This window comes from Pseudomonas sp., assembly GCF_035512415.1.
Classification (GTDB): Bacteria; Pseudomonadota; Gammaproteobacteria; order Pseudomonadales; family Pseudomonadaceae; genus Aquipseudomonas.
The window spans coordinates 57,672-100,474 of sequence record NZ_DATKDZ010000035.1 but is presented as its reverse complement, the minus strand read 5'-3'; the positions used below and the strand labels follow the sequence as shown (position 1 = coordinate 100,474).

Below are 42,803 nucleotides of genomic sequence, written 5' to 3'. Positions count from 1 at the left end.
CCCAACGTCACCGGCATCCCCTTGGCCGGCAGTTCGCCGCTGAGCGGCAACACGATCCGCGCCCGCCCCTGGTTGAGCAGTTCGACGGTAATGCCGCCCGAGCCCGAGCCGATCACCTCGCCGGCCATGAAGTTCATCTTCGGCGAGCCGACGAAGCCGGCGACGAACTGGCTGTTCGGATCTGAATAGAGATCGAGCGGCCTGCCGATCTGCTCGATATTGCCGGCATTGAGCACGACGATCTTGTCGGCGAGCGTCATCGCCTCGGTCTGGTCGTGCGTGACGTAGATCATCGTCGTCCCCAGCTCCTTGTGGAGCCGGCTGATCTCGACCCGCATCTGGACGCGCAGCTCCGCATCAAGATTGCTGAGCGGTTCGTCGAACAGGAACACTTCGGGCTCGCGCACAATGGCGCGGCCGATGGCGACACGCTGCCGCTGCCCGCCTGAAAGTTGCCGCGGCCGACGCTGCATCAATTCGGAGATGCGCAGGATCTCGGAGGCGCGTGTCACCCGCGCCTCAGTGTCGCTCTTCGGGTTTCCCGTCATGCGCAGCCCGAAGCTCAGGTTCTGCTCCACCGTCATGTGCGGATACAGCGCGTAGGACTGGAACACCATGGCGATGCCGCGGTCGGCCGGCTCGACGTCGTTGACCACCTGTCCGCCGATCGAAATCTCGCCGCCCGAAATGTCCTCGAGCCCGGCGATCATGCGCAGCAGCGTAGACTTGCCGCAGCCCGAGGGGCCGACGAACACCACGAATTCGCCGCTGGCGATCTCCAGGCTGATATCGCGCAGGATGCGCAGGCCGCCCAGTTGCTTGTTCACTTTGTCGAGTTTCAACTTGCTCATGCTGTTGTTCCTTATTCTTGTGGGCTCAGCCCTTGAGCGCGCCAGTGGTGAGGCCGGAAACGATGCGCCGCTGGAACACCAGCACCAGCAGCACCAGGGGCACGGTGACCATGACCGAGGCGGCCATCAGCAGGCCCCAGGGCAACTCGTGCTGGCTGCCGCCGGAAATCAGCGCGATTGCCACCGGCACCGTGCGTTCCTGGTCGGTCAGGGTGAAGGTCAGGGCGAAGAGGAACTCGTTCCAGGCGGCGATAAACGCCAGCAGTCCGGTGGTCACCAGCGCCGGCCAGAGCAGCGGCAGCAGCACCCGGGTCAGCGCCACCCAGGGTGAGGCACCGTCCATGATTGCCGCCTCTTCCAGTTCGCCGGGCAGTTGCCCGATAAAGGTGGTCAGCACCCAGACGGTGAACGGCAGGGTGAAGATGGTGTAGCTGAGGATCAGCGCCCAGGCGCTGTTGTACAGACCCAGGGCGCGGATCACCTCGAACAGCCCGGAGAGCACCGCAACCTGGGGGAACATCGACACCCCCAGCACCAGCAGCAGGACAGTCCCGCGGCCGCGAAACTTGACCCGGCCCAGGGCGTAGGCGGCGGTCAGGCTGAGAAACAGCGCCAGCGCTACCACGCAGAAGGCGACGAACACCGAGTTGCCGATGGCCTGCAGAAACGACGCCTGCTGCAGCACCGTGGTGTAGTTGGAGAAGTCCGGCTTATCGACCCAGTAGCTCACCTGGAACAAGGCGCTGGACGGCTTCAGCGAGGTCAGTACGGCGTAGTAGAAGGGGAATACCGCGTAGAGCAGCAGGATGCCGATCGCGGTCCAGAAACCCAGACGCAGCAGGATTTTCTTGAGTAGACGCAGGTTCATCAGCGCACCTCCATTTGCCGGCGGCCGAGGTAGAGGTAGAGCACAGCGATCACCGCGACGATGAGAAACAGCAGGGTCGAGGCGGCGCTGCCGTAGCCGACGTCCTGGAACTCCACCAGTTGCTGGCGGGCGTAGATCGACATGCTCATGGTCGACGAGGAGTTCGAAGTCAGCACATAGATGACGTCGAATACCCGCAACGAATCGAGAATGCGGAAGATCGCCGCCACCAATAGCGCCGGCATCAACAGCGGCAGGGTGACCCGCCAGAACACCTTGAGCGGATGCACGCCGTCGACTCGGGCCGCCTCGTAGCAATCGCCCGGCAACATCTGCAGGGCAGCCAGCATCAGCAGCGCGACGAAGGGCACGGTCTTCCACACATCGACCATGATCACCGCCCACATCGACAGGCTGGCGTCGGCGGTCCAGGCCAGGGGCGCGTCGATCAGACCCAAGCCGAGCATCATGTGATTGATGATGCCGAACTGGTCATTGAGCATCCACGCCCAGATCTTCGCCGAGACAATGGTGGGAATCGCCCAGGGGATCAGGATCATCGCGCGCACCAGGGCCCGGCCGGTGAAGCGGACATTCAACAGCAAGGCCACCGCCAGACCGATGATGATTTCCAGACCGACCGACACCACCGTGAAGTGCAGGGTGTTGCGCACGGCCTGCCACCACAGCGGGTCGACCAAAATGCCCGTCCAGATATCGCCATCGTGGGCCAGGTAGTTGCTCAGGCCGACGAAGGCCCCGGCACCGCTGTCGCTCAGGCTGGTATCGGTGAGGCTGAACCAGAAGGTGCGCAGCAGCGGCCAGCCCGCCACCAGCAGCAGGCACAGCAGCATCGGCGTGAGAAACAGCCAGGCGGCCCGCACGCGACGGCGTTGCACGGGCGTTTCCTTGATGGGCAGGGGCTCGTCGTAAAACGGCTGCGCCTGGGAGAGAGTGGTAGTCATGGCGGTTCCTTGGCGGTTACCAGTTGCGGCGCTTGATGCGCTTGAGATCGCTGCCCAGCTCGGTCACCGCCTGATCGACGGTCGCTTCGCCGGAGAGCACGCCGTGCACGCGGTCGAACAATGCATTGGACACCCGCGGGTAACGGTCGGCGGTGACCGCCGCCGGGCGCATCACGCCAGCATCGAGGATGGTGCGCAGCTGGCTGTAATAGGGCATGGCCGCGAGCAGCTCGGGGTCTTCGTAGAGCGATTCGATCACCGGGTTGTAGGCACCCACCAGAGCCCGATGCTTCTGTTGCTGGGCGCTGGTCAGGTAGGCCACCAGTTCGCCGGCGAGCTTGGGCTCGGCGCTGTAGCGCGACACCGACAAGCCCCAGCCGCCGAGGGTCGAGGCATGGCTGCCGCTTTCACCGCCCTTGGGCAGCGGGGCGATGCCGACCTGGTTCTTGACCGCGCTGTCCGGGCTCTGCACCAGCGCCCAGGCATAGGGCCAGTTGCGCATAAACAGCGCATTGCCGGACTGGAATACGCCGCGGCCTTCTTCTTCGGTGTAATTGAGCACGCCGCGCGGGGAGATGTCGCCCACCCAGCTTTTCGCCAGGGTCAGCGCGGTGCGCGTGGCCGGGCTGTCGATCAGGATCTCGCCCTGGGCATCGATCAGTCCACCACCCGGCTGACTGCCGATCCATTCCAGGGCGTTACAGGTCAGGCCCTCGTAGGCGCGGCCCTGGAACACATAACCCCACAGATTGGCGTTGCCGGCGTCGCGCTCGGTCTGCTGGATCTCGCGGGCGGTGGTGGTCAGTTCGTCCCAGGTTTGCGGTACCGCTTTGCCGTGTTTTTCCAGCAGATCCTGGCGGTAGTAGAGCAGGCCAGAGTCGGTGAACCAGGGCATGCTCACCAGTCGGCCGTCGACGGTGGCGTTGTCCAGCTGCGCCTGGAAATAGCCCTGGGTGGCGTTCTCTGGAAGCACCTCGCGCAGATCCAGCAGATGGTTGGCGAGCATGCCGGGCCAGACCACGTCGATCTGAATGATGTCGATGTCGGCAGACCGCGCACTGAGAATCTGCTGATAGAAGGACAGCCGCTCGGTCGCGGAGTTGGGCGTCGACACCACCTCGACTGTGTGGCCGGTCTGTTTCGACCAGGCCTCAACGCCGTCCTTGCACAGCTGCAATTCGGCACCCACAGCGCCGCAGGAAATGGTCAGGTTGGCCGCGCCGGCGAGCGCGGGCAGGCCGCTGCAGATCGTCAGCAACGCCGCCGGAAGAAGCGATTTCAGGTGTTTCATAAAGCCTCTCTTAATTTTTATTTTTGTTGAAGATAACGTTAACATCGCTAATATAACAGCGCATCCTGAGATGTAAACCCACTTTTCAAGGTTCTCCCGACTGATGGGTCACGGCCCAGAGTTGGCTCGCAAAATAAAAACAAAAGAGGATTTCACCCATGCAGCACAGATCACTATGGCTGGCCGCCAGCCTGCTCGGCGTTTGCGCACTCACCCCCCTGGCCCAGGCTGCGACACCGCTAAGCCTGGAAGAGCGAATGGCCGCGTTGGAGGCCCGAGCCAGCGCCGCCGAACGCCGTGCATTCGCCGCCGAACAGCAAGCCCAGGCAACCGCATTGGAACTGCAACGGCTGAAAAACGGTACTGCCCTGCCCGACTCATCTCCGGCACTGGACGCGCGCCTGGCGCAGGTCGAAGCGACCCTGGAACAGCAGCAGGATACGAGTAAAAGCAGCAGCAACCTCAGCGATGGTTTCAGCTTCAACGGCTATGCCCGCTCCGGCCTGCTGGTTGGTGAGGGACTCGGTGGTGGGCGTGGCGGGCCCTATGTCACACCGGCCGGTTCGGTCGGTGGCGCGGTCGGCCGGCTCGGCAACGAAGACGACACCTATATGCGCATCGATCTGTCGAAAGAGGCCTACGCGCAGAACGGCACCCGCTCGAAATTCATGGTTTCGATCGCCGATGGGGTGGAAACCTCCAACGACTGGACGGCCGACGAGAGCAGCCTGAATGTGCGCCAGGCCTACGCCGAGCTCAGCGAGCTCGCCGCCTTCAAGGGCAACTCCATGCTGGAAAACGCTACGCTCTGGGCCGGCAAGCGCTATGACCGCGACACCTTCGACATCCACTGGCTGGACTCGGATGTGGTCTATCTGGCCGGTACCGGCGGCGGTATCTACGACGTGCAGTTCGGTGACAACTGGCGCTCCAATTTCTCCCTGATGGGCCGCGACTATGGCGATTTCAGCGCCAGCGGCGGTGACGCCGACGTGGAAAGCTACATCCTCACCGCCAACCAGTTCTTCGCCGAAGACCGCTGGCAGTGGATGGTCAACGCCATCGGCTCAAGGAAGAACGATAGCCGCACCAATGCCGCCGGGCTGACCCCCGCCGACTCCGGCGTGCAAAGCATGTTGGCCCATCATCAGAAGGATTTCTTCGGCCGCGAGGGCTTCTTCAAGACGGCGCTGCTGTATGGCCAGGGTTTGGGTGCCGAGGTGAAGAACCTGGGTTCGGACGGCGAGCTGCTCGACGATGCCAAGGCCTTGCGCCTGGCGCTCTATGGCCAGACACCACTGGCCCGTGGCTGGCGGATCGCCCCGAGCCTGCTGGCTGAGCAGAGCCAGGACCGCTATGTCGGCGGCGACGATTACAGCTGGCTGACCCTCAACCTGCGCCTGGCCCAGGAGATCAATAGCAACTTCGAGATGGTTTACGAAATGAGCTGGCAAACCATGGACCTCGAACCCATGGGCTACCAGCAACGCAAAGCGGTCGACGGTGATTTCTGGAAGTTCACCGTGGCCCCGACCTTCAAGCCGGACATGGGCGACTTCTTCACCCGCCCGGAACTGCGCGTGTACGCCAGCCTGATGGATTGGTCGGCGGGGCTGGATAACTACAGCACTTCCGACGCCTTCGGTGAGGATGGCTTCCAGGCCGGCGGCCTCTGGCAGTTCGGCGTGCAGATGGAAACCTGGTTCTAAGTCTCGGGGGCGCACGGCAGCCCAGCGGGTATTGGCATGTCTCGCTGGGCTGCGCGCCCCACTCTACGGCTTATCGCCTTGCAGCACGCAATGGGGACATAGCCTTTTCGATGTTCTGTTGATCTGGAGACACCCATGTATCTGGTTTGTGGCGAAGCTCTGTTCGATTTCTTCAGCCTGGAGCCCGGCGCGCGCAGCAGCGAGCTGGCGTTCAAGGCGCTGGCCGGCGGTTCGCCCTTTAACGTCGCGGTTGGCTTGCGCCGCCTCGGCAGCGATTCAGCGCTGTGCACCGGCATTTCGACCGATCACCTCGGCACCCGCTTGCGTCAGGTATTAGCCGAGGAAGGGGTCAATGGCGATTACCTGGTTACCAGCGAGGCAGCGACTACCCTGGCGATGGTCGGCGTCGATGCCCAGGGTTCGCCGCAGTATTCCTTCCGCGGCGAGGGCTGCGCCGACCGCCAGCTACGCCGCGAGCATCTGCCGCAATTGAGCGAGCGGGTGCGTGGCCTGCATGTCGGCTCCTACTCGCTGGTGGTCACCCCGGTCGCCGACACCCTGTTGGAGCTGGTGCGCCGCGAATGCGAGCAGCGCCTGATCAGCCTCGATCCCAATGTGCGGCTCAATGTCGAGCCGGATATCCAGCTGTGGCGTCGACGTATCGAGGCCTTCGCCGCTCACGCGCACCTGATCAAGGTCAGCGAGGAGGACCTGAGCCTGCTCTACCCCGACCAGGACCCGCAGGCCGTGGCCCAGCGCTGGCTCGGCGAGCGTTGCCAGCTGGTTTTCCTGACCCATGGCGGCGAAGGTGCCAGCGTGCACAGCCGCACCCATGGCCACTGGTCGGTGCCGGCCCGGGCGGTGCACACCCGCGATACGGTCGGTGCCGGCGATACCTTTCAGGCCGCCTTGCTCGCCTACCTGGCCCGCCACGACCTGGACAGCCCGTCAGGCTTGGCCGGCATCTCCCGCGAACAGCTCGACGCCATGCTCAGGCTGGCGGTCGGGGCCGCCGCGCTGACCTGTTCGCGGGTTGGCCCCGACCTGCCCTATGGGCATGAACTCGACGCGTTCTGATTAACCGCCTCGCCCCTCAGGAGCTGATATGCCGCACTCTGCCACATCATCCGACGTCACCCGCCTGGCCAGTTGGCAGGCCCTCACCGCGCACCGCGACCAGCTGGATGGCTTCTCCCTGCGCCAGGCCTTCGCCGAGGATCCACAGCGTTTCGCCACATTCTCGCTGAACGACTGCGGGCTATTTCTCGATTACTCGAAAAACCTGATCGACAGCCGCACCCGCGAACTGCTGGTTGACCTGGCCAATGAGGCGGGGCTGGCGCAGGCGATCCGCCACTTGTTCGATGGTGCCCTGGTCAATGCTTCGGAGCAGCGTCCGGCCCTGCACACCGCCCTGCGCCGGCCGATTGGCGACCAGGTGCGGGTCGATGGCGTCGACGTCATGCCCGAGGTGCAGCGTGTGCTCAACCGCATGAGCGAGTTGGTCGGGCGGGTGCACAACGGCCTGTGGCGCGGCTACACGGAAAAGCCGATCACCGATGTGGTCAATATCGGCATCGGTGGCTCCTTCCTCGGCCCGCAACTGGTGTCCGAGGCGCTGCTGCCGTTCGCTCAGCGCGGCGTGCGCTGTCATTACCTGGCCAATATCGACGGCAGCTCGTTCCATGAGCTGGCGGCCAAGCTGCACGCGGAAACCACCCTGTTTATCGTCTCGTCGAAAACCTTCGGCACCCTGGAAACCCTGAAAAACGCCCAGGCCGCGCGTAGCTGGTACCTGGCCCAGGGCGGCAGCGAGGGCGAGCTGCACCGGCACTTTATGGCGGTGTCGAGCAATACCCAGGCCGCGCTGGCCTTCGGCATCCGCGAAGAAAACATCCTGCCGATGTGGGACTGGGTCGGCGGGCGTTATTCGCTGTGGTCGGCCATTGGCCTGCCGATCGCCATGTCGATCGGCATCTCCAATTTCAAGGAATTGCTCGCCGGTGCCTACCGCATGGACCAGCACTTCCAGAGCGCGCCGTTCGACCGCAATATGCCGGTGCTGTTGGCCTTGCTGGGCATCTGGTACGGCAATTTCTGGGGCGCGCAGAGCCACGCGATCCTGCCGTACGACCACTACCTGCGCAATATCACCAAGCACCTGCAGCAGCTGGATATGGAGTCCAACGGCAAATGCGTGCGCCAGGACGGCAGCCCGGTCACCACGGCCACCGGGCCGGTAATCTGGGGCGGCGTCGGCTGCAACGGCCAGCACGCCTATCACCAGTTGCTGCACCAGGGTACGGCGCTGATCCCGGCGGATTTCATCGTGCCGGTGAGCAGCTACAACCCGGTCGCCGACCACCATCAATGGCTGTTCGCCAACTGCCTGTCGCAAAGCCAGGCGCTGATGCTGGGTAAGTCCCGCGGCGAAGCCGAAGTCGAGCTGCGCAGCCAGGGCCTCGACGAAGATCAGGTGCAGCGTCTGGCACCGCATAAGGTGATCCCCGGTAACCGGCCGAGTAACACCCTGGTGCTCGAACGGGTCAGCCCGGGACGCCTGGGTGCCTTGATCGCCCTGTACGAGCACAAAGTATTCGTCCAGAGCGCAATCTGGGGCACCAACGCCTTTGACCAGTGGGGTGTGGAGTTGGGCAAGCAACTGGGCCAGGGCGTGTATGCGCGCCTGGTCGGCAGCGCGAAAGAGGTTGCCGAGGATGGCTCGACCCAGGGCCTGATCGATTTCTTCCGCGGCCGTCATCGTGGCTGATCGAACAGGCGAGCATTGACTGGGTTCGTGGTGACCAACGGGGCGCGTCGAGTGTCCAGTAAAGGTGCGCATCACTGGTTCGGGGCATTTCCGAGCCAGGAGGATGCAATCCCGCAGATTTCGAGGTCATCCCTATGGATAAGCAACAGCAGCAAACCAGCAGCCCGGCGGAGAGCGCGCAAGAGGCGCTGCAACATATCGTTGAGGGCTTCCAGCGTTTTCGCCAGGAGGTGTTTCCGCAACAGCAGGCGCTGTTCAAGAAACTCGCCCACCAGCAGACGCCACGGGCCATGTTTATTACCTGCGCCGACTCGCGCATCGTCCCCGAGCTGATCACCCAGAGCGATCCGGGCGATCTGTTCGTCACCCGCAATGTCGGCAACGTGGTACCGCCCTACGGGCAGATGATGGGGGGTGTGTCCACCGCCATCGAGTACGCGGTGATGGCCCTCGGTGTGCAGCACATCATCATCTGCGGGCATTCCGATTGCGGCGCGATGAAGGCGGTGCTCGACCCGCAAACCCTGGAGCGCATGCCCACGGTCAAGGCCTGGCTGCGTCATGCCGAAGTGGCCAAGACGGTGGTGGCGGACAACTGCGGCTGCGCCGACCACACCACCCTCGGCATCCTTACCGAGGAAAACGTGGTGGCCCAGCTCGATCACCTGCGCACCCACCCCTCGGTGGCCTCGCGCCTGGCCTGCGGCCAGCTGTTTATCCACGGCTGGGTGTACGACATCGAAACCAGCGAGATCAAGGCCTACGACGCCGAGCAGGGTGCTTTCCGCCAGATCGGCGACGGCCCGCTGCCCATGGCCACGCCACGCCCACGCTACCTGCCCAGCTAATCTGCGAGTCGCGCAGCGACGCCTTCCCTATTACCCTTCTCCCTCCGGGAGAAGGTGGCGCGAAGCGCCGGATGAGGGAGCGTTACCCACAGTCACCGTAGGATGGGGGGGCCGCTTAGGTGACAACCCATCGCCGCGATTGATGGGTTGTCACCCACCCTACGACCCCGCTCTCTCGCCCGCTTCCGCTTAACCGGCCACCCGGCTCTCGTCCAGCTGCAACTCCAGCCCTAGCTGCCGCGAAAGGCACGGCCAGCGCTGCCAGGCCGCCTCGGTCTGCGGGTCGCTCAGGCGTTCGCGGTAGGCCTGCACCGAGTCCTGGGCAAAGCTGGCGTCATCGAGCATACCCTCCACCGCATGTTGCACGGCTTCGTCCAGCTGATTGGCGAAGGGTTCGCCGATCAACTGGTGGGCGATCAGGTTGGCCACCGTGGTATCCAGCGGAATCAGCGGCTGGCCGAGGTGGGCGATATAGCGATCATTGACCTCTTCGACCAGGCGGTGGGCCAGATAGGCCTCGTCGAGCAAGCCGTCGAGGCCTTCGTGGCCGGCCATCAGCGCTGGCGGCTGCAGGAAGAACTGCTCGGCGACCTTGAGCACCGGCTTGATCTGCGCCTCGATGCCGGCCTCGCGCGCCACCTGATTGGCCGCCTGCAGCACCTCGGGCACCAGGCCAATATAGGCGCTGACAAAACCCTGTAACACGCCCGAACTATTGTCGCCTGGTACGCGAATGGAGGGATGCAGGCGTTCCAGCTGGGCGTGCATCTGCGCGGCTAGCTGACCGGTACTGGCTTCGTGCTGGAGCGCACGTTCGATCAGTTCGTGTAAGGCAGCAATATTCATGACGGCTCCGGAAAAAAGGACATGGGCGTGAACCATAGCTGGCTGAGCAGCGTGGCTAAGACCCGATTGTCATAATTATTAAATACTTATGCGAGTCCGCTATATAGCGCGCTCCACTAAAAGGTCCCTGCCGCCGTCGCAGTGGCCTTCTGCCCATGGCGCGGCCATGCAATTCATTTCAGTTTTTTGCGTTGCCAGGTGCGGGTCCGTGTCTATACTCGACCTCGAAAGGCAGTACCTGATAACACCGAATAGACCTCGGCATGGATAGGGTGAGTTGGCGTTTGCACTCTTTTGAACGCCCGAGACCCTGGCCGCAGGCTTATTCGGCGGGATAACAAGAATCATAAGGGGAACCCGCAATGATGCGACATCCACGAGTCTGGATGGGCCTCCTGTTGTGGCTGGTATTCAGCTCGGCTTACGCCGGCTGGGGTGTCAATATGACGCCCGGTGCCACCGAGGTCAGCCGCTCAGTATTCGATTTGCACATGACCATCTTCTGGATCTGCGTCGTTATCGGCGTGATCGTGTTTGGTGCCATGTTCTGGTCGATGCTCGTCCACCGCCGCTCCACCGGCCACAAACCCGCACACTTCCACGAAAGCACTACAGTCGAGATTCTCTGGACCGTGGTGCCCCTGGCCATTCTGGTTGTAATGGCCATACCGGCCACCAAGACCCTGATCGAGATCTACGACAGCTCGGAATCCGAGCTGGATATCCAGATCACCGGCTACCAGTGGAAGTGGCACTACAAATACCTGGGTGAGGACGTCGAGTTCTTCAGCAACCTGACAACGCCCAAAGCGCAGATCAACAACAAGGCCGAGAAAGGCGAGCACTATCTGCTTGAGGTGGATGAGCCGCTGGTGGTGCCGGTGGGCACCAAGGTGCGCTTTCTGATCACTGCCGCCGATGTGATCCACTCCTGGTGGGTACCGGCCCTGGCGGTGAAGAAAGACGCCATCCCCGGCTTTATCAACGAGTCCTGGACGCGCATCGAGGAGCCCGGCATATACCGCGGCCAGTGCACCGAGCTATGCGGCAAGGATCACGGCTTTATGCCCGTGGTGGTCGAGGCCAAGTCGAAAGAGGACTACGCCGCCTGGCTGGCCGAACGCAAGCTGGCCGCGGCCGCCGAGCGTGAGCTGACCAGCAAGGCATGGACCCTGGACGAGCTGATGGAGCGCGGCGAGAAGGCCTATGTCACCGCCTGTGCCGCCTGTCACCAGGCCACCGGTGAAGGCCTGCCGCCGATGTTCCCGGCGCTCAAGGGCTCGCCCATCGCAGTCGGTCCGGCTGCCGGCCATATCGATATCGTGGTCAACGGCAAGCCTGGCACCTCCATGGCCGCCTTTGGCAAGCAACTCTCGGAAGTTGATCTGGCCGCCATCATCACCTACGAACGCAACGCCTGGGGCAACAAGGTCGGTGACATGGTCACCCCACAGGACATCGTTGCCTTCAAACAGGCTCAGGAGTAAGGGACATGAGTGCAGTGATCGATCCGGGCCATGCTGGCCACGGTCATGCCGGACATGACCATCACCACGGCCCGGCCAAGGGCCTGATGCGCTGGGTGTTGACCACCAACCATAAAGACATCGGCACCATGTACCTGTGGTTCAGCTTCGCCATGTTCCTCCTTGGCGGCAGCATGGCCATGGTGATTCGTGCCGAGCTGTTCCAGCCGGGCCTGCAGATCGTGCAGCCGGAGTTCTTCAACCAGATGACCACCATGCACGGCCTGATCATGGTCTTCGGCGCGGTGATGCCGGCGTTTGTCGGCCTGGCCAACTGGATGATCCCGCTGATGATCGGCGCGCCGGACATGGCCCTGCCGCGGATGAACAACTTTAGCTTCTGGCTGCTGCCGGCGGCCTTCGGCTTGCTGGTCAGCACCCTGTTTATGGAAGGCGGCGGGCCCAACTTCGGCTGGACCTTCTATGCCCCGCTGTCGACCACCTACGGGCCGGAAAGCACCACCTTCTTTATCTTCGCCGTGCACCTGATGGGCATCAGTTCGATCATGGGCGCGATCAACGTGGTCGCCACCATCCTCAATCTGCGCGCCCCCGGCATGACCCTGATGAAGATGCCGCTGTTCGTCTGGACCTGGCTGATCACCGGCTTTCTGCTGATCGCGGTCATGCCGGTACTGGCCGGCTGCGTGACCATGATGCTGATGGACATCCACTTCGGCACCAGCTTCTTCAGCGCGGCCGGTGGTGGTGACCCGGTGCTGTTCCAGCACGTGTTCTGGTTCTTCGGCCATCCCGAGGTGTACATCATGATCCTGCCGGCATTCGGCGCGGTCAGTGCGATCATCCCGGCCTTCGCCCGCAAGCCGCTGTTCGGCTACACCTCGATGGTCTATGCGACGGCGAGCATCGCCTTTCTGTCGTTTATCGTCTGGGCGCACCATATGTTCACCGTCGGCATCCCGCTGACCGGCGAGCTGTTCTTTATGTACGCCACCATGCTGATCGCCGTGCCGACCGGGGTGAAGGTGTTCAACTGGGCCAGCACCATGTGGCGCGGCTCGATGACCTTCGAGACGCCGATGCTGTTCTCGGTGGCCTTCGTCATCCTGTTCACCATCGGCGGCTTTTCCGGCCTGATGCTGGCCATCGCCCCGGCGGACTTCCAGTACCACGACACCTATTTCGTGGTGGCGCACTTCCACTACGTGCTGGTGCCGGGTGCGATCTTCGGCATCTTCGCCTCGGCCTACTACTGGCTGCCGAAGTGGACCGGGCACATGTATGACGAGACCCTCGGCAAGTTGCATTTCTGGATGAGCTTCATCGGCATGAACATGGCGTTCTTCCCGATGCACTTTGTCGGTCTGGCCGGCATGCCGCGGCGCATCCCGGACTACAACATGATGTTCGCCAACTTCAACATGGTCTCGAGCATCGGTGCCTTTATGTTCGGCGCGACCCAGTTGCTGTTCCTGTTTATCGTCATCAAGTGCATCCGCGGTGGCAAGCCGGCCGCGGCCAAGCCCTGGGACGGTGCCGAAGGTCTGGAGTGGACGGTCCCGTCGCCCGCGCCGTACCACACCTTCAGTACTCCGCCGGAAGTGAAATAGGAAGTCGCGACCATGAGCGAGACCCTGCCGATTCGCCGTCTGGTCATCCGCCTGTGCCTGGTGGTGGTGGGCATGTTTGGCTTCGGTTTCGCCCTGGTGCCGATTTACGACGTGATGTGTCAGGCCTTCGGCATCAACGGCAAAACCGCTGGTGCCTATGAGGCCGGGCTGCAGAGCAGTGATGAGTCGCGCCAGGTGCGGGTGCAGTTTCTTGCCACCAATTCGGCCGATATGGTCTGGGAATTCCGCCCGTTGGCCGATGAGGTGACGGTGCACCCCGGCCAGAGCACCGAAATGGTCTATGTGGCTTACAACCCTACCGACAAGCCGATGTCCGCTCAGGCGATCCCCAGCGTTGCGCCTTCCAAGGCCGCCGCCTACTTCCACAAGACCGAATGCTTCTGCTTTACCCAGCAGGTTCTGCAGCCAGGCGAACGCATCGAAATGCCGGTGCGTTTTATCGTCGATAGAGACTTGCCGGCCGATGTACGCCACCTGACCCTGGCCTACACCTTGTTCGATATCACCGCGCGCAAGCCGCCGGTGGCACAGGCGACCCTTACCCGGGCGACTCCATAAGGAGAACAACAATGTCGAGTCACGAGAGTCACGAAAACTATTATGTCCCGGCGCAGAGCAAGTGGCCGATCATCGCCACCCTCGGCCTGCTGATCTCGGTCTACGGGGTCGGCACCTGGTTTAACGACCTGTCGGCCAGTCGCGAGGGGTCCAACGGCCCGCTGATCTTCTTTATTGGCAGTCTGTTTCTCGCCTATATGCTGTTCGGCTGGTTCGGCAACGTGGTCAAGGAAAGCCGCTCCGGCATGTACAGCCCACAGATGGACCGCTCGTTCCGCTGGGGCATGAGCTGGTTTATCTTCTCCGAGGTGATGTTCTTCGCCGCCTTCTTCGGCGTGCTGTTCTATGTGCGCACCTTCGCCGGGCCCTGGCTCGGCGGCGAGGGCGACAAGGGTGTAAGCAACATGCTCTGGCCGGGCTTCGAGTACGCCTGGCCACTGCTCAATACCCCCGACCCGAAACTCTATCCGGCACCGAGCGGCACCATCAGTGCCTGGGGTCTGCCGCTGATCAACACCATCCTGCTGGTGGCTTCCAGCTTCACCCTGACCTTTGCCCACCATGCGCTACGCAAGAATCACCGCAAGCCGCTGACCCTCTGGCTGGCGCTGACCGTGATCCTCGGTCTGGCCTTTCTGGTGCTTCAGGTCGAGGAATACGTGCATGCCTATACCGAGCTGGGCCTGACCCTCGGCTCCGGTATCTATGGTGCGACCTTCTTTATGCTCACCGGCTTCCACGGGGCCCACGTGACCTTCGGCGCGATCATGCTGACGGTGATGCTGGTGCGGGTGATGCGCGGGCACTTCAGCGCCGAGCAGCACTTCGGCTTCGAAGCTGCCGCCTGGTATTGGCACTTTGTCGATGTGGTCTGGCTGGGGCTGTTCGTGTTCGTCTACGTGATTTGACGGAAGCCAAGCTACAAGCCGTAAGCCGGAGTGCTTATGGCTTGCAGCTACCAGGTAACCCGGGTAACCAGTTGGCCCGTGTAAAAGCCCCAGGCAATAAGGGCGACGGTCAAGGCCGTGAGACTGACGCGCAGCGTCAGTGCGTTAACCACCTTGGAGGTCTGACCTTCATCCTTGACCAGAAAAAACAGGCCACTGAATAAGCTGACCAGAGTAGCCAGTAGTAACAGGACGATCGCGGCCTTGAGCATGCGTAACTCCGGGGGAAGCAAATGGGGTGCAGGTGCAGTATAGCTAGCTTCGGCTGGCCTTCAGGGAGGGCGTTATGAGCGCTTTTCGACCCGGTCTGCTGCCCAGCATTCTGGTCCTGTTGCTGTTGCCCGGGCTGATTGCCCTGGGTTTCTGGCAACTGGCTCGCGCCGAGGAAAAGCGCGAACTGCTGGCCGCTCATCAGGCGCAGCAAAGCGCCGCACCCGTCAGCCTCAGCGAGCTTGAGCGCTATCCCGATCCAGCCTATGTGCGGGTGCAGTTGCAGGGCTTCTTCGATGCACGGCACAGCCTGCTGCTGGACAACCGCACCCGTGGCGGCCTGGCCGGGGTGGAGGTGCTGCAACCTTTCTATGACCAGGCCAGCGGCCTCTGGCTGCTGCTTAATCGCGGCTGGCTGCCCTGGCCGGATCGCCGCATCCCCCCGACCTTCGCCACGCCTGATACGCCGCTGCGTCTGCAGGCCTCGATCTATGTGCCGCTGGGCGAGGCATGGCAACTGCAGGCCGACCAGCCCGGCAGTGACTGGCCGCGGCTGGTCAGTGCGGTCAGCCCCGACACCCTGTGGCAACAGCTGGGCCGCGGCGGTCTGGCCTACGAGGCGCGCCTGGAGCCGGGGCCCGCCTCCTTCCAGGTCGACTGGCCAGTGGTGGCCATGAGCCCCGACAAACACCTTGGTTATGCCGTGCAATGGTTCGCCCTGGCGGTGGCATTGCTCTGCCTGTTTATCTATTTAGGTCTATCTAACGCGCGGGAGACTCGCCATGAACCCAGCCACCATTCTGCCTGACGCCTTGCCTGAAGTGCCGCCCGCACAGCGTCGTCGCGGGCGCTTGCAGTTGATCCTGATCCTCGCCGTGGTGATCGCCCCGATGATCCTCGCCAGTGCCATGTATCAGTGGCGCTTCTGGGTGCCGGAAACCCGCAGCTACCATGGCGAGCTGATCGGCAACGGCCAGAGCCGCGCGGATCTGGGCATCGCTGCCGCCACGGAGACCCGCTGGCAGTTGCTGGTGACGGTGCCGCAAACCTGCGACAGCGCCTGCAAGGAGCTGGTGTTTCTCGCCCGGCAGATCCATATCGGCCTGAACCGGGATGTGTCCCGCGCCAGCCATGCCCTGGCCGTTGCCCAGCCCCTGGCCGCGGACTATGACGCCCAGCTGCAGCGCGAATACCCGCAACTGACGCGCTATCCGCTGGAGCTGGATGCCTACGGCAAAACCGCTGGCGAGGCCAAGGACGCGCAACTCTGGTTAGTCGACCCCCATGGCAACCTGGTGCTGCGCTACGACGCCACCAGCAAGGGCAAGGAGATTCTTAACGATCTGCGCCATCTGCTGAAAATTTCGCAGATTGGTTAACCCATCGGCGCGTTGTTGGTGTCTACCCCTGCTAACACCGCTACAAGGAGTCCATCGATGGCTAGACCCGGTTACCGTTTTGCCCTGTTCGCCACCCTGCTGGCGGTCGTGGTGGTTATGCTCGGGGCCTACACCCGCCTGACTCACGCCGGCCTCGGCTGTCCGGACTGGCCCGGCTGCTACGGTTTTCTCGGCGTGCCCATGAGCGAGCACAAGCAGGCGCTGGCCTCGGCGCGCTTCCCCGAGGCTCCGGTGGAAGTGGCCAAGGGCTGGTACGAGATGGTCCATCGTTATTTCGCCGGGGCCCTGGGCCTGGTGATCCTCGGCTTGGCCGTGCAGGCTCTGCGCCGTCGCGGTGAGCCAGGGCAGCCGTTGAAGCTGCCGCTGTTCCTGTTGGCCCTGGTATGCCTGCAGGCGGCCTTCGGCATGTGGACCGTGACCCTGAAACTCTGGCCGCAGGTGGTCACCGCCCATCTGCTCGGTGGTTTTGCCACCCTCAGCCTGCTGTTTCTGCTGACCTTGCGTCTATCCGGCCCTGTGCCGGTCATGCCCACTCTTTCCGCGCGGCTGCGTAGCCTGGCGGCGCTGGCGCTACTGCTGGTGGTCGGCCAGGTGGCCCTCGGTGGCTGGGTCAGCAGCAATTACGCGGCGGTCGCCTGTGTCGACCTGCCAACCTGCCACGGCGAGTGGTGGCCGGCGATGGATTTCGCCAACGGCTTCCACCTGACCCAGCATATCGGCCCCAACTACCTGGGCGGCCAGCTCGACAGCGACGCGCGCACCGCCATCCATATGAGCCACCGTCTGGGCGCACTGCTGCTGACCCTGGTGTTGCTGCTGCTGGCCTGGCGACTCAGAGCCAACGGCCTGCCACGTCTGGCCGGCTTGTTGCTGTTGGCACTGGCACTGCAGATCAGTCTGGGCATCAGCAACGTAGTCTTCCACCTGCCGTTGCTGGTGGCGGTGGCGCACAACCTTGGCGGTGCGGCCCTGCTGCTGACCGTGGTGCTGATCAATTACCGGGTGCGCGCCGTAGCGCTGGCATCCCAGGCGACAGTCGCGCAAGCTGGCCTTGCTCCGCTGCCAGGCAAATAACAAGAACAATCGAGGAGAGACCCGATGGCTACTCTATTGCGTGAACAGCAAGCCCACGCCACCTGGCGCGACTACCTGGAGCTGACCAAGCCCAAGGTGGTGGTGCTGATGCTGATCACATCCTTGGTCGGCATGTTCCTCGCCACCCGGGCGGGCGTGGCCTGGCAGGTGCTGATCTTCGGTAACATGGGCATTGGCCTGTGCGCTGGCGCGGCCGCGGCGGTTAATCATGTGGTGGACCGGCGTATCGACTCGATCATGGCGCGCACCCTCAAGCGCCCGGTCACCAGCGGCAGGGTGTCCCCCGTCGCGGCGCTGGGCTTTGCCCTGCTGCTGGCGGTAGTGGGAATGGCGCTGCTGCTGACCTTTACCAACGAACTGGCGGCCTGGCTGACCCTGGCCTCGTTGCTCGGTTACGCGGTGCTCTACACCGGCTTTCTCAAGCGCGCCACGCCGCAGAATATCGTTATCGGTGGGCTGGCCGGGGCGGCACCGCCGCTGCTCGGCTGGGTAGCCGTTACCGGGCATATCAGTGCCGAGCCGCTGCTGCTGGTGCTGATTATCTTCGCCTGGACCCCGCCGCACTTCTGGGCCCTGGCCATTCACCGCAAGGACGAGTACGCCAAGGCCGATATCCCCATGCTGCCGGTGACCCATGGCGAGCACTACACCAAGGTGCATATCCTGCTCTACACCTGCGTGATGTTCGCCGTCACCCTGCTGCCCTATGCCATCCATATGAGCGGCCTGCTCTATCTGGTCTGCGCCATCGGCCTGGGCGCGCGTTTCCTGCACTGGTCCTGGGTGCTGTACCGTGACAGCAAACCGCACGCCGCGATCAACACCTTCAAGTACAGTATCTGGTACCTGTTTGCGCTGTTTATCGCCCTGCTGGTCGACCACTATCTGCTGCTTAACCTGTAATTGTTGGTGCCATGACCCGAACCCAGATCACCGTTTTTGTTCTCGTTGCCATTGTGGCGCTCGTCCTCGGCCTGACCGTCAACAAGGTCCTGAACGGTAAAGGCCAGGGCGACCCCACGGCATTACTCGACGCCGGTATCGTCCTGCTGCCCCAGAGCCGCAGCCTGCCGGAGCTGAGCCTGACCAATCAGGATGGCCAGGCCGTGGCGGTAGATCAGCTGAAGGGGCAGTGGAGCCTGTTGTTCTTCGGTTACACCTTCTGCCCGGATATCTGCCCGGCGACCCTTGCCCAGCTGCGCCAATTGCAGGGCCAGTTACCGCCGGAAACCCTGAGCAAGCTGCGGATCGTACTGGTCACGGTCGACCCCAACCGCGACACCCCGGAGCAGTTGAAAAAGTACCTGGACTACTTTGACGCCGGCTTTATCGGCCTGACCGGTGAGGAGGCAACCCTGCAGAAACTCGCCAATGCGGTCAGCATCCCCTATATCCCGGCTGACACCAGCAAGGAAAACTACACCGTCGACCACAGCGGCAACCTGGTGATCATCGGCCCGGACGGCACCCAGCGCGGCTTTATCCGCGCCCCCATCAACAACGCCAAGCTGGCGGCGCAGTTGCCCGGGTTGATCGGCACGGTCAATTGATTTGATGGGTTATCACCTGCGCGGCCCGACCCGTTCACAAAGACCAAGACCGTAGGATGGGTGATAACCCATCAGCCGACCCATGGATGGGAACGCATGACCGAATACCGACGTATCTATCGCCCCGGTGGCACCTACTTCTTTACCCTGACCCTGGCTGACCGCCGTCAGGACTGGCTGATTTCCCATATCGCGGCACTCAAGCAGAGCGTCCACGCTGAGCAGCAGCGCGCGCCTTTCAGCCTGCAAGCCTGGGTGGTGATGCCCGAACACCTGCACTTGCTGATGCGTCTGCCCGATGGCGATCATGACTTCTCCAATCGAATCCGACGTATCAAAGGCAATTTTTCCCGCGAATTACCGCGCGGCGTTGTTCGCGCGAGCCAGTTGCTAAAGGGTGAGCGGGGCATCTGGCAGCGGCGCTTTTGGGAGCACCTCATCCGTGATGAGCGAGACTGGCAGCAGCACTTCGATTACATCCACTACAACCCGGTCAAACATGGTCAGGTGCAGCGGGTTATCGATTGGCCGCATTCATCCTTCCATGCCTATGTCGAACGGGGCATTTATCCACGGGACTGGGCCGGTGGTGAGTCGGCCGCTGTTCAGGTAGGCGAGTGATTTTGATGGGTTGTCACCCATCCTACGGCCTGCTGCGTAGATCGTATGGGTGACAATCCATCACCTGGCTACTTAGCGAATAACTGGCCGATATCCTTGAACGCCTTGAACTCCAGGGCGTTGCCGCAGGGGTCGAGGAAGAACAGCGTGGCCTGTTCGCCGACCTGGCCGGCGAAGCGCACATAGGGTTCGATGACGAACTGTGTGCCGCCGGCTTGCAGGCGCGCGGCCAGGGCGTGCCAGTCATCCCAGTCCAGCACCACACCGAAATGCGGTACCGGTACGTCGTGGCCGTCGACCGGGTTGCTGTGCGCCTCGATCTGCGTCGAGGTCTTCGGGCTCTGATGGATCACCAGCTGATGGCCGAAGAAGTTGAAGTCCACCCAGTGCGCGCTGCTGCGACCTTCGGCACAGCCCAGCAGCTCGCCATAGAAGGTGCGGCAGGCCGTCAGGTCATAAACCGGAATGGCCAGGTGGAAGGGACTGAGTGCCATGTTGTGATTCCTTGAGCCTAGGGTCTGTTGATTCTCAGCAGCAGCTATACTGATTAAAAGCGAATATCCTTGCTCGTAAGCACAAATAAATTTGATCAATTGAGGCGTCGATGCTGCGCGAGCTGAAAACCTTTGTGGCGGTGGCCCGCCATGGCACCTTCGCCGCGGCCGGCCAACAGGTCGGCCTGACTCAATCGGCGGTCAGTGCGCAGATGCGCGTGCTGGAGCACGGCCTGGGCGTGCGCCTGTTCGACCGCAGCGGGCGCTCAGCGGTACTCAATGCCGCCGGCCGCCATGCCCTGCCCCTGGCGCAGCAGATGCTCGCGCTCTATGGGCAGATGGCCCTGCCCACCGCGGCAGCCGAGTGGCAGGGCGAGCTGAAGGTCGGCGCGATTGCCACTGTGCAAACCGGCCTACTGCCCGAAGCGCTGCCGCAGTTTCGCGCGGTCGCCCCGCGGGTCGAGCTCAAGCTGGTGCCCGGGGTGTCGCTGAACCTGTTGAGCCAGATCGATGCCGGCGAGCTGGACCTGGCGCTGCTGATCAAGCCGCCGTTCGAGCTGCCCAAGGAGTTGCTGCAGATCAGTCTGGCCCGTGAGCCTTTCGTGCTGATCACCCCGCTCGACGTGAGCGCAGACGACCCGCTGCAGATCCTCGCCGAGCAGCCCTTTGTGCGTTACGACCGGCGCTCGTTTGGCGGCCGGCGGGTCAGTCAGTTTCTCCGCGAGCAGCGCCTGAGCGTGCAGGAAGCGCTGGAACTGGACGAGCTGGAAGCCATCGTGCGCATGGTCGAGTGCGGTCTGGGCGTGTCGCTGATTCCGCGGGCCGGTCTGTGGCTGCAGCGGCCGACGCAGTTGCGGGTGATCGAGTTGGGCGAGCTGACCTTTCACCGTGAGCTGGTGGCGATATTGCGCCGCGCCCAGCGTCAGCCGGCCCTGGAATGTTTGCTCGATTGCCTGTTGGCAGCGGGCGTGCGAACGCACGGGTAGGTTGGCGTTGAGCGCAGCGAAGCCCAACAGAGAGGTCGTAGGATGGGTGATAACCCATCGGCCAATTGATGGGTTATCACCTAGGCGGCCCCACCCATCCTACGTCCTGAAGTGCCTGCGCGAGGCCGCCGCCCGGGCATAAACGACAAACCCCGCACGGGGCGGGGTTTGGTAGATGGTGCAGATAGTTCGGGGGCTTAGAACGCCGGCACCACGGCACCCTGATACTTCTCGGCGATAAAGGCCTTCACCTCGGCGCTGTTCAGGGCCTTGGCCAGCTTCTGCATGGCGGCGCTGTCCTTGTTGTCCGGGCGCGCGACCAGGATGTTGACGTAGGGCGAGTCGCTGCCTTCGATCACCAGGGCATCCTGGGTCGGGTTGAGCTTGGCTTCCAGGGCGTAGTTGGTGTTGATCAGCGCCAGGTCGACCTGGGTCAGCACGCGCGGCAGGGTGGCCGCTTCCAGCTCACGCACCTTGATGGCTTTGGGGTTTTCCACAATGTCCTTCGGCGTGGCGAGGATGCCCGCTTCCGGCTTGAGGGTAATCACCCCGGCCTTCTGCAGCAGCAGCAGGGCACGGCCGCCGTTGGTGGCGTCGTTGGGGATGACCACGTTGGCAGCCTGGGGCAGGTCGGCCAGGCTCTTGTGCTGGCTGGAGTAGGCGCCGAAGGGCTCGACGTGAACGCCAACCACGCTGACCAGCTCGGTGCTACGGCTCTTGTTGAACTCGTCCAGGTACGGCTGGTGCTGGAAGAAGTTGGCGTCCAGGCGCTTTTCGGCGACCTGTACGTTGGGCTGCACGTAGTCGGTGAAGACCTTGATGTTCAGCTCAACGCCCTCGGCGGCCAGGGCCGGCTTAACGAACTCGAGGATTTCCGCGTGGGGTACGGCAGTGGCCGCAACGCTCAGGCTTTCGGCCTGGGCAGAGAGTGCTGCCAGGGCAGCGACTGCAGCGATCAGTTTTTTCATCATAAAGCTCCTTGTTGAATTGGCTTGGGCGGTGGGTAGCCGCACCCTGTCAAAAAATCTATTTGCGGGAAAAGTGCACCACCAGCCGATCGCCGACGGTTTGTAGGATCTGTACCAGCACTAGCAGTAGGATCACCGTCACCGCCATCACGTCTGGCTGGTAACGCTGATAGCCGTAACGCACCGCCAGGTCGCCGAGGCCGCCGCCGCCGATCAGGCCGCTCATGGCGGTATAGGACACCAGGGTGATGGCGGTTACCGTCACGGCGGCAAAGATGCCCGGCAGGGCCTCGGGCAACAGCGCGTTGACCACGATCTGCCGGGTGCTCGCGCCCATGGCCTGGGTCGCTTCGATAATGCCGCGGTCAACTTCACGCAGCGCGGTTTCCACCAGCCGCGCAAAGAATGGCGTGGCACCTACCACCAGCGGCGGGATGGCCCCGGCGACCCCCAGCGAGGTGCCGGTGACGATAACCGTGAAGGGGATCATCACGATCAGCAGAATCACAAACGGCACCGAGCGCAGAATATTCACCAGCAGCGACAAGCCACCGTAGAGGGCCTTCTGCTCGAACATCTGCCGTGGGCTGGTGAGGAATAGCAGCACCCCCAGGGGCAGACCGAGAATTACGGTGAACAGCAGTGAGCCTCCGAGCATGCTCAGGGTGTCCAGGCTGGCATAGCCGATTTCCGCCCAATCGACGTTCGGCAGCAGACGGGTCAGTAGGGCGTCCATCAGCGCAACACCTCCAGGTGTACGTCGGCGGCGGCAAAACGCGCCTGGGCGGCGTCGAGGTCGCCGCCGGTCAGGGCCAGGGTCAGCTGGCCGTAGGGGGTGTCCTTGATGCGGTCGATACGTCCGGCGAGGATGCTGTAATCCACCCCGGTTTCCCGCGCCACGCTGCCCAGCAGCGGCGCATAAGTAGCCTCACCCTGAAAGGTCAGGCGCAGGATGCGGCCCTGCACATGGGCGAAATCGTCGTGCTGCTCGTTCTCGTCGACCTGCTCGGCTTCCTGGACGAAGCGCTTGGTGGTGGCGTGCTGCGGGTGCAGAAACACCTGGGCGACTGGCCCCAGCTCGACAATGCTGCCGGCATCCATTACCGCCACGCGGTCGCAAACCCGGCGGATCACGTCCATCTCGTGGGTAATCAGCACGATGGTCAGGCCCAGCTCGCGGTTGATCTCGGCCAGCAGTTGCAGCACAGACGCGGTGGTTTGCGGGTCGAGAGCACTGGTGGCCTCGTCGCACAGCAGGATCTTCGGCTCGGTGGCCAGGGCACGGGCAATGCCTACGCGCTGTTTCTGCCCGCCAGAGAGTTGCGCCGGGTACTTGCTGGCGTGGTCCTGCAGGCCGACCCGGGCCAGCAACTCAGTGACGCGGGCGTTGATGGCACTGCGCGACAGTTCGCCGGCCAGCTTCAGCGGCAGGGCGACGTTGTCGGCGACGGTCTTGGAGGAGAGCAGGTTGAAATGCTGAAAGATCATCCCGACCCGCTGGCGAAAGCGCCGCAGGCCCGCCGCATCAAGGGCGGTGACCTCTTCGCCGTCGATCACGATGCGTCCACCGCTTGGTTCTTCCAGGCGGTTGATCAGGCGCAGCAGGGTGCTCTTGCCAGCACCGGAGTGGCCGATGATGCCGAACACTTCGCCACGGCCGATCTGCAGATCGGTGGGCTGCAGGGCGGGAATATCCTGGCCACTGACGCGATACGCCTTGTGCACCTGATGGAAGTTGATCACGGGTTAAACCTTTTGGGTTTGCTTGAGCGGCCGGGTAAGCGCAAAGGTTGCGTAGTCTACCCGGCGCTGTTTAGGCCGCAAAAATCTTTGTAGACCTATGGTTATAGCTAAATAGTATTAAGTTTTTATCTGCCCAGAGGGCAAGCCGGCTGATGCTCTTGCTGAGGATCAGCCGCCGCCTTTGCCCTGGGCTGATGACCTGCGCTGGGTGGCGCTCTAACCGCTGGCCTGGACGAGAACCCGGGCGAGCATCTGGCCCCGAAAAACCAACGTCTGGCTCACTGTGCGTCTCGAATTGTGCAAAAAACGCGCAAGTTTACACGGCGAAATCGGGCAGAACCAATCTTTCAGGCTGTGCGTCGGGGCAGGGCAAAGCTCAGCAGAAACAGGCTGGCGGCGGACACCACGATGGATGGCCCGGCCGGGGTGTCCTGGAACCACGACAGGCTAAGCCCGCCGCATACCGCGACTATCCCCAGCAGGCTGGCACCGAAGGCCATCTGCTCCGGGGTGCGGGCGTGGCGTTGGGCGGCGGCGGCGGGAATGATCAGCAACGAGGTGATCAGCAGCACCCCGACTATCTTCATCGCCACGGCGATCACCACGGCGATCAGCAGCATCAGGCTCAGGCGAATCGCCGCCACCGGCAGGCCTTCGACCTTGGCCAGCTCCTCGTGCACGGTAATCGCCAGCAGCGGCCGCCACAGCAGCGCCAGCAGCACCAGCACCAAGGCGCTGCCGCCGATGATCCAGGCAAGATCAGTGGGGCCGACGGCCAGCAGGTCGCCGAACAGGTAGCCCATCAGGTCGATGCGCACATCGCGCATAAAGCTCAGCACCACCAGGCCCAGGGACAGGGTGCTGTGGGCGAGAATGCCGAGCAGGGTGTCCGAGGCCAGCGGCTGGCGGCTTTGCATGGTCACCAGCAGCACCGCCAGCAGCACGCAGCCCACTGTCACCGCCAGGGTCGGGCTGACGTCGAGCATCAGGCCGAGGGCCACGCCGAGCAGCGCGGCGTGGGACAGGGTGTCGCCGAAATAGGCCATGCGCCGCCACACCACAAAGGAACCCAGGGGGCCGGCGACCAAGGCCAGAGCCAGGCCGGCAAGCAGGGCGTTAAGCAGGAAATCAGCCATGCTTGCAGTCGTCTCCGTGGACATGAGGTTTTACCGGGCCCTTGATGCTCAGGCCGGCAGTGGCTTCGCTGACCACCGCGCCATGCAGGTCGTGCTCGTGGTCGTGATGATGGGTGTAGATCGCCAGGCTCTTGGCATCCTGGCCGAACAGCTCGACGAAGGCCGGGTCGAAGCTGACCTGCTCGGGGTGGCCGGAGCAGCAGACGTGACGGTTGAGGCAGACCACCTGGTCGGTGGTGCTCATCACCAGATGCAGGTCGTGGGAGACCATCAGCACGCCGCAGCCATGGCGGTCGCGCAGTTGGGTGATCAGCCGGTACAGCTCGGCCTGGCCGCTGACGTCGACGCCTTGCACCGGCTCGTCGAGCACCAGCAGCTCCGGTTCGCGCAGCAGCGCCCGGGCCAGCAGCACGCGCTGCAGTTCGCCGCCGGAAATGCTCTGCAGCGGGCTGTCGATCACTTGCTCGGCACCCACTTCGGCCAGCGCCGCCAGGGCCTGCTCACGCTTCACGGTGGGCACCAGGCGGAGAAAACGTAGCACCGAGAGCGGCAGGGTAGCGTCCACATGCAGCTTCTGCGGCATATAGCCGATGCGCAGCTTGGGCTTGCGCCAGACGCTGCCGCTGTCTGGCTTGAGCAGGCCGAGCACAGTACGCACCAGGGTGGTCTTGCCGGCCCCGTTAGGGCCGATCAGGGTGACGATCTCTCCCGGTTTGACGCTTAGCTGCACATCCTGCAGCACCTTTTGGCCGGCAAAGGTCACGCTAATTCCGGCGAGACGGATCAGTGCACCGCTCATAGCGTTTCCCGGCAACCGGCGCACAGGCCCACTACTTCCACCGTCTGGCTTTCCACGGCGAAACCGACACCGGCCGCGCTGCTGATAATGGCCTCGCTGATCGCTGGCTGTTCCAGTTCGATGGCCGCGTGGCAGCCCCGGCAGATCAGAAACTGGCCCTGGTGGGCGTGCTCCGGATGGCTGCAACCGACAAAGGCGTTGAGCGATGCGATGCGATGCACCAGGCCATTTTCCAGGAGGAAATCCAGGGCGCGGTAGACGGTCGGCGGCGCTGCGCGGCGGCCGTCTTCATCGCTCAATACGCCGAGAATGTCATAGGCCCCCAGCGGCTTGTGGCTGGCCCAGACCAGCTCCAGCACCCGTTTGCGCAGGGCGGTCAGGCGCAAACCCTGGCGCGTGCAGATGCTTTCCGCCTCGGCCAGGGCATGGCTGACGCAGTGGGAATGGTCGTGTGGGCGTGAAGCCAGGGGTGCTTGGGTCATGGGCAACGACGAATAAGGCAAGAGACGTTATTATATTACCCGTTCCTTCCTGTTTGAGTGCTCCCCGTGTCGCGTCTTTTTTCCCTTGGCAGTCTGCTGCTGCTTACTCTGCTCTCCAGCTCCGCCGCCCTGGCCGAGGTGCGCCTGCTGACCAGTATCAAGCCACTGCAACTGATTGCCGCCGCCGTGCAGGGCGATCTCGGCAGCCCCGAAGTACTGCTGCCGCCCGGTGCCTCGCCGCACCATTACGCCTTGCGCCCGTCCGATGTGCGCCGCGTGCGTGAGGCCGACCTGCTGTACTGGATCGGCCCCGATCTGGAGAGTTTCCTGCCGCGGGTGCTGGCCGGGCGCGCCAAGCCAGCCGTGGCCACCCAGGACCTGGCGGGCCTGCACCTGCGGCATTTCGGCGACAGCCACGAAGCGCATGAGCAGGCTGGGGAAGCCCATGACGAGCACGACCATCATGACGAGCACCCCTCTGCAGAGGTCGCCGATCAGCACGATCACGACCATCGTCCCGGTACTCTCGATGCGCATCTATGGCTGCTGCCGGCCAATGCCCAGGTAATAGCCGCGAAGATGGCCGCCGACCTGGCGAGCCTCGACCCGGCCAACGCCGCGCGCTATCAGGCCAATGTCCAGGCCTTCGGCGAGCGCCTGAACGCCCTCGACCAGCGCTTGAAAACCCGTCTGAGCGGCCTGGCCGGCAAGCCCTATTTTGTCTTCCACGAAGCCTATGACTACTTCGAGGCCGCCTATGGCCTCAAGCATGCCGGGGTGTTCAGCGTTCTCGGGGAAGTGCAGCCCGGTGCGCGGCATGTCGCCGCCATGCGTACGCGCCTGCAGCAAACCGGCCCGACCTGTGTGTTCAGCGAACCACCGCTGCGTCCGCGTCTGGCCGAAACCCTGGGCGCCGGCCTGCCAGTGACCCTGGCCGAGCTGGACGCCATGGGCGGCGCACTGCCCGTGGATGCCAACGGCTATGAGGCCCTGCTGGAAAACCTGGCGGGCGAATTGGCGGGTTGTCTGGAGGCGCTGTAGCCAGCGCTCGGGGCTTAGAATCTGCCTACGATCTCGCGAGCTAGAGCCATGCAAGGCGCTACGTAGTAACAGCCTCCGGCTGGTCAAAACGGCGAGGAAGCGGAGTGTACGAGCTGTACATGAGCATTCCGAGCCTGTTTTTAACGCAGCAGGGCCGACGCGCAGCAGATCGTAGACAGGTTCTAGAAGGCGAACGGTAGCGCCAGCTCTACCTGCTGGCGCTGGGCCAGACGGCGCTGGAACTCCGCCGGGTCATGGATCAGCACTTCCTGGCCAGCGAACGACTCGGCTGCAATCAGGCGAGATAGCCAGAAGCGCACGCAGGCGATGCGCAGCATGGCGGGCCACAGCTCGGCTTCTGCCGCAGTAAATGGCCGCAAGCCGGCATAGGCACCCAGCAGCGCTTGCGCGCGTTTGCTGTCGAGGCTGCCGTCTTCAAAAGAGCACCAATCGTTCAAAGTAATCGCCAGGTCGTAGAGCATCGGCCCCGCACAGGCGTTATAGAAGTCGATCACCCCGCTCAGGTGGTTGCCGTCGAACAGCACGTTGTCGCGGAACAGGTCGGCATGCAGATTGGCCTGCGGCAACGCGAGTATGCGCGGCTTGAGTGCGTGAATCTCCGCCAGCGCATCGCGCAGCAGCGGCAACTGTTCATCGGGCAGCTGCAAGGCCAGGCTGGGCCCTTCGGCTAGCATCCAGTCCAGACCACGGTCGCTCTTACGCGGCAGCGGCTGATTACGGGTGGCCAGGTGAATACGTGCCAGCAGCCTGCCCACCTCCTGACAATGATGCGGGTTGGCCTCGCGCACATGCTGGCCGGGCAGGCGCGGCTGCAGCAGCGCCGGCTTTTCCGCCAGGCTGCGCAGCGCCTCGCCCTGGTTGGTGCGTAGGGCATAGGGCACAGGCAGGCCGGCATCGTGCAGCACGTCGAGCAGGTCGATAAAGAATGGCAAATCAGCGCTTGGGCCGCGCTCGATCAGGGTCAGAACGAATTCGCCCTGCTCCAGGCTAACGAAGAAATTGCTGTTCTCGCTGCCCGCAGCAATACCCTGGAAATCGCGCAGGCGACCCAGGGCATAGGGGGCGAGAAATTCCTCGAGCTCATGGCGCTCAAGCGGGGTAAACACCGACATTGCAGAACTGCCTTCTTACCAGCTGAAAATTTCCCAGGCCGGAATCAACATATCCGGGCTGTCCGAACGGACGAAGTTGCCATCGCTGCCATCGGCGCGTACCAGGAAGTACGGTTTGCCGCCTTTGGGGATGACCTTGACCGCGTAGAGAAAACCGTTGACCCGGTATTCATGGATGGTCTTGTCGCCGTCCTGGCGGATGGTTACGTCTGGATCTGCGGAGACCGGGTCTTCGGCGTGAGCGGCCAGGGTGGTGAATGCCAGCAGGCTGGCCAGCAACAGGCGATTGAGTGCGCGCATGATAACCTTGTCCTTTTGATTTCAATGGTGCGGCCATTCTACCGCCGCCCCCGCCGAAAAGGTTGATCCTGCTCATGAGCCAAGCTCCTCTCGTTCTGGTTGACGGTTCTTCTTACCTGTACCGCGCCTTCCACGCCCTGCCGCCGCTGACCACCTCCAAGGGCTTGCCCACCGGCGCGGTCAAGGGCGTGCTGAATATGCTCAAGAGCCTGCGCAAGCAGTACCCGGACAGCCCCTTCGCGGTGGTGTTCGACGCCAAGGGCGGCACCTTCCGCGACGCGCTGTTTGCCGAGTACAAGGCCAATCGCCCATCCATGCCGGACGAGTTGCGGGTGCAGGTCGAGCCGCTGCACGCCAGCGTCAAGGCCATGGGCTATCCGCTGCTGTGCGTCGAAGGCGTCGAGGCTGATGACGTAATCGGCACCCTGGCTCGCCAGTGCGCGGCCGAGGGCCGCGATGTGGTGATCTCCACCGGCGACAAGGACATGGCCCAGCTGGTTTGCCCGCACGTTACGCTGGTCAACACCATGACCGGTAGCGTCTATGACATCGATGGCGTGAAAGCGAAATTCGGTGTCGGTCCCGAGCTGATCATCGACTACCTGGCGCTGATGGGCGACAAGGTCGACAACATTCCTGGCGTGCCGGGCGTGGGTGAAAAAACCGCGCTGGGCCTGCTGGTCGGTGTTGGCGGCGGCCTCGATGTGCTTTACGCCAACCTCGATAAAGTACCGGAACTGCCGATTCGCGGCGCCAAGACCCTGCCGGCCAAGCTCGAAGAGCACCGCGACATGGCCTACCTGTCCTACGAGCTGGCCACCATCAAGCTCGACGTGCCGCTGAATATCCAGATCGACGCGCTGCACCCAGGGCAGATGGATGTGCCGGCGCTGGTGGAGTTGTATGCCGAATTGGAGTTCAAGAGCTGGCGCGAAGACCTGCTGCGCAGCAACCCGGCCGCCGCGGTTAAGCCGCAGGCTGCGCCGGCTGCCGACGATCTGTTCGCCCTGACGTCCAGCGCTAGCGCCGCGCCCGAGGTCACTGCAGCCGTGCCGGTTGCCGACGAAGCCGCCGCTGTTGCACCCGCTGCGCCGCCCTTGGGCGATTACCAGTGCATCCTCGAGCAGGCTCAGTTCGACGTCTGGCTGGAGAAGCTGCGCAACGCCGAGCTGATCGCCTTCGACACCGAAACCACCGGCCTGGATGCGCAAAAGGCCCAGTTGGTCGGCCTGTCCTTTGCGGTCAAGGCCGGCGAAGCAGCCTATATCCCGGTCGCGCACTCCTATATGGGCGTACCGACTCAGCTGGACCGTGACGCGGTGCTGCAGGCGCTCAAGCCGATTCTCGAAGACCCGAACAAGGCCAAGGTCGGTCAGCACGCCAAGTACGACATCAATATCCTCGCCAATGCCAGCACGCCCATTGCAGTGCAGGGCGTAGCCTTCGACACAATGCTCGAGTCCTACGTGCTGGACTCCACCGCCACCCGTCACGATATGGACAGCCTGGCGCTCAAGTACCTGGATCACAGCAATATCCGTTTCGAGGACATCGCCGGCAAAGGCACCAAGCAGCTGACCTTCGACCAGATCGACCTGGCCCAGGCCGCGCCCTATGCCGCCGAGGATGCCGACGTGACCCTGCGTCTGCACCAGCATCTGTGGGCCAAGCTCTCGGCCGAGCCGAGCCTGGCCAAGGTGTTGCAGGAGATCGAGATGCCGCTGGTGCCGGTGCTGGCGCGCATCGAGCGCCAGGGCGCGCTGGTGGATGCCAAGCTGCTCGGGCTGCAAAGCAACGAGCTGGGCGAGAAGCTGGTGGCCCTGGAGCGCCAGGCCTTCGAGATTGCCGGCGAGGAGTTCAACCTGGCCTCGCCCAAGCAGCTAGGGGTGATTCTTTACGAGAAACTCGGCCTGCCGGTGATCAGCAAGACCGCCAAGGGCCAGGCCTCGACCGCCGAAGCGGTGCTGGCCGAACTGGCCGAACAGGACTTCGAGCTGCCCAAGGTGCTGATGCAGTACCGCACCCTGAGCAAGCTGAAAAGCACCTACACCGACCGTTTGCCGGAGCAGATCAACCCGCGCACCGGGCGCATCCACACCAGCTATCACCAGGCGGTGGCGGCCACCGGGCGCTTGTCGTCCACCGACCCGAACCTGCAGAACATCCCGATCCGTACCGCCGAGGGCCGTCGCATTCGCCAGGCCTTTGTTGCGCCCAAGGGCTACAAGCTGCTGGCGGCGGACTATTCGCAGATCGAGCTGCGCATCATGGCCCACCTGGCCAAGGACGAGAGCCTGCTGGATGCCTTCCGCCACGGTCGCGATGTGCACAAGGCCACGGCTGCCGAGGTGTTCGGCGTGCCGCTGGATCAAGTCACCGGCGATCAGCGTCGCAGCGCCAAGGCGATCAACTTCGGTCTGATCTACGGCATGAGCGCCTTCGGCCTGGCCAAGCAGATCGGCTGCGACCGCAAGCAGGCGCAGGCCTATATCGATGTGTATTTCGCCCGTTATCCCGGCGTGCTGGCCTATATGGAGCGCACCCGTGAGCAGGCTTCCGAGCAGGGCTATGTGGAAACCCTGTTCGGCCGTCGCTTGTACCTGCCAGATATCCATGCCAAGAACCAGGGGCTGCGCAAGGCGGCCGAGCGCACGGCGATCAACGCGCCGATGCAAGGCACGGCGGCGGACATTATCAAACGTGCCATGGTCACGGTGGACAACTGGCTGAGCGAGTCGTCCCTGGACGCCAAGGTGATTCTGCAGGTCCACGACGAACTGGTGGTGGAAGTGCGCGAGGATCTGGTCGAGCAGGTCAGCGAACGGATCAAGGCACTGATGAGCGCGGCCGCCGAACTGGATGTGCCGCTGCTGGTGGAAGTGGGTGTGGGCAACAACTGGGATGAGGCCCACTGATCGGCTCAGTGGCCGAGGCTTGGGAGGCGTAGCCCAGGCCCTGTAGGGCTTAAAACCAAAGAGCATTAAGCCTTTGGTTTTTATAATTAATGGATTAAAGGAAAAGGCTGAACTTTGCTTTAAGCCAGGCAGTCAGAGACTACGAATGGCCCATAAAGCCTTCAATGCTCCTTGTTGTGTTAAGTGTTGGCAGACATCTGAACCCCCGCCCTAGCGGTTCAGACACTTAAACCCCGAACTTCCCTCCCCCATAAGAAGTTCGGGGTTTTTTTTGTTGGCTATGTCTGAGTTGGTTGTTGTCGACATGCTCAGCCCTTGTAGGAGCGGGCTTGCCCGCGAATCGAGGTCAATAGAAGAACATCGCGGCCAAGGACTCGGCGTCCCCGCCGCTCCTACAGGGTTCGCAGAACCCGCCAGCACCACTGGCAACGCTTAATGGGGACATAGCCTTTTTGTTCGCCGTCCCTGGCGAGCTTAATCAGGCTTCGGCTTCTTCATCGTCCGGCAGGGCGAACTCGCCCAGTTGCAGCCATTCGGCCAACACCGCATGGGCGTCTTCGATGCCTATGCGCTTGGGGGCGGAAAACAGCTGGATGCTGACCCGCTCGCCCCAGCCCTTGCGAATATCCTGCTGCACCTTGAGCAGGGCGGTCTTGGCGGCACCGAAGGCCAGCTTGTCGGCCTTGGTCAGAAGGATATGCATGGGCATCTCGCTGGCCGTCGCCCAGTCCAGCATAAGGATGTCGAATTCGGTCAGGGGATGGCGGATATCCATCATCAGCATCAGCCCGCGCAGGCTCTCGCGGCTGCCCAGATAGGCTTCCAGGTGTTTCTGCCAGTGCAGTTTCAGCGGGATTGGCACCTTGGCGTAGCCATAGCCCGGCAGGTCCACTAGGCGGCGCTCGTCGTCCAGGCGGAAGAAGTTGAGCAACTGGGTGCGCCCCGGGGTCTTCGAGGTACGCGCCAGGCTGGCGTGGGTCAGGGTATTCAGGGCGCTGGACTTACCGGCGTTGGAGCGTCCGGCGAAGGCCACTTCATGGCCGAAATCCTCCGGGCACTGGTCGACCTTGGCGGCGCTGATCTGGAAGCTGGCCTGTTGGCACAGGCCGATAATGGGGTTCTTGGCTTGCATCTGGGTATCCGTGAGGGCGTGCGTATAGGGGCGTTGCAGGCGCGCTGCCGTTGCGACATAAGCGCGCAGGCTGCCTTGCAACATGCAGCGCGGCAAGCTGCGTCGTTTCAGTTTCAATGACGCCAGTATATAATGGCGCAGATTTTGTGTGCGCTTTCTCCCATCCGCTGGACAAGTGTTCACGGGAACGCTTTAGATCATCTGCGCAAAGAACGCGGTACGTTCCCCTCCCTGATGAGGTTGATCTGATGAAAAAATTGCTGATTGTGGCCGGTGTGCTGATGCTCTCGTTCAATGCCCAGGCCGCACAAGACCCGGAAGCCGTATACGCTCGCTCCTGCGGTGTGTGCCACAACGGGGCGATTCCGACCGCGCCGCTGAAAGGCGATAAGGCTGCCTGGGAGCCGCGTTTGGCCAAAGGTATGGATACATTGGTGCTGAGCGTGACCAATGGCCTGAATGCCATGCCGCCACGCGGTCTGTGCACGGACTGCTCGGCCGAGGATTACCAAGCCGTCATCAAGTTGATGACCGAGTAAGCCCGGCTTATAAACTCTTTCTCTTAGCCGTAAATTGGATTAGCTGATGAACAAAGTAATCGTGAGTCTGCTGTTGACCCTGGGCCTCTCCGGCCTGGCCCACGCCGCAGGCGACGCCGAAGCCGGCCAGGCCAAGGTTGTCGTATGTGGTGCCTGCCATAGTGCTGATGGCAACAGTGCTGCCCCGAACTTCCCCAAGCTGGCTGGGCAAGGCGAACGTTACTTGCTCAAGCAGTTGAAGGACATCAAGTCCGGTGCCCGCCCGGTCGTCGAGATGACCGGCTTGCTGGATAACCTCAGCGATCAGGACATGGCTGACATTTCCGCTTACTACGCCAGTCAGCAGATGAGCGTCGGTGCAGCCGATCCGAAGTTGATCGAGCGTGGTGAAGCCCTGTTCCGCGGTGGCAAGCTGGCCGAAGGCATGCCGGCCTGCATCGGCTGCCATTCGCCGAATGGTGCTGGCCTGGCGGCCGCCGGTTACCCGAAACTGGGTGGCCAGCACGCTACCTACCTGGCCAAGCAACTGACCGACTTCCGCGAAGGCAACCGCACCAACGATGGCGACAGCATGATCATGCGTGCCATCGCGGCCAAGCTGAGCAACAAGGATATCGAAGCGGTTTCCAGCTTCGTGCAGGGTCTGCACTGATCGCGCCAGCAGGCAAAATCCTGTAGTAGAAAATGGGTGGCTTAGGCCACCCATTTTCGTTGCAGGCATCGCTACAATAGATGGAACCCGCCTGTACCCCGCTGGTCGAACCATGGTTCGTCACTGCGCACCGTTTAAACCAAGGAGTAACGCATGCGTAACCTGATTCTCAGTGCCACCCTGATCGCGGCCAGCCTGTTCGGCGCGACGGCTGCTCATGCCGAATTTGAAGCCGGCAAGCAGTATGTCGAGCTGAACAAGCCGGTACAGATCGCCAAGCCGGGCAAAATCGAAGTGGTCGAGCTGTTCTGGTACGGCTGTGGCCATTGCTACCAGTTCGAGTCGACTCTCAATCCCTGGGTCGAGCAGCTTCCTGAAGACGTCAATTTTGTGCGCATCCCGGCCATGTTCGGCGGCATGTGGAACGTTCACGGCCAGCTGTTTATCACCCTCGAAGCGATGAAGGCTGAGCCCAAGGTGCACGCCGCTGTATTCGATGGCATCCACAAGCAGGGCAAGAAGCTGGCAACTCCGGAAGAGATGGCTGACTTTCTCGCCGGCGAGGGCATCGACAAGGACGCCTTCCTCAAGACCTACAATTCCTTCGGGGTGAAAAGCCAGCTGGAAAAGGCCAAGAAACTGGCCATGGCCTACCAGATCAGCGGCGTGCCGGTGATGGTGGTCAACGGCAAATACCGCTTCGACATCGGCAGCTCCGGTGGCCCGCAGCAGGTACTGCAGGTGGCGGATCACCTGATCGGTAAAGAGCGAGGGGCTCAGTAAGCGGCCGCCGCGCCGATGTTGCGCCGCCGGCCCGCCCAGCGCACCGTTGGTCTGTGCGACCCACAGATCAACGCGGCTTGTGCGCCAACCGGCGACTGGCCCAGTGATGGTTGCCTGCGCTTGCTCAGTTTCAATATCCAGGTCGGCATCAGCACTCAGCGCTATCACCACTACCTGACCCGCAGCTGGCAGCATCTGCTGCCCCATGCGGGGCGCGCCAGCAACCTGCAGCGCATTGGCAGCATGCTCGGCGATTTCGACCTGGTCGCCCTGCAGGAGGTCGATGGCGGCAGCCTGCGTTCCGGCTATGTCAACCAGGTCGAGCACCTGGCCCATCTCGGGGCCTTCCCCTACTGGTATCAGCAGCTCAATCGCAACCTCGGGCGTTTTGCCCAGCACAGCAACGGCGTACTCAGCCGCCTGCGGCCGACCTTGCTGGAAGATCACCCGCTGCCCGGGCCGGCCGGCCGGGGCGCGATCCTGGTGCGCCTGGGTGAAGGGGCCGATGCCATCGTGGTGGTAATGATGCACCTGGCTCTGGGGGCGCGCACCCGCACTCGCCAGTTAGCCTATATCCGCGAACTGATCGGCGACTATCGGCACCAGGTGCTGATGGGCGATATGAATACCCACGCCAACGACCTGTTGGAGCATTCACCGCTGCGCGACCTCGGCCTGCTGGCACCGCAGATCGAAGCTACTTTTCCCAGCTGGCAACCGCAACGCTGTCTCGATCACATCCTGCTTAGCTCGGGCTTGCAACTGGAGCGCTGTGAAGTACTGTCACACGCGATCTCCGATCATCTGCCCGTGGCCATGCAGATTCGCCTGCCCAGTTCACTCTGCAGCCCGCAAACGCCTATGCTGATAGAGCCCTAATAGCGAATCGCAACCATGACCGACGATGCCCAGCGCTGGAAAAGCAAATATCTGCAGGGACTGGAGCAACAGGAACAACTGGAGCGTCGCTGGGAAGCCCGGCTCGACCTGCTCAGGCGTGGTCTGGTACGCAGCTCCCTGGCCGCCGAAGGCAGTGACAAGGCCGTCGACCAATGCATGCAGGAACTGCGCGACATCCTCCGTCGCGACGATATCGACAGCGGCCTGTCGGCGCTGATTCCGCGCCTGGAAAAAGCCGTGCTGGACTCTGAAAAGCGCCGCCAGGACCGCGTCGCGCAGAATATCTCCGGGGTCACCAGCCTGACCGATCAGCTGCTTGCTCTGGAGCCACCGCGCGAGGTGCGCAAAGCGCTCAAGCAGTTTGCCAAGGGCATCGAGGAGCGGGCCAGCCAACCGCGTGAGTTGCCCGCGCTGCTCAGTGAGTTAGGTAGCCTGCAACAGCAAGTTCTGGCGGCGCTTGAGGCTGAGCCCAGTGCGGAGCGCCCAGGTTTTCTGCAGCGCCTGTTTGGCGGCAAGGAAGCTGCACCTGGCAGTCCTGCTAGCAGTGAGCTGGCCCCGGCCGAACTGGCGCAGCCAGTCGCGCCCGCTCCGGTTGTTATCGCTCAACCTGAAACCGCCCCACAGGCTGCGCAAGTCTCGATAAACCCTAGCAGTGAGGTGCCTGCGCCTGTAGCTGCGGCCATTGCCACTGCGACTGCCGAGCCAGAGCCAGAGCCAGAGCCAGAGCCGCAGCTTGCGGTGGCAGTAGTGCCCCGCACTGCACTGGTACCTGAAGCGCCTGCGCCAACCCAGGGTGCGGGCGATCCAGCCTACGCCCTGCCGGAGATTCCCGAGCCTGGTTACAGTGCGGTTGCCCCGCATATCGGCGACAGCCTGATGGGCCTGCTCGATGAGCTGGAGCTGCCGGAGCGCCATCAGCCCCAGGGCGAGTCTTTGCGCCAGCGGGTGCAGGGCGGCCTGAACTGGTACGAACTGGTGGCGGTGCTGGACGATCTGGCGGTGCTGGTGCTGGCCGTCACCGACAGCGGTCAGCGCGAATTTGCCAGTTACCTGAAGCAGCTTAACGAGCGTCTGGCCTCCTTTCTTACCACCCTCAGCGAGGCCCATGAGGGCTACAGCGAGTCGGTGGAAAGCGCGCGTACCTTTAATCAGGAACTGCGCGAGCAGGTCAGCGGCTTGCAGGCCAGTGTGCAGGGTGCGGTGGATCTGCCGTCCCTCAAGCAATCGCTGGAAGCGCGCCTGGATGGTTTGCTAAGCACGGTCACCGAACACCAGAAGCACCGCGACGGCCATGAAGAACAAGTGGCGCAGCGCCTGCAAAGCCTGACCCAGAAGGTCGCGGACATGGAACAGGAGGCGCAGAGCTTCCGCGACCATTTGGAGGAACAGCGGCAGAAAGCCCTGATCGACCCCCTTACCGGCCTGGCCAACCGCGCCGGCTGGAGCGAACGTCTGGAACTGGAGATGGCGCGCTGGAAGCGCTATGGCGGCGAACTGCTGCTGGCGGTGCTGGATATCGATCACTTCAAGCGCATCAACGACAGCTATGGCCACCTGGCTGGCGACAAAGTGTTGAAAATCATTGCCGGCGAACTGTCCAAGCGCATGCGCAAGACCGACTTTATCGCCCGTTTCGGCGGCGAGGAATTCGTCCTGCTGATTCCCAGTACCCCGCTGGACGGCGGCCGGCAGCTGCTGCAGACCCTGCTCGAGGGGGTCGAACAGTGTCCCTTCCACTTTCGCGGCGAACGGGTGGTGATCACCCTGTCGGCCGGGCTCAGTGCCTTCAACCACGACGCGGACAGCAGCGACAAGGTGTTCGAGCGCGCTGACCAGGCCCTCTACCGCGCCAAGAGCGGTGGACGCAACAGAGTCGAACTGGGCTAAGGGCGCGCTCGCCCGGTCACCGGAACAGCGTCAGGCGACATGGTGCAGGTAGGGCTTCCAGCTCTCCGGAATACTTGGTAGCTGGGGGTAGCCCAGGCTGCGCAGCTGTCCGTCGGCAAGCAGGAACGGCGTATGTCGCAGGGCCTGCGGCACATCGCGTAACTCCGGTAGCCAGAGGCTGACGTAATGCGCCTCGGGGTCGTATTGACGGGCCTGGCGCAGGGCATTGAACACCCGTTGTTGCCGCGGGTCATTGCCAACCCCGGCCAGGTAGGCCCAATTACCCCAGTTACTGGCCGGGTCGTAGTCGATCAGGTGTTCTTCGAACCAGGCCGCGCCGTAGCGCCAATCCTGCTGCAAGTCATGGATCAGGTAGCTGGCGACCACCTGACGGCCGCGATTGGAGATAAAGCCGGTGGCCGCCAGCTCGCGCATATTGGCGTCCACCAGAGGCATGCCGGTACAACCCTGGCACCAGGCCTGAAAGCGCCGGTCGAGCGGCCTCGGTGCTGCCTCGCCGCCCTTCAACCCCGCGGCCTGGAACAGGGCCGCGCCATGGCGCGCCAGGGTCCAGCGGAAGAAGTCGCGCCAGAGCATTTCCACCCATAACCACTGGGTCGACTCATTGCGGGTGAACTGCGCCTCGTGGCGGCGCAATTCCGCCACCACCCGGCGGGCGGAGAGGCTGCCATTGGCCAGCCAGGGCGAGAACTTCGAGGAATACTCGCTGCCGATCAGACCGTTACGGGTGTCCTTGTACTGGCGCACGCCCTGGCTTTTCCACAGGTAGTCGCGCAGCCGTGCCAGGGCAGCGGGCTCGCCGCCGGCGAAGGGGAAGGCACTGGCGGGCACGCTGAGCGGCTCCCCCAGGCCCAGTCGCGACAGGTTGGGGATGGGCTGCAGCAGGGCCCGTGCACCATCCGGCAGGGGCGGCAGATGATCCGGGGCATGGCGCGGTTGAAACACCTGCAGGCGTTCTTCCGTCAGCTCGCGGAAGCGGCTGAACACCGTCGGCAACTGCTCCAGGCTGCAGGGTAATTCTTCCCGGCGCAGCAGGTTATTAGCCGGGGCCTGCAGCAGTGGCACCTCGCCAAGCAGGTCAGCCACGCGGGCAACCTGGGCCTGCTCATCCGGGGCGATTTCCTCCAGGGTCAATACCTGCTGCAGTGCCAGGTGGCTCACCAGCTGCGGGATAAGCTGCTCGGGCTCACCTTCGAGCACCAGCAGCTGCGAGCCGCGCTGGCGCAATTCGCCATCCAGGGCCACCAGGCTTTCCAGGAGGAAGCGTGCGCGGTGCACGCCCATGCGGCGCATGCCGAAGGCGTTGGCCTGCAATTGCCGCGGCTCCAGCACATAGACGGGCAGCAAGCATTCTGCGCTCAGTCCGGCCTGCAGCGCCGGATGATCATCGAGGCGAAGATCCTTCTTGAACCACAACAGCGCACGCATGGGGTGGGTCTCCAAATCCATACAATAGCTATACAGAATGCTGGTCCATGTAGAGTTTTAGTCTAGCAGGGCACGTGCACTTCTGCCTGGTCAATAGACCGGTGTTAGCAATCTGCCGCACCAAAGGCGTTTTACCCACTGACAGGGGTGTAGGCACTAGACTGCGACAACCTGTTGAGGAGTTCCACCATGGATATTTTCGGCATCGCCGTACTGCTTTTTCTGGTCACCGACCCCTTCGGCAATATCGCTATCTTTATCGCCGCGCTGAAGAACGTACCGGCCAAGCGCCGCCTGTGGATTGCCGCGCGCGAATTGCTGTTCGCCTTGGCCCTGCTTCTACTGTTTCTTACCTTTGGTGACAAAGTGCTGAGCGCCCTTGGCCTGTCGAGGGAGGCAACCGCGATCGCCGGCGGTATCATCCTGTTCGTGATCGCCATGCGCCTGATCTTTCCCGGCCCGCAAGGCGTGCTCGGTGATGTGCCGGATGGCGAGCCCATGCTGGTGCCGCTGGCCACCCCGGCGGTGGCGGGGCCTTCGGCCCTGGCGGTACTGATGACCCTGCGCAACACCCATGAAGGGCCGCTCTGGGAACTCTACGCAGCGCTGCTGCTGGCCTGGGCGGCGACCGCATTTATCTTGCTGCAGGCTTCGTGGCTGCAGCGTTTTCTTGGACCCCGCGGGCTGACCGCAGTGGAGCGACTGATGGGCATGCTGTTGATCATGCTCAGCGTCGACATGCTGCTGGACAACCTGCAAAGCGTGTTGCATATCAGCCCATGAGATTTGTCTGCCTCGCCCTATGTCTCGCCCTGCTCGCCGGCTGCGCCAGTGGCCCGCGCATCGACACCCGCTACAACGCCGTTGGCCAGAACAGCCGGGTGCAGTACATCGTTCTGCACTACACCTCCACCGACCTGGCGCGCTCGCTGCAACTGCTGACCGAGGGCGAGGTGAGTAGCCACTACCTGATCGGCGACAGCCCCGCGACCATCTACCGCCTGGTCGACGAGGACCGCCGCGCCTGGCATGCCGGGGTCAGCCAGTGGCAGGGGCGCACCTGGCTCAACGGCACCACGATCGGTATCGAGCTGGTCAACCAGGGCTTTTACCAGGGCCCGAACGGGCGCTACTGGCAGCCCTATGCCCCGGCGCAGATCGATGCGCTGATCCCGCTGCTCAAGGACATCGTGCAACGCCACCAACTGCCCCTCGGCAGCATTATCGGCCATAGCGATATCGCCCCGCAGCGCAAGGTCGACCCCGGCCCGCTGTTCCCCTGGCAGCAGTTGGCCGATGCGGGGCTGGTGCCCTGGCCGGACGCCACCGCGGTGGCCCGCCAGCAGGCGCTGTTCAGCGTCAGCCTGCCCAGCGTGGCCTGGTTCCAGGCGCAACTGGTGCGTCAGGGCTATGAGGTGGCGGAGCATGGTGAGCTGGATACGGCCACGCGCAATGTACTGGCTGCCTTCCAGATGAAATACCGCCAGGCCAATTACGACGGCGAGCCAGATGCCGAAACCGCCGCCCTGCTGCTGGTGCTTAACCAGCAGCTGCAGCCTTGAGGCCTTACGCCTGTAACGATGGGCTTGCCGCAGCCGAGTCAGGTGAGACCGGCAACAGCAGGTAGAACTGCGCGCCTTGGCCGACCTGCGAGCGCACGCCGATATAGCCGCCGTGCAGCTGGACGATTTCCTTGCACAGGGCCAGACCCAGGCCGGCCCCACCGCGGCGCTGGCCGAACTGGACGAAGGGCTCGAAGATCCGTGCCTGCTGGTTGTGGGCAATGCCCTCGCCGCTGTCTTCCACGCTGATCAGCACTCGCCCGCCCTGGGGGCTGGCGTGCAGGCGGATTTCGCCGCCTGGCTGGCTGTGGCGCAGGGCATTGCCGATCAGGTTGTCGAGCACCCGCTCGATCTGCAGCGGGTCGATCTCAAGTGGCGGCAACTCGGCCTGCAGCTGGGTACTGATGGCCACTCCCAGTTCCTCGGCCTGGACGCTAAAGCGTTGTTGCGCCTGCAGCAGCAGGGGTTCGAGAACCTGGCTCGACAGCTTCAGGCTCTGCAGGCCGTTCTGGTAGCGCGAGAAATCCAGCAGGTCGTTGATCAGCCGCAGCAGCCGGTGCATTTCCTCGTCGAGGGTGCTCAGCAGATCCGCCTCGCGCGAGGCCGGCGGGAAGTCCAGGCGCTCCTGCAACAGCGACAAGGCCATCAGCATGCCGGTAACCGGGGTGCGCAGTTCGTGGGAGGCGCGCAGCACGAACTCGCTGCGCACCTGCTCGAACATGCGCTGCTCGGTGACATCGCGCAGCACCATCACCGCGCACATAAAGCCGCCCTCGCCGTGACTGACCGCCGACAGGCTGTAGGCCAGCAGGCGTTTCTCGCCGGCGACCTCGATCTGCAGGTCGTCCAGTTCCCCATCCAGGCTTTCGCCCTGCAAGACCTGCTGCAGCTGCGTGCTCAGTTCGGGACGCTGCAACGCTTCGCCGAGTTCGCGGCCCAGGTACTTGGCGTCCCAGCAAAGCTGCCGTCGCGCCACCGGGTTGAAGTGTTCGATGCGGCCCTGGCAGTCGAAGATCAGCAGGCCATCGTCGATGCTGTCGAGCACTGCCTGCAGGCGGTGCTGTTCGGCCTGCAGGGCCTCGACGTCGCTGTTCTTGAACTCGCGCAGGGCCTCGGCCATCAGGCCGAAGCGCTGGCTCAGGGCGGACATCTCCGCCACCGGGGTGACGGGCAAGGTGACCCGAAAGTCGCCCTGACCAATCTGGTCGGCGGCGCGCGCGAGGATTTCGATCGGCTGGCCGAAGCGCTGGGCGATGCCGTGGGCGCTGGCGAAACCGATCAGCAGCATGGCCAGGCCAATCAGCCCGAGTAGCCCGGAGATCAGCCAGGCGCGCTGGCGCGAACTGGCCTCAGCCTGTTCCACGGCGGCGACATAGCGCAGCTGCACGGCATTGATACGTTCACTGAGCACGTCCATGGCCTGGCCGAACTGGTCATTGCTGAGCAGCTCGCGGCGTACGGTCAGCGGCTTGGCCAGCAGCTCGTCGAACGGGGCGTAGGCGCGCTTGATCTGGGCAATGGCCTGGCGGTCGCTGGCATCCATCGCGCTCTCTTCGGCGCGCTGCAGCCATTGCCGGAAGCGCTGGTTGGAGGCTTTGAGCGCGGGCCGGTCGAGGTCTTCGGCCAGCAGCAGGAGCACCTGCTTGCCCTGTTCCTGACGCAGGCCCAGGCTGGCATCGATGATCTGCAGGTTGCGCTGCATCGCCTGGCTTTGCACCTGGGTCAGCTGCAGCACGCTGAAGATCCCCAGCAACAGGCCAATCAGCGCCACCGTCAGCAGCGCGCCGCTGCTTAGCAGCAGGCGGTTGCGTAGCGTCACAGGCTCAGCTGCTTGCGCTTGCGGTACAGGGTCGAGGCGTCGATGCCGAGGGTTCTGGCGGCCTGATCGAGGCTCTCGCAACTGGCCAGGATGGCGCTGATATGGGCTTTCTCCAATGCCTCCAGGCTCAGCGGATCGCCGACCTGGGGCTGGCTGGTGCAGTGATGAACGCTCAGCCCCAGGTGGCTGATCTGCACCAATGCCTCGGTGCAGATAATGCTGGCGCGTTCGACCACATTTCGCAGTTCGCGGATATTGCCCGGCCAGGGGTACTCCAGCAGCGCCGCCCGCGCGTCGTCGCTGAAGTTGCGGGCGGGGCGGGCATACTCCACCACGAAGCGGGCCAGAAAGCGCTCGGCCAGGTCGAGGATATCCTCGCGACGCTCGCGCAGCGGCGGCAGGGTCAGGGTGATCACGTTCAGGCGGTACAGCAGGT

The 42,803-nt window shown here is 63.3% G+C and carries 43 protein-coding genes (1 of these 43 only partly in view); 24 read left to right on the top strand and 19 right to left on the bottom strand.

Annotation, left to right across the window (positions count from 1 at the left end; all coding sequences use genetic code 11):
* The 4 genes from VMP31_RS17135 to VMP31_RS17120 form a co-directional block, all read right to left on the bottom strand.
* The coding region (locus tag VMP31_RS17135) for a sn-glycerol-3-phosphate ABC transporter ATP-binding protein UgpC (protein WP_325508914.1) at positions 1-851 on the bottom strand (851 nt) is incomplete at its 3' end.
* A 25-nt stretch (positions 852-876) separates the two neighbouring features.
* A complete protein-coding gene (locus VMP31_RS17130) occupies positions 877-1,719 on the bottom strand; it encodes a carbohydrate ABC transporter permease (RefSeq protein ID WP_325508913.1) in 843 nt (280 codons plus the stop codon).
* Positions 1,719-2,684: a sugar ABC transporter permease gene (locus VMP31_RS17125; RefSeq protein WP_325508912.1), complete on the bottom strand. Its 966-nt coding sequence runs from the start codon at positions 2,682-2,684 to the stop codon at positions 1,719-1,721. The genes VMP31_RS17130 and VMP31_RS17125 overlap by 1 nt, the downstream gene beginning before the upstream one ends.
* Positions 2,685-2,700: 16 nt before the next feature.
* Complete coding sequence (locus VMP31_RS17120) at positions 2,701-3,975, bottom strand: ABC transporter substrate-binding protein (protein ID WP_325508911.1); 1,275 nt, start codon at positions 3,973-3,975, stop codon at positions 2,701-2,703.
* Positions 3,976-4,133: 158 nt separating this feature from the next.
* Between VMP31_RS17120 and VMP31_RS17115 the strand changes: the two genes are divergently transcribed.
* From VMP31_RS17115 to VMP31_RS17100, 4 genes are all read left to right on the top strand, one after another.
* Positions 4,134-5,684, top strand: a complete 1,551-nt coding sequence (locus VMP31_RS17115; protein WP_325508910.1) for a carbohydrate porin — start codon at positions 4,134-4,136, stop codon at positions 5,682-5,684.
* A gap of 135 nt (positions 5,685-5,819) precedes the next feature.
* Positions 5,820-6,761, top strand: coding sequence for a carbohydrate kinase (locus VMP31_RS17110; protein ID WP_325508909.1), 942 nt, complete (start codon positions 5,820-5,822; stop codon positions 6,759-6,761).
* 28 nt (positions 6,762-6,789) lie between these two features.
* The gene (gene pgi / locus VMP31_RS17105; protein ID WP_325508908.1) at positions 6,790-8,454 is read left to right on the top strand and encodes a glucose-6-phosphate isomerase; all 1,665 of its coding nucleotides are present in this window, start codon (positions 6,790-6,792) and stop codon (positions 8,452-8,454) included.
* A 134-nt stretch (positions 8,455-8,588) separates the two neighbouring features.
* Complete coding sequence (locus tag VMP31_RS17100) at positions 8,589-9,302, top strand: carbonic anhydrase (protein WP_325508907.1); 714 nt, start codon at positions 8,589-8,591, stop codon at positions 9,300-9,302.
* Positions 9,303-9,491: 189 nt separating this feature from the next.
* On the opposite strand, the gene VMP31_RS17095 is transcribed toward VMP31_RS17100, so the two are convergent.
* Entirely contained in the window at positions 9,492-10,148 is a 657-nt protein-coding gene (locus tag VMP31_RS17095) for a hypothetical protein (RefSeq protein ID WP_325508906.1), read from the bottom strand.
* A gap of 362 nt (positions 10,149-10,510) precedes the next feature.
* Between VMP31_RS17095 and coxB the strand changes: the two genes are divergently transcribed.
* Genes coxB through VMP31_RS17075 form a run of 4 tightly spaced genes read left to right on the top strand, consistent with a single transcriptional unit; the run spans position 10,511 to position 14,732 of the window.
* On the top strand, positions 10,511-11,635 hold the full coding sequence (coxB, locus tag VMP31_RS17090) for a cytochrome c oxidase subunit II (protein WP_325508905.1): 1,125 nt from the start codon (positions 10,511-10,513) through the stop codon (positions 11,633-11,635).
* 5 nt (positions 11,636-11,640) lie between these two features.
* The gene (gene ctaD, locus VMP31_RS17085; protein WP_325508904.1) at positions 11,641-13,245 is read left to right on the top strand and encodes a cytochrome c oxidase subunit I; all 1,605 of its coding nucleotides are present in this window, start codon (positions 11,641-11,643) and stop codon (positions 13,243-13,245) included.
* A gap of 12 nt (positions 13,246-13,257) precedes the next feature.
* Positions 13,258-13,824: a cytochrome c oxidase assembly protein gene (locus VMP31_RS17080; RefSeq protein ID WP_325508903.1), complete on the top strand. Its 567-nt coding sequence runs from the start codon at positions 13,258-13,260 to the stop codon at positions 13,822-13,824.
* Positions 13,825-13,835: 11 nt separating this feature from the next.
* Positions 13,836-14,732, top strand: a complete 897-nt coding sequence (locus VMP31_RS17075) for a cytochrome c oxidase subunit 3 (protein WP_325508902.1) — start codon at positions 13,836-13,838, stop codon at positions 14,730-14,732.
* 47 nt (positions 14,733-14,779) lie between these two features.
* Here VMP31_RS17075 and VMP31_RS17070 read toward each other — a convergent pair whose 3' ends face one another.
* Positions 14,780-14,983 carry a twin transmembrane helix small protein gene (locus VMP31_RS17070; RefSeq protein WP_325508901.1) on the bottom strand — a complete coding sequence of 68 codons (204 nt, stop codon included), beginning with the start codon at positions 14,981-14,983 and terminating at the stop codon, positions 14,780-14,782.
* A gap of 74 nt (positions 14,984-15,057) precedes the next feature.
* On the opposite strand from VMP31_RS17070, the gene VMP31_RS17065 reads away from it, so the two are divergent.
* From VMP31_RS17065 to VMP31_RS17040, 6 genes are all read left to right on the top strand, one after another.
* Positions 15,058-15,789 carry an SURF1 family protein gene (locus tag VMP31_RS17065; protein WP_325508900.1) on the top strand — a complete coding sequence of 244 codons (732 nt, stop codon included), beginning with the start codon at positions 15,058-15,060 and terminating at the stop codon, positions 15,787-15,789.
* Complete coding sequence (locus VMP31_RS17060) at positions 15,764-16,360, top strand: hypothetical protein (protein ID WP_325508899.1); 597 nt, start codon at positions 15,764-15,766, stop codon at positions 16,358-16,360. The genes VMP31_RS17065 and VMP31_RS17060 overlap by 26 nt, the downstream gene beginning before the upstream one ends.
* Before the next feature lie 57 nt (positions 16,361-16,417).
* A complete protein-coding gene (locus VMP31_RS17055) occupies positions 16,418-17,455 on the top strand; it encodes a COX15/CtaA family protein (protein ID WP_325508898.1) in 1,038 nt (345 codons plus the stop codon).
* 24 nt (positions 17,456-17,479) lie between these two features.
* The gene (gene cyoE / locus VMP31_RS17050) at positions 17,480-18,379 is read left to right on the top strand and encodes a heme o synthase (RefSeq protein WP_325508897.1); all 900 of its coding nucleotides are present in this window, start codon (positions 17,480-17,482) and stop codon (positions 18,377-18,379) included.
* 11 nt (positions 18,380-18,390) lie between these two features.
* On the top strand, positions 18,391-19,026 hold the full coding sequence (locus VMP31_RS17045; protein WP_325508896.1) for an SCO family protein: 636 nt from the start codon (positions 18,391-18,393) through the stop codon (positions 19,024-19,026).
* A gap of 96 nt (positions 19,027-19,122) precedes the next feature.
* Positions 19,123-19,647, top strand: coding sequence for an REP-associated tyrosine transposase (locus tag VMP31_RS17040; protein WP_325508895.1), 525 nt, complete (start codon positions 19,123-19,125; stop codon positions 19,645-19,647).
* 68 nt (positions 19,648-19,715) lie between these two features.
* Here the strand turns inward: VMP31_RS17040 and VMP31_RS17035 are convergent, their stop codons facing one another.
* Positions 19,716-20,141, bottom strand: coding sequence for a VOC family protein (locus VMP31_RS17035; protein WP_325508894.1), 426 nt, complete (start codon positions 20,139-20,141; stop codon positions 19,716-19,718).
* A gap of 110 nt (positions 20,142-20,251) precedes the next feature.
* On the opposite strand from VMP31_RS17035, the gene VMP31_RS17030 reads away from it, so the two are divergent.
* Positions 20,252-21,127: a LysR substrate-binding domain-containing protein gene (locus VMP31_RS17030; RefSeq protein ID WP_325508893.1), complete on the top strand. Its 876-nt coding sequence runs from the start codon at positions 20,252-20,254 to the stop codon at positions 21,125-21,127.
* A gap of 197 nt (positions 21,128-21,324) precedes the next feature.
* On the opposite strand, the gene VMP31_RS17025 is transcribed toward VMP31_RS17030, so the two are convergent.
* The 6 genes from VMP31_RS17025 to VMP31_RS17000 form a co-directional block, all read right to left on the bottom strand.
* Entirely contained in the window at positions 21,325-22,095 is a 771-nt protein-coding gene (locus VMP31_RS17025) for a MetQ/NlpA family ABC transporter substrate-binding protein (protein ID WP_325508892.1), read from the bottom strand.
* A 58-nt stretch (positions 22,096-22,153) separates the two neighbouring features.
* The gene (locus VMP31_RS17020; protein ID WP_325508891.1) at positions 22,154-22,831 is read right to left on the bottom strand and encodes a methionine ABC transporter permease; all 678 of its coding nucleotides are present in this window, start codon (positions 22,829-22,831) and stop codon (positions 22,154-22,156) included.
* Positions 22,831-23,838 (bottom strand): methionine ABC transporter ATP-binding protein, encoded by a 1,008-nt coding sequence (locus VMP31_RS17015; protein WP_325508890.1) that lies wholly within the window; start codon positions 23,836-23,838, stop codon positions 22,831-22,833. The genes VMP31_RS17020 and VMP31_RS17015 overlap by 1 nt, the downstream gene beginning before the upstream one ends.
* Positions 23,839-24,185: 347 nt before the next feature.
* Complete coding sequence (gene znuB, locus VMP31_RS17010) at positions 24,186-24,974, bottom strand: zinc ABC transporter permease subunit ZnuB (protein WP_325508889.1); 789 nt, start codon at positions 24,972-24,974, stop codon at positions 24,186-24,188.
* A complete protein-coding gene (znuC, locus tag VMP31_RS17005; protein WP_325508888.1) occupies positions 24,967-25,773 on the bottom strand; it encodes a zinc ABC transporter ATP-binding protein ZnuC in 807 nt (268 codons plus the stop codon). Before znuC ends, znuB begins: the two co-directional genes overlap by 8 nt.
* Complete coding sequence (locus tag VMP31_RS17000) at positions 25,770-26,255, bottom strand: Fur family transcriptional regulator (protein WP_325508887.1); 486 nt, start codon at positions 26,253-26,255, stop codon at positions 25,770-25,772. The genes znuC and VMP31_RS17000 overlap by 4 nt, the downstream gene beginning before the upstream one ends.
* 66 nt (positions 26,256-26,321) lie before the next feature.
* Here VMP31_RS17000 and VMP31_RS16995 point away from each other — a divergent pair, with 66 nt between their 5' ends.
* Entirely contained in the window at positions 26,322-27,296 is a 975-nt protein-coding gene (locus tag VMP31_RS16995; RefSeq protein ID WP_325508886.1) for a zinc ABC transporter substrate-binding protein, read from the top strand.
* Between the two features lie 182 nt (positions 27,297-27,478).
* On the opposite strand, the gene VMP31_RS16990 is transcribed toward VMP31_RS16995, so the two are convergent.
* The gene (locus VMP31_RS16990) at positions 27,479-28,429 is read right to left on the bottom strand and encodes a homoserine kinase (protein ID WP_325508885.1); all 951 of its coding nucleotides are present in this window, start codon (positions 28,427-28,429) and stop codon (positions 27,479-27,481) included.
* Between the two features lie 15 nt (positions 28,430-28,444).
* Entirely contained in the window at positions 28,445-28,729 is a 285-nt protein-coding gene (locus VMP31_RS16985; RefSeq protein WP_325508884.1) for a DUF2782 domain-containing protein, read from the bottom strand.
* 74 nt (positions 28,730-28,803) lie between these two features.
* On the opposite strand from VMP31_RS16985, the gene polA reads away from it, so the two are divergent.
* Positions 28,804-31,644 carry a DNA polymerase I gene (polA, locus tag VMP31_RS16980; RefSeq protein ID WP_325508883.1) on the top strand — a complete coding sequence of 947 codons (2,841 nt, stop codon included), beginning with the start codon at positions 28,804-28,806 and terminating at the stop codon, positions 31,642-31,644.
* A 478-nt stretch (positions 31,645-32,122) separates the two neighbouring features.
* On the opposite strand, the gene yihA is transcribed toward polA, so the two are convergent.
* Positions 32,123-32,776 carry a ribosome biogenesis GTP-binding protein YihA/YsxC gene (yihA, locus tag VMP31_RS16975; protein WP_325508882.1) on the bottom strand — a complete coding sequence of 218 codons (654 nt, stop codon included), beginning with the start codon at positions 32,774-32,776 and terminating at the stop codon, positions 32,123-32,125.
* 248 nt (positions 32,777-33,024) lie between these two features.
* Here yihA and VMP31_RS16970 point away from each other — a divergent pair, with 248 nt between their 5' ends.
* The 5 genes from VMP31_RS16970 (at position 33,025) to VMP31_RS16950 (ending at position 37,537) form a co-directional block, all read left to right on the top strand.
* Positions 33,025-33,315 carry a c-type cytochrome gene (locus tag VMP31_RS16970; RefSeq protein WP_325508881.1) on the top strand — a complete coding sequence of 97 codons (291 nt, stop codon included), beginning with the start codon at positions 33,025-33,027 and terminating at the stop codon, positions 33,313-33,315.
* A gap of 46 nt (positions 33,316-33,361) precedes the next feature.
* Complete coding sequence (locus VMP31_RS16965) at positions 33,362-33,967, top strand: c-type cytochrome (protein ID WP_325508880.1); 606 nt, start codon at positions 33,362-33,364, stop codon at positions 33,965-33,967.
* A gap of 153 nt (positions 33,968-34,120) precedes the next feature.
* Complete coding sequence (locus tag VMP31_RS16960; RefSeq protein WP_325508879.1) at positions 34,121-34,750, top strand: thiol:disulfide interchange protein DsbA/DsbL; 630 nt, start codon at positions 34,121-34,123, stop codon at positions 34,748-34,750.
* Between the two features lie 15 nt (positions 34,751-34,765).
* Positions 34,766-35,629: an endonuclease/exonuclease/phosphatase family protein gene (locus tag VMP31_RS16955; protein ID WP_325508878.1), complete on the top strand. Its 864-nt coding sequence runs from the start codon at positions 34,766-34,768 to the stop codon at positions 35,627-35,629.
* Positions 35,630-35,644: 15 nt separating this feature from the next.
* On the top strand, positions 35,645-37,537 hold the full coding sequence (locus VMP31_RS16950; protein WP_325508877.1) for a diguanylate cyclase: 1,893 nt from the start codon (positions 35,645-35,647) through the stop codon (positions 37,535-37,537).
* 30 nt (positions 37,538-37,567) lie between these two features.
* On the opposite strand, the gene VMP31_RS16945 is transcribed toward VMP31_RS16950, so the two are convergent.
* Positions 37,568-38,986, bottom strand: a complete 1,419-nt coding sequence (locus tag VMP31_RS16945; protein ID WP_325508876.1) for a DASH family cryptochrome — start codon at positions 38,984-38,986, stop codon at positions 37,568-37,570.
* A 189-nt stretch (positions 38,987-39,175) separates the two neighbouring features.
* Between VMP31_RS16945 and VMP31_RS16940 the strand changes: the two genes are divergently transcribed.
* Both VMP31_RS16940 and VMP31_RS16935 read left to right on the top strand, forming a co-directional pair.
* Positions 39,176-39,769, top strand: coding sequence for a MarC family protein (locus tag VMP31_RS16940; protein ID WP_325508875.1), 594 nt, complete (start codon positions 39,176-39,178; stop codon positions 39,767-39,769).
* A complete protein-coding gene (locus VMP31_RS16935) occupies positions 39,766-40,548 on the top strand; it encodes an N-acetylmuramoyl-L-alanine amidase (protein ID WP_325508874.1) in 783 nt (260 codons plus the stop codon). The genes VMP31_RS16940 and VMP31_RS16935 overlap by 4 nt, the downstream gene beginning before the upstream one ends.
* A 4-nt stretch (positions 40,549-40,552) precedes the next feature.
* Here the strand turns inward: VMP31_RS16935 and VMP31_RS16930 are convergent, their stop codons facing one another.
* Positions 40,553-42,367: a KinB sensor domain-containing domain gene (locus VMP31_RS16930; protein ID WP_325508873.1), complete on the bottom strand. Its 1,815-nt coding sequence runs from the start codon at positions 42,365-42,367 to the stop codon at positions 40,553-40,555.
* Positions 42,364-42,803, bottom strand: partial view of a sigma-54-dependent response regulator transcription factor AlgB gene (algB, locus tag VMP31_RS16925; protein ID WP_414705469.1) — the 3' portion only. The gene runs 898 nt beyond the window's last position; 440 of the gene's 1,338 nt are visible here — the last part of the coding sequence; its start codon lies beyond the right edge, outside the window; the stop codon is at positions 42,364-42,366. The genes VMP31_RS16930 and algB overlap by 4 nt, the downstream gene beginning before the upstream one ends.

Bases quoted from the DNA above. Each gene is read 5' to 3' on its own strand.
- VMP31_RS17130 (WP_325508913.1), bottom strand. From the start codon at position 1,719: ATGAACCTGCGTCTACTCAAGAAAATCCTGCTGCGTCTGGGTTTCTGG.
- VMP31_RS17125 (WP_325508912.1), bottom strand. From the start codon at position 2,684: ATGACTACCACTCTCTCCCAGGCGCAGCCGTTTTACGACGAGCCCCTG.
- VMP31_RS17120 (WP_325508911.1), bottom strand. From the start codon at position 3,975: ATGAAACACCTGAAATCGCTTCTTCCGGCGGCGTTGCTGACGATCTGC.
- VMP31_RS17115 (WP_325508910.1), top strand. From the start codon at position 4,134: ATGCAGCACAGATCACTATGGCTGGCCGCCAGCCTGCTCGGCGTTTGC.
- VMP31_RS17110 (WP_325508909.1), top strand. From the start codon at position 5,820: ATGTATCTGGTTTGTGGCGAAGCTCTGTTCGATTTCTTCAGCCTGGAG.
- pgi (WP_325508908.1), top strand. From the start codon at position 6,790: ATGCCGCACTCTGCCACATCATCCGACGTCACCCGCCTGGCCAGTTGG.
- VMP31_RS17100 (WP_325508907.1), top strand. From the start codon at position 8,589: ATGGATAAGCAACAGCAGCAAACCAGCAGCCCGGCGGAGAGCGCGCAA.
- VMP31_RS17095 (WP_325508906.1), bottom strand. From the start codon at position 10,148: ATGAATATTGCTGCCTTACACGAACTGATCGAACGTGCGCTCCAGCAC.
- coxB (WP_325508905.1), top strand. From the start codon at position 10,511: ATGATGCGACATCCACGAGTCTGGATGGGCCTCCTGTTGTGGCTGGTA.
- ctaD (WP_325508904.1), top strand. From the start codon at position 11,641: ATGAGTGCAGTGATCGATCCGGGCCATGCTGGCCACGGTCATGCCGGA.
- VMP31_RS17080 (WP_325508903.1), top strand. From the start codon at position 13,258: ATGAGCGAGACCCTGCCGATTCGCCGTCTGGTCATCCGCCTGTGCCTG.
- VMP31_RS17075 (WP_325508902.1), top strand. From the start codon at position 13,836: ATGTCGAGTCACGAGAGTCACGAAAACTATTATGTCCCGGCGCAGAGC.
- VMP31_RS17070 (WP_325508901.1), bottom strand. From the start codon at position 14,983: ATGCTCAAGGCCGCGATCGTCCTGTTACTACTGGCTACTCTGGTCAGC.
- VMP31_RS17065 (WP_325508900.1), top strand. From the start codon at position 15,058: ATGAGCGCTTTTCGACCCGGTCTGCTGCCCAGCATTCTGGTCCTGTTG.
- VMP31_RS17060 (WP_325508899.1), top strand. From the start codon at position 15,764: ATGAACCCAGCCACCATTCTGCCTGACGCCTTGCCTGAAGTGCCGCCC.
- VMP31_RS17055 (WP_325508898.1), top strand. From the start codon at position 16,418: ATGGCTAGACCCGGTTACCGTTTTGCCCTGTTCGCCACCCTGCTGGCG.
- cyoE (WP_325508897.1), top strand. From the start codon at position 17,480: ATGGCTACTCTATTGCGTGAACAGCAAGCCCACGCCACCTGGCGCGAC.
- VMP31_RS17045 (WP_325508896.1), top strand. From the start codon at position 18,391: ATGACCCGAACCCAGATCACCGTTTTTGTTCTCGTTGCCATTGTGGCG.
- VMP31_RS17040 (WP_325508895.1), top strand. From the start codon at position 19,123: ATGACCGAATACCGACGTATCTATCGCCCCGGTGGCACCTACTTCTTT.
- VMP31_RS17035 (WP_325508894.1), bottom strand. From the start codon at position 20,141: ATGGCACTCAGTCCCTTCCACCTGGCCATTCCGGTTTATGACCTGACG.
- VMP31_RS17030 (WP_325508893.1), top strand. From the start codon at position 20,252: ATGCTGCGCGAGCTGAAAACCTTTGTGGCGGTGGCCCGCCATGGCACC.
- VMP31_RS17025 (WP_325508892.1), bottom strand. From the start codon at position 22,095: ATGAAAAAACTGATCGCTGCAGTCGCTGCCCTGGCAGCACTCTCTGCC.
- VMP31_RS17020 (WP_325508891.1), bottom strand. From the start codon at position 22,831: ATGGACGCCCTACTGACCCGTCTGCTGCCGAACGTCGATTGGGCGGAA.
- znuB (WP_325508889.1), bottom strand. From the start codon at position 24,974: ATGGCTGATTTCCTGCTTAACGCCCTGCTTGCCGGCCTGGCTCTGGCC.
- znuC (WP_325508888.1), bottom strand. From the start codon at position 25,773: ATGAGCGGTGCACTGATCCGTCTCGCCGGAATTAGCGTGACCTTTGCC.
- VMP31_RS17000 (WP_325508887.1), bottom strand. From the start codon at position 26,255: ATGACCCAAGCACCCCTGGCTTCACGCCCACACGACCATTCCCACTGC.
- VMP31_RS16990 (WP_325508885.1), bottom strand. From the start codon at position 28,429: ATGTCGGTGTTTACCCCGCTTGAGCGCCATGAGCTCGAGGAATTTCTC.
- VMP31_RS16985 (WP_325508884.1), bottom strand. From the start codon at position 28,729: ATGCGCGCACTCAATCGCCTGTTGCTGGCCAGCCTGCTGGCATTCACC.
- polA (WP_325508883.1), top strand. From the start codon at position 28,804: ATGAGCCAAGCTCCTCTCGTTCTGGTTGACGGTTCTTCTTACCTGTAC.
- yihA (WP_325508882.1), bottom strand. From the start codon at position 32,776: ATGCAAGCCAAGAACCCCATTATCGGCCTGTGCCAACAGGCCAGCTTC.
- VMP31_RS16970 (WP_325508881.1), top strand. From the start codon at position 33,025: ATGAAAAAATTGCTGATTGTGGCCGGTGTGCTGATGCTCTCGTTCAAT.
- VMP31_RS16965 (WP_325508880.1), top strand. From the start codon at position 33,362: ATGAACAAAGTAATCGTGAGTCTGCTGTTGACCCTGGGCCTCTCCGGC.
- VMP31_RS16960 (WP_325508879.1), top strand. From the start codon at position 34,121: ATGCGTAACCTGATTCTCAGTGCCACCCTGATCGCGGCCAGCCTGTTC.
- VMP31_RS16955 (WP_325508878.1), top strand. From the start codon at position 34,766: ATGTTGCGCCGCCGGCCCGCCCAGCGCACCGTTGGTCTGTGCGACCCA.
- VMP31_RS16950 (WP_325508877.1), top strand. From the start codon at position 35,645: ATGACCGACGATGCCCAGCGCTGGAAAAGCAAATATCTGCAGGGACTG.
- VMP31_RS16945 (WP_325508876.1), bottom strand. From the start codon at position 38,986: ATGCGTGCGCTGTTGTGGTTCAAGAAGGATCTTCGCCTCGATGATCAT.
- VMP31_RS16940 (WP_325508875.1), top strand. From the start codon at position 39,176: ATGGATATTTTCGGCATCGCCGTACTGCTTTTTCTGGTCACCGACCCC.
- VMP31_RS16935 (WP_325508874.1), top strand. From the start codon at position 39,766: ATGAGATTTGTCTGCCTCGCCCTATGTCTCGCCCTGCTCGCCGGCTGC.